We start from the raw sequence: 57,671 nt of genomic DNA, 5'->3' as shown, positions 1-57,671 counted from the left end.
CCACCAGGGCCGGGCTGCTGCCCGCGCCGCTGCGCGACCGCTTCGGCTTCACCGCCCACATGGACTTCTACGAGCGGGAGGAGCTGGAGCGGGTGCTGTGGCGCTCGGCCCGGCTGCTCTCGGTGGAGCTGCCCGGCGAGGCCGCCGAGGAGATCGCCGGCCGCTCCCGGGGCACCCCGCGCATCGCCAACCGGCTGCTCCGCCGGGTCCGCGACTTCTCCGACGTCCGCGCCGAGGGCCTGATCACCCGGGAGATCGCCTCCGCCGCGCTCAATCTTTACGAAGTCGACGCCGAAGGCCTGGACCGGCTCGACCGCGCCGTCCTCACCGCGCTGCTGCGCCGCTTCGGCGGCGGCCCGGTCGGCCTGTCCACCCTGGCGGTCGCGGTGGGGGAGGAGCCGGAGACCGTCGAGGTCGTGGCCGAACCCTTCCTGGTCCGGCAGGGTCTGCTGGCCCGCACGCCGCGGGGCCGGGTGGCGACCGCCGCCGCGTGGACGCATTTCGGCCTCGTGCCGCCGCCGGGCGCGTTCGGCGCCCTCGACGCGTTCGGGGCCGCCGATGAGGAGTAGTTACCGGGTTCGTGACCGGGCACGGGGGCTTGCTGTGGGCGAAAGGCGTACACGGATGCCATAGGGTGTGCTACGGATCACAGATCGGTTGCAAGGGCGTGAAACCCGGAACTTTCCCGCGCGCCTAAACGTGGGTTCGTTGCCGGGCTTCTCACCGCTCGCCTACACTGCGTGGCTTGGCTGGCTGTGTAGGCTGACGTGCTGAGCGGCACATTGGCGGCACTCAGCGGCCTGGCCCGGGCAGGCGTACACCTGTGTGACCTCCGGCGCGTTAGGCCGGTCATCTCGTACCGAAGGAGAGCCCCGTGGAAGGGCTTGCGCAGTTCCTCCCGATCATCCTGTTGATCGTGGTGTTCTACTTTCTGCTCATCCGTCCGCAGCGTAAGCGGCAGCAGGAGCAGGTCGCGATGCAGAACTCCCTCACGGTGGGCTCTCGCGTCATGACGACGACCGGTCTGTTCGCCACCGTGGTCGGTTTCCTGGACGACGACGTGCTGCTGGAGATCGCGCCCGGCGTGGAGACGCGCTGGATCAAGGCCGCCATCGGCCGCGTGATCACCTCGGGCGAGGAGCCGGAGGATCCCGATGAGGTGGACGCCGACTCTGACGCTGAGGACGCAGTGGATGAGGAAACGGTGGTAGACGCCCCTGAGAAGGGGGATCAGAGTACCAAGAAGTCCTGACTCACCTCATTGAAGACCCCTTGACCGAAAGACTGACCACCAGTGGCCCCACCGACAAGTAGCCAGATCAAGCCCGGACGTACGCTCCTGGTGCTGCTGGCGATCATCCTCGCCATGGGCGCGGCGACGATCCTGCAGAAGGCGTTCATTCCGAAGTTCGGCCTGGACCTGGCCGGCGGCACGACGGTGACCCTGTCACCGGAGACGCTGGACAAGAAGGCGCCGCCGGAGGAGAGCCTCAACCGGGCCGTCAACATCATCCGCGACCGCGTCAACGGCACCGGCATCTCCGACGCCCAGGTCGCCAAATCCGGCAGCAACATTCTGATCCAGATCCCTGGGGCCGGTCAGGAACAGGCGGAGAAGCTGGTGACCACCGCCGAACTCCGGTTCCGCCAGGTGCTGGCCATCGGTCCCGCCCAGGACACGCCGGCGCCGCTGCCCAGCGCCGCTCCCAGCGGATCCCCGGCGGCTTCTCCCGCCGGTTCGCCGCCCGCCGCTTCGTCCGAGCCGTCCGCGAGCGCCAGCCCCGCGGGCCGTGCCCTCTCCAAGGCGCTCACCGCGCCGTCGCCGAGTGGGACCGCTCAGCCGGAGCCCAGCGCGTCGGCCAGCCCCGGCGCGAGCACGGAGCCGTCGCCGCTGGCGACGAGCCGGGCCACCACCCCGCCCGCGGACGACCCGCTGGCCGGGCAGGACCTGAGCGGCATCGACCCGGCCGTGCTCCAGCAGTTCAGGGACCTGAAGTGCTCGGCCACCAACTTCGGCCAGGGCAACCAGGACGACCCGGACAAGCAGTACGCGGCGTGTGACACCAGCGGCCAGATCAAGTACATCCTGGACAAGGCCGCGGTCCGGGGCACCGAACTCGCGGACGCCTCCGCGGGCACCGACCCGACCACCGGCGAATGGATCGTCCAGGTCGACTTCAAGAGCGCGGGCGCCACCCAGTTCGCCGACATCACCCGCCGGATCACCACGCTGCCGCAGCCGCGCAACCAGCTGGCCACGGTGCTGGACGGCGCGGTCATCGTCGCGCCGACCATCAACGAGGCGATCCCCGGCGGCCGGGCCCGCATCTCCGGCGGCTTCACCCAGGTGACCGCCAGCGACCTGGCCGACCAGCTCAAGTACGGCGCGCTGCCGCTGAAGTTCAACACCAGCTCGGTCGTGTCGGTCTCCTCGACGCTCGGCGCCGACCAGCTGCGCGGCGGCCTGATCTCGGGCGCCATCGGCCTCGTGATCGTCATGCTGTACCTGCTGCTGTACTACCGGGGCCTCGGCCTCGTCGGCATCGCCAGCCTCGGCGTCGCCACGATCGTGACCTACCTGTCGGTCGCCGTGCTGAGCGAGAACGCGGGCTTCCGCCTGTCGCTCCCGCACATCATCGGCCTGGTGGTCTCGATCGGCATCACCGCCGACTCCTTCATCGTCTTCTTCGAACGGATGCGAGACGAGATGAAGGAGGGCCGCCGCTCGATGCGGGCCGCGGTCGAGGTGGCCTGGCGGCGGGCCCGCCGGACCATCCTGGTGGCCGACGCGGTCATGTTCATCGCCGCCGTGGTGCTCTACTTCCTGGCCGTCGGCGACGTGGCGGGCTTCGCGTTCGCGATGGGCCTCACCACGGTCATCGACGTCGTGGTGGTGTTCCTGTTCACCAAGCCGCTGATGTCCCTGGTGGCGCGCACCACGTTCTTCTCCAAGGGGCACAAGCTGTCCGGTCTCGACGCCGAACGCATGGCCCGCTCCGAATCTCAGACCATGCAGGAGGCATGATGCCGGGCGTCATCAGCCGCCTCTACCGCGGCGACATCAACATCGACTTCGTCGGCAAGCGCAAGATCTGGTACGGGCTTTCGGCCTTCCTGCTCGTCTTCTCGATCGTCGGGTTGATCGTCAACAACGGCCTCAACCTGGGCGTGGAGTTCCGGGGCGGCTCGGTCTTCGACTTCGCCAGGACGCCGACCTCGTCGGTGGAGTCGGTCCGCGCCACCATGAGCGACGCGGGCGTGCACCAGATCATCGTCCAGGAGGCGGGCACCGCCAACTGGCGGGTCACCACCGAGAGCCTGACCACGACCCAGGTGAGCGAGGTCCAGCAGGCCGTCGCCACCGAGTACGGGATCGCGAAGAACCAGGTCAGCTCGCAGGTGATCGGCGCGACCTGGGGCGGTGAGGTCTCCGAGAAGGCCGTCATCGGCCTGATCGTGTTCATGGTCGCGATCATGCTGTACCTGACCATCGCGTTCGAGTGGCAGATGGCCCTGGCGGCCATCGTGGCCCTCGTGCACGACCTGGTGATCACCGCGGGCGTGTACGCCTGGTCGGGCTTCGAGGTGACCCCGGCGACCATGCTGGGCTTCCTCACGATCCTCGGCTACTCGCTGTACGACGCGGTCGTGGTGTTCGACATGATCAAGGAGGTGACCGGGAAGCTGGGCACGTCGGCGAAGATGACTTACACGCAGGCGGCCAACAACGCCCTCAGTCACACCCTGATCCGGTCGCTGAACACCTCGCTGGTCGCGATCCTGCCGGTGGCGGCGATCCTGTTCATCGGCACCACGCTGCTCGGCGCGGGCACGCTGAAGGACCTGTCGCTGGCGCTGTTCGTGGGCATGCTGGTCGGCACCTACTCCTCGATCTGCGTGGCGACCCCGATCCTGGTGTCGCTCAAGGAGCGGGAGCCGCAGTGGCAGGCCCTGGCCCGCCGGGTCGCCCAGCGCGAGGCCTCGGAGGCCAAGCAGGCCACCTCCAAGACCACCACGAAGACCACCGCGAAGGCCAAGACGGAGCCGGTCGGCGCCGCCAAGGCCAAGCCCAAGAAGTAACGTTCCGCTCACTCGGACACCCCGCGATCCCGCAAAGGGAACGCGGGGTGTCGGGCGTTTAAAGCGTGCCTTAAGGTAGGCGCGTGACCGATTGGATCTCACTGATCAGGGACATTCCCGACTATCCCAAGCCGGGCATCCTGTTCAAGGACATCACCCCGCTGCTGGCTGACCCGGCCGCCTTCACCAAGGTCGTCGACGGCCTGGCCGCCGGATACGCGTTCGACAAGGTGGTCGGCATCGAGGCGCGCGGCTTCATCCTGGCCGCCCCGGTCGCGATCCGCTGTGCCGCGGGTTTCGTCCCGGTGCGCAAGAAGGGCAAATTGCCTGCCGAGACGCTGGCGGCGTCCTACGATCTGGAGTACGGCTCCGCCACCGTCGAGATCCACACCGACGCGCTCGTCCCCGGCGAGCGGGTGCTGATCGTGGACGACGTGCTCGCCACCGGCGGCACGGCGGCCGCCACCGTGGACCTGGTCCGGCGGACGGGAGCGCAGGTGGTCGCGGTCTCGTTCCTGATGGAGCTGTCCTTTCTCTCCGGCCGGGAGAGGCTGCCCGACCTGGACGTCCGGTCCCTGGTGACCGTCTGATCCCGAGCTCAGAGCCACCACCGATAGACTTGGGGCCTGGACTCGACGTGTAAGGAGTCTGAGTGCCCCGTGATGTGGTCGCCCCCGGCAGCGTGTCCTCCGCCGCGCCCGCGGAGCCCGCGCCGGTGGAGCCGCGCGCGGCCGTGCCGGACCGAGCGGCTGAACGTGCGCCGGAACGCGCGGCGGACCGAGTGCCGGAACGTGCGCAGGAACGTGCTCTTGGAAGTGAATCCCGCCCGCGTGACGTTGGAGTAGACGACGGGGAAAGGACCGGGGAGAAGACCGGCGACAAGCCCGCGCCGGCCGTGCGACGCAGGCTCGCGCGGTTCGGGGGGCAATGGGGGGCGATGAATCCGGTTCTAGAGCCTTTGTTCAAGACGGTGCGGGCCAGCCACCCCAAGGCCGACCTGCGCCTGATCGAGCGCGCCTACGACGTGGCCGCCTTCCACCACCGCGACCAGAAGCGCAAGAGCGGCGACCCGTACATCACCCATCCGCTGGCCGTGGCGACCATCCTGGCCGAGCTGGGCACCGACGACGAGACGCTGTGCGCCGCCCTGCTGCACGACACGGTGGAGGACACCGCCTACAGCCTGGACGAGCTGCGCGGCGACTTCGGCGAGAACATCGGGCTGCTGGTCGACGGCGTGACCAAGCTGGACAAGGTCAAGTTCGGCGACGCGGCGCAGGCCGAGACCGTGCGCAAGATGGTCGTGGCGATGTCCCGCGACATCCGGGTCCTGGTGATCAAGCTCGCCGACCGGCTGCACAACATGCGCACCATGCGGTACATGCCCGAGCACAAGCGGCAGCAGAAGTCCCGGGAGACCCTGGAGATCTTCGCGCCGCTGGCGCACCGGCTGGGCATGAACACCATCAAGTGGGAGCTGGAGGACCTCGCGTTCGCCATGCTCTACCCCAAGCGCTACGACGAGATCGCCAGGATGGTGTCCGAGCGGGCCCCGCGCCGCGACCTGTTCCTGCAGGAAGTGATCGAGAACGTCTCCGGCGACCTGCGCGAGTCCAAGATCAAGGCGGCCGTGAAGGGCCGCCCCAAGCACTACTACTCGATCTACCAGAAGATGATCGCCCGGGGCGTGGCCTTCGACGACATCTACGACCTGGTGGGCATCCGCGTCCTGGTGGACACGGTCCGCGACTGCTACGCCGCGCTCGGAACGATCCACGCGCGGTGGAACCCGGTGCCCGGCCGGTTCAAGGACTACATCGCGATGCCCAAGTTCAACATGTACCAGTCGCTGCACACCACGGTGATCGGCCCGGAGGGCAAGCCGGTCGAGCTCCAGATCCGCACCCGCGCCATGCACAACCGCGCGGAGTACGGCGTGGCGGCCCACTGGAAGTACAAGGAGGAGATGGTCACCTCAGGCCCGGCCAAGGTCAAGGAGGTCAACGACATGGCCTGGCTGCGGCAGCTGCTCGACTGGCAGAAGGAGACCTCCGACCCGGGCGAGTTCCTGGAGTCGCTCCGCTTCGACCTGTCGGTCTCGGAGGTGTTCGTCTTCACCCCGCGCGGCCAGGTGGTGGCCCTGCCTGACGGCGCCACCCCGGTCGACTTCGCCTACGCGGTGCACACCGAGGTCGGGCATCGATGCATCGGGGCCCGGGTGAACGGGCGGCTGGTGCCGCTGGAGTCTCGGCTCGGCAACGGCGACACCGTGGAGATCTTCACCTCCAAGTCTCCGGACGGTGGCGCGGGCCCGTCCCGGGACTGGCTGAAGTTCGTCAAGAGCGGCCGGGCCCGCAACAAGATCCGCCAGTGGTTCTCCAAGGAGCGCAGGGAGACCGCGATCGAGGCGGGCAAGGAGGCCATCGGCCGGGCCATGCGCAAGCAGGGCCTGCCGCTGCAGCGGCTGATGTCCGGGGAGGCGCTGCTGGCGCTGGCCCGCGAGCTGCGCTACCCGGACGTCTCCGCGCTGTACGCGGCCGTCGGCGAGGGCCACATCGCGGCCCAGAGCGTCGTCCAGAAGCTCGTACAGGCGCTAGGAGGCGTCGAGGGAGCGGAAGAGGACATCGCAGAGGCCTCGGTCGTCACGCGGCTCAAGGGGCGTCCCAGGGCCAATTCCAACGCGGGCGTCATCGTGGCCGGCGACCCGGACGTCTGGGTGCGGCTCTCGCGCTGCTGCACCCCCGTCCCCGGCGATGAGATCGTCGGCTTCGTGACCCGCGGTCACGGCGTCTCCGTGCACCGGGTGGACTGCGCCAACATCGGCCAGCTCCGCGAGCAGCCCGACCGCCTGGTCGAGGTCGCCTGGTCCCCGGGCGACGACTCGGTGTTCCTGGTGGCCATCCAGGTGGAGGCCCTCGACCGGCCCAGGCTGCTCTCCGACGTCACGCGGACGCTGTCGGACCAGCACGTGAACATCCTGTCCGCGTCGGTGACCACGTCCAGGGACCGCGTCGCGGTCAGCAAGTTCACCTTCGAGATGGGCGACCCCAAACACCTGGGCCACGTCCTGAAGGCCGTCAGGACCATCCAGGGCGTCTACGACGTCTACCGCGTCACCTCCTAACGTCACCTCATAGCGAAGCCCTCGCACGATATGCGAGGGCCGTGCTAATGGCTTGGCCGCCCTGTGGTCAATCGCCGCGCCGTAGGTCGTATGTCCCGGCTTGGCCGCGCCTGTGTCTGGACTGAGGAACGCAGGTCGCGGAGCGGCCGGAGAGACGAGGGAAGACACAGGCGCGGCCAAGCCCGCCGTGCCGGAGGCGCGGCCATAAGCACTGTCACGAGAATTCGGCCAGCGTGCGCTCGGCTTCCTGCAGCCAGGACCGGCGGGCCGCGATCGACTCCTCGGCCTCCTTGGCGGCCTTGCTGCCCGGCTGCGCCTTCGCCAGGCGGTTCTCCAGCTGCTCGATCGACTTCCTGAGCTGGTTCACCGTGTCCTGGGCGCGCGCCCTGGCCTCGGGGTTGGAGCGGCGCCACTGCTCCTCCTCGGCCTTGCGGACCGCGTCGTCCACCTTGCGCAGGCCGCCCTCAAGCCGGTCCCGCTGCTCGCGCGGCACCGGTCCGACGGCCTCCCAGCGCTCCACCAGGGCCCGCAGCGCGTTCCGCGCCGCCCGCACGTCGGTGATGGGGAGGATCCTCTCCGCGTCCACCAGCAGCGCCTCCTTGGCCTCGGCGTTGGCCGCGAACGAGGCGTCCCGCTCGGCGAACACCGCCGACCTGGCCTGGAAGAACAGATCCTGGGCGCCCTTGAACCTGTTCCACAGGTCGTCCTCGGCCTCCCGGGAGGCCCGCCCGGCCGACTTCCACTGCCGCATCAGCTCGCGGTAGGCGGCCGCGGTGGCGTTCCAGTCGGTCGAGGTGGCCAGCGCCTCGGCCTCGGCGACGATCCGCTCCTTCTGCCCGCGCACCTGATCGCGCTGCTCGTCCAGCGAGGAGAAGTATGCCTTGCGGCGCTTCGCGAACGCCGTCCTGGCCGCCGACAGCCGCTTCCACAGCCCGGCCTCGGTGGCGCGGTCGATCCGCTCGGCCGCCTTCCACTCCTCCACCAGCTGCCGCAGCCGCTCGCCGCCGGACTTCCAGTGGGTGGCGTCCTCGGCGATGCGTTCCGCTTCGGCGACGATCCGCTCTTTTATCTCCTTGGCCTGCGACCTGGCCTGGTCCCGGGCCGCCCGGACCTCCTCGCGGCGCTTGCCGACCAGTTCCGACAGCGCCCCGAGGCGATCGTTGAGCGAGCCGAGATCGCCGACCGCGTGCGCCTCCGCGACCGCCTCGCGCAGCTTGAGGATGCTCGCCTCGGCCTGTGCGGGCGGCAGATCGGTGCCCCTGACCCGCTGTTCCAGGAGCTGGACCTGCCCGGCCAGCTCCTCGAACTTGCGGTGGAAGTAGGCCAGGGCCTCTTCCGGTTCACCGGCCTGCCAGGACCCGACGGCCCGTTCTCCCTCAGCCGTACGCACGTAGACGGTGCCGTCGTCGTCTACCCGGCCCCACGGGTCGGTGGTCACCGTGTCCTCCCGCACTCGAATCAGCCTCCAGGGCGCAAACGGCCCTTGGTTGTATTACGTCAGCTCTTGCCGGTAATTGTCACGTCTTTGATTTCGACGGCCGTCTTCGGCGGGCCGTCGCCGCCGCCGCCCTCGACCCCGTCCTTGGCCACCTTGTCCACCAGGTCCAGGCCCTTGGTGATGGTGCCGAAGGGGGTGTAGGCGTCCTGCAGGGCGGTGTCGGTCTCGTCGCCGTACACGATGAAGAACTGGCTGCCGTTGGTGCCCGCGCCGCTGTTGGCCATGGCCAGCACGCCGCGCTTGTAGCTCGCGCCGTCCAGGTTCTCGTCGGTGAAGCGATAGCCGGGGCCGCCGCTGCCGGACGCCGTCGGGTCGCCGCACTGGAGCACCTTGATGCCCTCGGTGGTCAGGCGGTGACACTTGGTGTCGTTGAAATACTTCTTCTCCGCCAGGAACTGGAACGACCCGACCGTGCAGGGCGCCTTCGCCCCGTCCAGGGTGGCCTCGATGACGCCCAGGTTGGTCTTGATGGTCATCGTCGCGGGCTGCGCGGCCACCTTCGCGGGCGGCTGGCCGACGTCCTTGGCCGCCTGACCGTCCGCCAGGTACTCGCAGCTGCCGGTGGCCGGGTCGTACGCCTTCGGCCCGGCGGGCGCGCTCGCCGAGGGCACCGCCGTGTCCGTGGGGCTCGCCGTCGTCGCGTCGTCGTCCCCGCCGGTCAGCAAGGTCGCGGCGGCCACGATGCCGCCGATCACCACGAGCACGCCGACGGTGGTGCCGATGGCAGCGGTCCGCTTCGCGGCGCGCTCCCGCTGGGTGCGCGCGGCCTGCTGGCGCTCGTAATGCTCGCGCGCGAGTTGCTTCTGGCGGTCCTTACCGCTGACCACTTCGTCCTCCCGACTGTCCAAGAATGACTATTGAGGTGGGCGAATCGTATCGGCACACAGGTATTAGTTCGCAGCCCGCCGACCCGCACCGGTACCCTTCGGTTACATTCGCTCGCGCAATCCTTGAGACATCGAGGCCTTTCCGTTGTTGATCGCCGCGTTCCCCGCTGGGTCCTTTCAGGCAAATTGTTATGTGATCGCGCCCGAGGCCGGCGCCGAGTGCGTGGTCGTCGACCCAGGTCAGGACGCTGTCGGGGAGCTGGACGAGGTGCTGCGCGGGCACCGGCTCAAGCCCGTCGCGGTCGTGCTGACGCACGGTCACCTCGATCACGTCTGGTCGGTCGCGCCGGTCTGCGGAGCCCGGGACATTCCTGCATGGATTCATCCGGACGACCGTGAACTGCTCACGGATCCGGCCAAGGGGATCTCGGCGCAGGCGAGCCAGGTGTTCGGCGGGCTCCAGCTGAGCGAGCCGGACGACGTGCGCGAGCTGACCGACGGCGCGACCCTGAAACTCGCCGGCCTGGAGCTGACCGTCGATCACCGCCCGGGCCACACCCGGGGTTCGGTGACGTTCCGGCTGCCCCCGGCCGAGGAGATCCCCCCGGTCTTGTTCTCCGGCGACCTGCTGTTCGCCGGTTCCATCGGCCGCACCGATCTGCCGGGCGGCGACCACTCGGCCATGCTGCGCAGCCTCGCCGGCGCGTTGACGCTGCCGGACGAGACGGCCGTGCTGCCCGGCCATGGACCACAGACGACGATCGGCCGCGAGCGCGCCGTCAACCCCTATCTTCAGGAGTTGCCGCCCGCGCGTGGCCCGCACAGGGGACTCTAATGAGCTTTCAGGCGCCCAAGGGCACCTTCGACTGGATGCCGCCACGTTCCGAGCGCGTGCTCGCCGTCCGCGACGCGCTGGCCGCGCCCACCCGCCGGGCCGGGTACGGCTACATCGAGACGCCCGCGTTCGAGGACACCGGCCTGTTCTCCCGCGGCGTCGGCGAATCCACCGACATCGTGACGAAGGAGATGTACACCTTCGAGGACAAGGGCGGGCGTTCCATCACGCTCCGCCCGGAGGGCACCGCCTCGGTGATGCGGGCCGTGCTCGAGCACGGCCTGCCCGGCGGCCCGCTGCCGGTCAAGCTCTGGTATTCGGGCAGCTACTACCGCTACGAGCGGGCCCAGAAGGGCCGCTACCGGCACTTCTCCCAGGTGGGCGCGGAGGCCATCGGCATCGAGGACCCGGCCGTGGACGCCGAGCTGATCACGCTGGCGGTGGACGGTTACGCCGCCCTCGGGCTGAGCGGGGTGCGGCTGCTGCTCAACTCGCTGGGGTGCGCGGAGTGCCGTCCGGCCTACCGGGCCGCCCTGCAGGACTTCCTGCGCGGGCTCGACCTGGACGAGCAGACCCGGCAGCGGATCGAGATCAACCCGCTCCGGGTGCTGGACGACAAGCGCCCGCAGGTGCAGGCCCAGCTGACCGGCGCGCCGCTGGTCACCGACCACCTGTGCGGGGCCTGCAAGGCCTACCACGAAGAGGTGCGTACGCTGCTGACCGCCGCCGGGGTGAAGTACACCGACGATCCCCGGCTGGTGCGCGGTCTCGACTACTACACGCGTACCACCTTCGAGTTCCTGCACGACGGTCTGGGCGCCCAGTCGGCGGTCGGCGGCGGGGGCCGCTACGACGGGCTGAGCGAGATGATCGGCGGGCCGCCGCTGCCGAGCGTGGGATGGGCGCTCGGGGTGGACCGCACGGTGCTGGCGATGGAGGCCGAAGGGCTTTTCGACGCCGAGCCCGCCACCGTGGACGTGTTCGCGGTGCCGCTCGGCGAGGAGGCCAAGCGGGTGGCGTTCGGCCTGGTCGTGGAGTTGCGGCGGGCCGGGCTCTCGGTCGACATGGCCTTCGGGGGACGCGGGGTGAAGGGGGCCATGAAGGCCGCCGACCGCAGCGGTGCCCGGTTCGCCCTTATCCTCGGGGATCGGGATCTGGCGGCGGGAGCCGTACAAATGAAGGATCTCACCACTGCTGAGCAGACCGCGGTGCCGCTTGCCGAGGTCGCCGACACCCTGAAAGGGAAACTCTCGTGATCCGCACCCACGAAGCAGGAACGCTTCGTCGCGAGCATGCCGGCCGGCAGGTGACGCTGGCGGGCTGGGTAGCGCGCCGTCGTGACCACGGTGGCGTGGTGTTCATCGACCTGCGCGACGCCTCCGGTTCGGCCCAGGTCGTCTTCCGCGAGGAGGACGACGCGCACGGCCTGCGCTCCGAATACTGCGTGAAGGTCGTCGGCGAGGTGCGGGTCAGGCCGGAGGGCAACGAGAACCCCGACCTGCCGACCGGCGCGATCGAGGTCGTCGCCTCGCAGGTCGAGGTGCTGAGCGAGGCCGCGCCGCTGCCGTTCCCGATCGAGGGCAACTCCGGCGTCTCGGAGGAGGCCCGGCTGCGCTACCGCTACCTGGACATCCGCCGCCAGCAGGTCGGCGACGCGCTCCGCACCCGCTCCAAGGCCACCTACCTGGTGCACGAGGTCATGCGGGAGCGTGACTTCGTCTACGTGGAGACCCCCAACCTGACCCGCTCCACGCCGGAGGGCGCGCGCGACTTCCTGGTCCCGGTGCGGCTGCAGCCGGGCAGCTGGTATGCGCTGCCCCAGTCGCCGCAGCTGTTCAAGCAGCTGCTCATGGTGGGCGGCCTGGAACGCTACTACCAGCTCACCAGGTGTTTCCGCGACGAGGACCTGCGCGCCGACCGGCAGCCCGAGTTCACCCAGATCGACATCGAGATGTCCTTCGTCGACCAGGACGACGTGATGGAGCTCGGCGAGGCCATCATGGCCAGGGTCTGGCAGGACACCGTCGGCTACACCATGCCGCGCCCGCTGCCCCGCCTCACCTACGCCGAGGCCATGGCCAGGTACGGCTCCGACAAGCCCGACCTGCGCTTCGGCTGCGAGCTCACCGACCTCACCGAATACTTCGCCAAGACCACCTTCCGGGTCTTCCAGGCCGAGCACGTCGGCGCCGTCGTGATGCCCGGCGGCGCCGCGCAGACCCGCAAGGAGCTGGACGGCTGGCAGGACTGGGCCAAGTCGCGCGGCGCGCGCGGCCTGGCCTACGTGCTGGTCCAGCCGGACGGCTTCGGCGGCCCGGTCGCCAAGAACCTGTCGGAGGAGGAGATCTCCGGCCTGGCCGCCGCCACCGGCGCCCAGGTCGGCGACGCGATCTTCTTCGCGGCGGGCCCGGCGCGCGCGGCCCGCGACCTGCTGGGCGCGGCCCGCCTGGAGATCGGCCGCCGCTGCGGGCTGATCGACGAGTCCCAGTGGTCGTTCCTCTGGGTGGTGGACGCCCCCATGTTCGAGGAGGACGGCGAGGGCGGCTGGACCGCCGTGCACCACCCGTTCACCGGCCCCAAGCCGGAGTGGGCCGACGACTTCCAGGACCATCCGGGCGAGGCGCTGGCCTACGCGTACGACATGGTCTGCAACGGCATGGAGATCGGCGGCGGCTCGATCCGGATCCACCGCGCCGAGATGCAGGAGCGCGTGTTCGGCGTGCTCGGCATCTCCAAGGAGGAGGCCGAGAACAAGTTCGGCTTCCTGCTCGAAGCCTTCAAGTACGGCCCGCCCCCGCACGGCGGCATCGCCTACGGCTGGGACCGGATCTGCATGCTGCTCGCGGGCGGCGACTCGATCCGCGACGTCATCGCCTTCCCGAAGACGGCCTCCGGCTTCGACCCGCTGACCGGGGCGCCCACCCCGATCACGGGCGAGCAGCGCAAGGAGGCGGGCGTGGACGCCAAGCCACGCGCCCAGGAACTGGTCTGACCCGACCACTCAGCCCCGGCGACCGCGCGTCGCCGGGGCCTTGCTTTGTAAAGGAACCCGCGCGCGGCCGTCAGAAGCTCGCCCTGGGGCTCCAGGCGGCGTTAGGCAAGGAATTGCCCCGGAGAGGGCTCTTCAGGGCTTTAGAGGCGGTTCTGTGGCGTTCAGGGCAGGTAGCCGACGCCGCCGAGGAAGCCGGCCTTGCTCCAGTCGGGGGTGACGTCGTACTCCGGCCGCCACGCCTCCACCGGCACCAGGCCGGGCTCCAGCAGCTCCAGGCCGTCGAAGTAGGTGAGGATCTGGTCCGATGTCCTGGGCGTCAGATTGCCCGTCTTGGTGGCCTTGTAGGTGCTGGTCACCGAGATCTCGTCCTCCTTGCTGACCCGGCCCGCGTGCCCGTGCGAGATGACCAGGTAGCTGCCAGGTACCAGCCGCTCCCGAAGCCGGGCCACGATCGAGGCGGCCTCCTCATCGTCGGCCACGAAGTGCAGCACGGCCAGCAGGAGTAAGGCCACCGGCTGGCCGAAGTCGATCCTGGCGGCCACCTCCGGGTGGTCCAGGATGGCCTTGGGCTCGCGCAGGTCGGCCTGGACGACCGTGGTGAGCGGGTTCTCGGCCAGTAGGGCGCGGCCGTGGGCCAGCACGATCGGGTCGTTGTCCACGTAGACGACGCGGGAGTCCGGGGCGGTCTGCTGGGCGACCTGGTGCACGTTCTCCCGGGTGGGCAGGCCCGAGCCGATGTCCAGGAACTGCCGCACCCCGGCGTCCGCGATGAGCCGGACCGAGCGGGACAGGAAGGCACGGTTGTCACGGGTGAACTCCCGCACGTACGGCATGATCGAGAGCACGTGTTCCGCGGCCTCGCGGTCGGCGGCGAAGTTGTCCTTGCCCCCGAGGTAGTAGTCGTACATGCGCGCCACGCTGGGCACATGAGGATTGATCACCCATGACGGGGCCTGCTCGTGGTCGGTCACGTCCTCGCCTTCCGGCGTCGCTCCGCCCCCTGCCGGTGGGGAGTCTGAAGGGTCTCGTGACACGCGTGGGGCCCGCGTTTCACGACATTTCCGTGCATGGTACGGCTCGCGGCACTAGTGGTGCGAACCGTACCAGACACGAGATGTCAGAACCGGACCGGCAGCGCGGTCAGGCCGCGCACCACCGCGCCGGTGATCTTGTACTGGATCTCCTCGGGGCCGACCCCGAGCTCGATCCCGGGCAGCCGCTCCAGCAGCGTCCCGATGGCGATCTGGCCCTCCAGCCGGGCCAGCGGCGCGCCCAGGCAGAAGTGGATGCCGTGCCCGAAGGCCAGGTGCCGGTTCTCGGTCCTGGTGACGTCCAGCCGGGACGGGTCGGCGACCGCGGCGGGGTCGTGGCCGGCGGCACCCAGCGAGATGTGCACCATGCTGCCGCGCGGGATGGCCACCCCGCCGAGCTCCAGGTCCTCGGTGGAGAAGCGGGGGGTGGACCGCTCGACCGGGCCGTCGTAGCGCAGGAACTCCTCGATCGCCGACGGCAGCAGGGCGGGATCGTCGCGCAGCAGCTTGAGCTGGCCGGGGTTGCGCAGCAGGGCCAGCATGCCGTTGCCGATCAGGTTCACCGTGGTCTCGTGCCCGGCGATCAGCAGCAGCGTCAGGGTGGAGATCATCTCCTTGTCGGTCAGGCCGCCCTCGTCCTGGATCGCCAGCAGCGCGCTGATCAGGTCGTCGCGCGGATCCGCCCGTCTGGTCTCGATCATCTCGGTGAAGTAGGCCCGGGTGTTCCGCGCGGCCGCCGCGCGGGCCTGCTGCTGCTCCTCCTCGAACCGCGGGTTGATCAGCAGGCCCGACCATTCGCGGAACAGGTGGCGGTCCTCGGGGCGGACCCCCAGCAGCTCGCAGATGACGATGATCGGCAGCGGGAAGGCGAACTCGTCCAGCAGTTCGGCCCGGCCGTTCGGCTCCATGGCCGCGATCAGCTCGTCGGTGATCTCCTGGATCCTGGGCCGGAGCGCCTCCACCCGGCGGGGCGTGAAGGCCTTGGACACCAGCCGGCGCAGCCGGGTGTGGTCCGGCGGGTCGACCGACAACATGTTGGAGTCGAGCAGGATGTCGTCGTCGACGGCGACCTTCCGGAAGTACTCGCCGTAGACGGTGATGTCCTTGGACAGCCGCGGGTCGGCGAGGGCCGCCCGGCCGAGCTCCTGGTCGATGACCACGAACGCCTGGAAGCCCGGGGGGAAGTCGATCGGGTGGACCGGCCCGCGGGCCCTGATGGCGCCATAGGCGGCGTACGGGTCGGCGGCGAACTCGGGCGTCAGGATGAACTCAAACGGCAGTTTCTCCGGCACTTGCCGCTCCTATTGATTAGAAAGTCGTGATCTGGACAGCCGCAGCGGTGAATGGCCTGGTCGGCGGCTATGCGGCTGTCTATGGGACGGGTTTCTGGTCAATCGCTAGGGGTCAGATGGAAGCCATCATGATCCCCCAATTCGGGTGGCGTGTCCGGCGGACCCGCCACCCGAAAGGGAACTAGCGCACCACGACCGTCTTGATCTTGACGGGGATCTTCGGCGCGTTCGAGCCGCCCTCGTCGCTGGTGATGTCGATCCCGTCGGGCGCGGTGTTGACGCCACCCGCGACGATCTTGTCGACGATCTCCATGCCCTTCACCACCACGCCGAACGGCGTGTACGCGGCGGGCAGCTGGGCGTTCTCGTTGCTGAAGGAGATCGCGAACTGGCTGCCGTTGGAGTTGGCCGCGTCCCCGCCCTGCGCCATGAAGACCACGCCGCGCACGTACTGCGGGCCGAGGTTCTCGTCCGGGAACAGGTAGCCGGGCCCGCCGGTGCCGTCGGTCGCGTTCTCCCCGTCGCCCTTGGCCTGCGGGTCGCCGCACTGGAGCAGGTCGAGCCCGTTGGTCTCGGCGGTGACCAGCCGGTGGCAGACGGTGTTGTCGAAATACTTCTTGCTCGCCAGGAACGCGAACGAGTTCACCGTGCACGGCGTGTACGGCGTCAACTCGATCACGATGTCACCGTGGTTGGTGCGCATCGTCATGGTCTTGGCCTTCAACGCGGCCTTGGTCGGCTTCTTGGGCGGGAAGCCGACGAACTTGGCCGGGCTGCCGGAGTCGTCCTTGCGGTACTCGCAGGTCACCTTGGCCGGGTCGACCGTGGCAGCGGCGCTCGGCTCCGGGAGCTCCGACGGGACCGCGGAGGGAACCGCCGAGGGAGGCAGCGACGAGGGAGCGCCGGACTCGGCCGGAGCCGTCGTCTGGGCGGCCGTCCCCGCGTCGGAGCCGCTGCAGGCGGTGAGCGCCGCGAGCGCGATGACCAGCCCGACGCCGAGGATGGTGCCGCGCTTGGCCCCGCGGTTACGCAGGGCCAGCTGCTTCTGCCGAATGGTGTCGGACACCGCTATACCTTCCGTTTTTCGATATATGACCAGTTCGATGCGCAACTCTAGCCGCGATTTCGTTCGCTTCGCGTAAGCAGGAGTCTCAGCCGCACCAGGGGCCCCACGCGGCACGAGCTATGCCATTGCCGGGGGCGCGATTAGCATTGTGTGGGTGTCGAGTGGGTCATACCTCCGCTTTCCCCACATTCACCGCGACCTTCTGGCTTTTGTCGCCGAGGATGATGTCTGGATCGCTCCGCTGGGCGGTGGCAGGGCCTGGCGGCTGACCATCGACCGGGTCCGGGCGAGCCATCCGAGGATCTCGCCGGACGGCGCCCGGGTGGCCTGGACGAGCTGGCGCGATACCGATCCGGAGGTGCACGTCGCGCCGGTCGAGGGCGGGCCTGCGACGCGGGCGACCCACTGGGCCAACTACCGCACCCGGGTGCGCGGCTGGGCCGATCCGCAGACGGTGGTGGCCACGGCGGCGCATGACCAGCCGTTCCACTTCTGGACCATGGCGTACACGGTGCCGGTGGCGGGCGGGCCCGGCACGCGGCTGCCGTACGGGCCGGTCTCGGATCTGCAGCTGGCCGGGGGGCGGACGCTGCTGCTCACCGGCTCCGCCAGCCACGATCCGGCGCACTGGAAGCGGTATCGGGGCGGCGGGACCGGGCGGCTGTGGCTGGACGGAACCCGGGTGCCGCTCGCCGTGGAGGGGCAGCTGGCCGCGCCGATGCTGGTCGGGGAGCGGATCGTGTTCCTGTCCGACCACGAGGGGGTGGGGAACCTCTACTCGTGCGCGCTGGACGGCTCCGACCTGGTCAAGCACACCGACCACCACGATTTCTACGCCCGCCAGGCGGCCACCGACGGGGAGCGGATCGTGTACGCCAGGGCCGGCGAGCTGTGGCTGCTGCCCAGCCTGGACGCGGCGCCGGAGCGGCTGGAGGTGACGCTGGGGGGCGCGGGGCGGGGGCGGCAGGCGTACCCGGCGCATCCGCATGTCCGGAATCTGGCCTGTGACGCGACCGGGCGGGCGAGCGTGGTCGAAGTGGCCGGAACGGTGCACTGGCTGACCCACGAGGACGGGCCCGCCCGCGCGCTGTCGTCCCGGCCGGGCGTGCGCGCCCGCCTGCCGATCGTGCTCGGCGGCCACGAACCGCCCGAGTCCAAGGACGACGAGAAGAAGGACGAGGAGAAGGACGAGCCCAAGGAGAACGGGGAGGAGCCGGACGAGAAGAAGAAGCTCGGCAAGCGGATCAACGGCCCGGCCGCCTGGGTGACCGACGCGGCCGGGGAGGACGGCATCGAGCTGGCCGAACCCGGCGGCACGGTCCGGACCATCGCCGCCGGGGAGCTCGGCCGGGTGGTCGGCCTGGAAGCGTCCCCGGACGGCTCGATGATCGCCGTGTCCTGCCACGACGGCCGGCTCCTGCTGATCCGGGTGGAGACGGGCGCCATCACCGAGCTCACCCGCACCGCCAACGGCCGGATCACCGGCATGGGCTTCGACCCGCGCAGCGAGTGGCTGGTCTGGTGCCACCCGGTGAGCGGCTTCTCCAGCGCGATCAGGATGGCCCGCCTCCCGGAGGAGGGCACGGAGATCGGCACCGAGATCGCCGTCGTGGAGGTGACCGACGGCAGGTTCACCGACACCTGGCCCGCGTTCACCCTCGACGGCCGCCACCTCGCCTTCCTGTCCCGGCGCGGCTTCGACGCCATCTACGACGCGCACAGCTTCGACCTGGCGTTCCCGCTCGGCTCCCGCCCCTACCTGCTGCCCCTGCAGGCGGGCGCGCCGTCCCCGTTCGCGCCGTCGGTCCTCGGCCGCCCGGTGGAGAGCCCCAACGGCGACTCCCCGGTCGAGACGGACATCGAGGGCCTGGAGGGCCGGATCGTGGCGCTGCCGGTGCCGGAGGCCCGCTACTACGGCCTGCGCGCGGTCAAGGGCGGCCTGGCCTGGCTTCGCTGGCAGGCCGGGGAGAGCCCCACCCTGGAACGCTTCGACCTGGACAAGCGCAAGTGCGAGGAGCTGGCCGAGGGGATCGGCCGGTTCTCGGTCAGCGGCGACGGCGCCAAGGTCGTGGTGCTGGACGGCCACGAGGTGCGGGTGATCTCCGCCACCGGCAAGAACGGCGACGGCGTCACGGTGGACCTGTCCAGGATCCGGGTCGAGGTGGATCCGGTGCGGCGGTGGCGGCAGGCGTACGCGGAGGCCGGGCGGATCGTCCGCGACCACTTCTGGGTCGCCGACATGGCCGGCGTGGACTGGCCGGGCGTGCTGGCGCGGTACCGCCCGTGGCTGGACCGGATCGCGGGCGGCGACGACTTCGCCGACCTGCTGGCCGAGGCCGTCGGCGAGCTGGGCGCCTCACACGCCTACGTGTTCGGCCGGGCCTGGGGCTCCGGCCGGTATGTCGGCATGCTCGGCGCCGACCTCGCCCCCGACACCGACGGCCTGTGGCGGATCCGCCGCATCTACCCCGCCGAACTGTCCGACCCGCACGCCCGCTCCCCCCTGCAGGGCACCGGCGTACGGCCGGGCGACGCCCTGCTGGCCATCGACGGCCACCCGATCGACCCCCGCAAGGGCCCCGCCGAACTCCTGGTGGACACCGCGGGCCGCGCGATCGAGCTCACCGTCGAATCCGGCGACAAGATCAGCAGGATCGCGGTCGTCCCCGTCATCGACGACGTCTACCTGCGCTACCACGCCTGGGTGGGCGACCGCCGCGCCCGCGTCCGGGAACTCTCCGACGGCAAGCTGGGCTACCTGCACGTGCCCGACATGGGCCCGTCCGGCTGGGCCCAGCTGCATCGCGACCTGTCCCGCGAGCTCACCATGGCGGGCGTGATCGTGGACGTGCGCGGCAACCGCGGCGGCCACACCTCCGAGCTGGTCGTGGAGAAGCTGTCCCGGCGGATCGTCGGCTGGAACATCTCCCGCCGCTACGAGCCGGAGAGCTACCCCAGGGACGCGCCGCGCGGCCCCGTGGTCGTGCTGTGCGACGAGGAGACCTGCTCGGACGGCGACGTCATCACCGCCGCCGTGCAGTCGCTCGGCCTCGGCCCGGTGGTCGGCGCCCGCACCTGGGGCGGCGTGATCGGCATCGACGGCTGGCACCTGCTCGGCGACGGCTCGGCGATCACCGTCCCCGGCTACGGCTACTGGATCGAACGGTACGGCTGGGAGCTGGAGAACCGCGGCGCGACCCCCGACGTGGAGGTGCTCATCACCCCCGCCGACTGGGCCCGCGGCACCGACCCCCAGCTCGACACCGCGGTACGGCTCGCGCTGGAGGCCCTGGCGGAACGCCCGGCGGGCGGGCCGCCCGACCCGGCGACCCGCCCGTTCCGCGGCCGCTAACCGACCGGCACCGGATCCTTTTCGGACTTCCCCTCCCGGAGCCCGAACCGGTCGTGCAGGCGGCGCAGCGGCCCGGGCGCCCACCAGTTCCAGCGGCCCATCAGCGTCATCGTGGCGGGCACCAGCAGGCAGCGGACCAGCGTGGCGTCCACCGCGATGGCGATGGCCAGCGCCAGGCCCATCTCCTTGATGCCCAGCATCTGCCCGGCCGCGAAGCCGCCGAACACCACGACCATGACCAGCGCCGCCGAGGTGATGATCCTGCCGGAGCGCTGCAGCCCGACCGCGACGGCCCGGTCGTTGGGCAGCCCGGCGTCGTGGAACTCCTTGATCCGGGCCAGCAGGAACACCTCGTAGTCCATGGAGAGCCCGAAGGCGAACATGAACACCAGCACGGGGACCCAGGTCTCCAGCGTCCCCGTCGGGGTGAACCCCAGCACCTCCGCTAAGAACCCATCCTGAAATATCAGGACTATCGCCCCGAAGGCGGCGCCGAGCGACAGCGTGTTCATGAGGAGCGCCTTGACCGGCACCAGGACCGAGCCGGTGAGCAGGAACAACATCACGAACGAGCCGAGCGCCACCACGCCGATGGCCCACGGCAGGCGTCCGGCCATCTCCGCCCGGAAGTCCATCAGCCCGGCCGCGTTGCCGGTCACGTACAGCGGAAACGCGGGCCGGTGGTCCCGTAACCAGGTGACCGCGTCCTCGGCCCGGGCGTCCCGGCCGTCCCCGACCGGGAAGACCTCCGCCATCGCGACGTCAGGCGCCAGCTGCCGGGCCCGCCCCACCTGCGCGAACCCCCGCAGCGTGCCCAGATACCCCTGGAGCTCCGCCTGCGTCGAGCGCGCCACCAGCTGGATCGCCGGTGCGTCGCCGCCCGGGAACCGGTCCCGGGTGATGTTGGCCACCTGGCGGCTCTCGAAGCCGACCGGCAGCAGATCGGCGCCTCCGTTGCCGAACCGGACCCCCAGGAACGGCAGCCCCGAGACCACCAGCACCAGCCCGACCACCGCCACGGTGGTGACCGGCCGCCGCTGCACCGCCCGCGCCAGCCGCGCGAAGCGGCCCTCGTCCGAGCCGGCCCGCTGCGGTTTGATCCGGTTCCCGAGCGCCCCCAGCAGCGCCGGGGTCAGCGTCAGGGAGGCCAGCACGGCCACCGCGACCACGCTCACTCCGGCCGCGCCGATGGCGTGGTAGAAGGGCGACTGGAAGACGAACAGCCCGGCCAGCGACACGCCGACGATGACCGCCGAGTAGCCGATCGCCCGCCCGGCCGTGGCCGCCGCCCGCTCGATCGCGCCCGCCACCTCGTGGTCGCGGCGTTCCTCCTTGTAGCGGCTGACGTACAGCAGGGCGTAGTCCAGCGAGAGCCCCAGGCTGAGCACGGTGGTCACCGGGACGATGTTCGGGTCCAGGTCGCCCAGGGTGGAGAAGCCGTACAGGGTGAGCAGCGCGCCCGCGATCGAGCAGAGCGCGCCGAGCACCGGCACGCCCGCCGCCAGGAACCCGCCGAAGACCAGCACCATGACCACCAGCGCGGCCGGGATGGAGATCAGCTCGGCGCGCGTGGTGTCCTGGGCGACCTGCTGGTTCACCTCCCGGTTCACCAGCGCCCTGCCGCCCGCCAGCACCCGCAGGCCGGGCGCGGAGATGGCGTGCAGCCGCTCGGCGACGCGATCCACGGCCTCCGTGGTCTGCTCGGCGGACAGGTCGTTGACCAGGTCCACGACGATCAGTCCCGCCTTGCCGTCGGTCGAGGTCAGCCGCTCGCTGTCCCACGCGGACCGGACCTGGTGCACGCCCGGGATGAGCTTGAGGTCGGCCACGGCGGCGGTGGCCTGGCCGCGGACGGCCTCCACCGGCGGGCCGTCCAGGAGGCCGGTCACCCGGCCGCCGGTGGGGGAGTGCTCGTCGATCAGGTTCGCGCCCCGCACCGATTCGAAGACCGGGGAGGCGCGCTGGGGTTCGAGGCGGTCGAAGACCTGGCTGCCGAACCCGAAGCCCGCCAGGAGCAGGCCGGTCCAGAACAGCAGCACCAGGCGGCGACGGCGGAAGCAGAGGCGACCGAGGGCGGCGAACATGGTCACGATTCTGGCGTCACCGCGACGAACGCCACATCCGCCGAGAGGAGGAGCGCGCTCCTTCCCTTATCCGATCTTTCCGATCTTTCTGAGAACCTGTTCCGGATCACATCCGTATCAAGGGGAGACATTCCAAGGAGCGCCCCATGTTCGACGAAATCCTCGGTCTTCCGCTGCACCCGCTGGTCACCCACGCGGCGGTGGTCTTCTCCCCGCTGCTGGCGGTCCTGTCCGCCGCGTACGCCCTGATCCCGCGCTTCCGCCCCCGGCTGGACTGGGCGGTCGCCCTGCTCGCCGTGGCCGCCCCCATCACCGTCTTCGTGGCCAAGGAGAGCGGCGAGGCGTTCAAGACCCGGCTCTTCCAGGACCAGACCCCCGAGCCGGTGGCCACCCACGAGTCCTTCGCCAACCCGCTGCTGATCGCCTCCATCGCCCTGGGCGTGCTGGCGCTGGTGCTGGTCTACGCGGCCAACCGGTCCACCCGCCAGTCCGCGATGATCGTGGGCGCGCTGACCGTGGTCGCGGCGGCCGTGGTCGGCTACTACGTGTTCCGGGCCGGGCACTCCGGCGCGACCGCGGTGTGGGGAGGCTGAGCTAGGCTCCCCATGTGGAGAGCTTGTTCGATGCGGCGGCGAGGGACGCCACTCCCGAGCCGCTCGCCGTCCGGATGCGGCCGCGCACCCTGGACGAGGTGATCGGCCAGCGGCACCTGCTCGGCTCCGGCACGCCGCTGCGGCGCCTGGTCGAGAGCGAGGCGCCGATGTCGCTGTTCCTGTGGGGGCCGCCAGGCACCGGCAAGACCACCCTCGCCTACGTCGTCTCCAACGTGACCAAACGCCGGTTCGTGGAGGTCTCCGCCGTCTCCGCCGGGGTCAAGGACGTCCGGGCCGCCATCGACGCGGCCCGGACCGAGCTGGGCATGACCGGCCGCCAGACCGTGCTGTTCGTGGACGAGGTGCACCGCTTCAACAAGGCCCAGCAGGACGCGCTGCTCCCGGCCGTGGAGAACCGCTGGGTCACCTTCATCGGCGCCACCACCGAGAACCCGTTCTTCTCGGTGATCTCCCCGCTGCTGTCCCGCTCGCTGCTGCTCACCCTGGAGTCGCTCGGCGACGAGGACGTGGCCGAGGTCGTCGGCCGCGCCCTCACCGACCCGCGCGGCCTGGCCGGGCGCGCCACCCTCCACCCCGACGCCCTGGCCCAGCTGGTACGGCTGGCGGGCGGCGACGCCCGGCGTTCCCTGACCTACCTGGAGGCCGCCGCCCTGCTGGCCGACGACATCACCGTCGAGGTGGTCGAGAAGGCCGTCGACAAGGCCGCGGTCCGGTACGACCGGCAGGGCGACCAGCACTACGACGTGATCAGCGCGTTCATCAAGAGCATGCGCGGCTCCGACGCCGACGCCGCCGTGCACTACCTGGCCCGGATGGTCGAGGCAGGGGAGGACCCGCGCTTCATCGCCCGCCGCATCGTCATCTTCGCCTCCGAGGACGTCGGCCTGGCCGACCCCACCTGCCTGCAGGTCGCGGTCGCCGCCGCCCAGGCGGTCGAGTTCATCGGCCTGCCCGAAGGCAAGATCAACCTGGCCCACGCGGTCATCCACTGCGCCCTGGCCCCCAAGTCCAACGCGGTCGTCAAGGCCATCGGCGCGGCCTCCGACGACGTGCGGCGCGGCGCGATCGGGCACGTCCCCGGCCACCTGCGGGACGCCCACTACGGCGGGGCCAAGAAGCTGGGCCACGGCGACGGCTACAAGTACCCGCACGACTTCGACCACGGCCTGGTCAAGCAGGACTACGCGCCGGAGGAGCTCCGCGACCGGCGGTACTACGAACCCACCACCCATGGCGCGGAAGCCCCCGTGGCCGAACGCTGGGCCAAAATCCGCGCTTTCCTGCGCGGGGCGTGACCACCCGGCTCACGGGCAGAGCGCGATAGGGTCTTGCCATTCCAGCCAGGATCATCTAGGAGGCCGCATGCTCACCGCGGGAGAGGTCGCGGGCCTGATCGTCGCCCTGTTCTGGGCGATCCTCGTCTGCTTCCTGGCGTTCGTCCTGGTCAAGCTGGCCCGCCTGCTCGTCGAGACCACCAAGATGGTCTCCGAGCTGGGGGAGCGGGTCGGGCCGCTGCTGGAAGACGTCAGCTTCACGATCAACGAGACCAACCGGCAGCTGGTGGCCGTCGAGGCGATCGCCGAGAACATGAAGCACGCCAGCGGCGACATGGCCAAGCTCACCGGCGTCGCCTCCTCGATCGTGGCCGGGCCGATCGTCAAGATCTCCTCGATCGCGCACGGCGTCAAGGCCGCGCTGACCCGCCGCCGCCCGCGCATGATCGGCGGGAGGAAATCGTGATCCGCCGGTTGTTCTACATGGCGCTGGGCGCGTATCTGGCCGTCTGGGTGCAGCGCAGGCTGCGCGCGCTCAAGCCCGACCACGTCGCCCGGCGGGCCGCCGACCAGCTCAGGGGCTTCGCGGCCGACGTCCGCGACCAGGCGTGGAGCCGGGAAACCGAGTTGCGCGCCCGCTATGGACTGGACAGTGTAAGTACGACACAACAACTACCACCGAACGTAAGGGATGGCCGCTGATATGGAGTCGGCAGAGATCGCCCGCCGCTTCCTGCGCTTCTTCGAAGAGCGCGGGCACACCGTCGTGCCCTCGGCCAGCCTGATAGCCGAGGATCCGACCCTGCTGCTGGTCCCCGCGGGCATGGTGCCGTTCAAGCCCTACTTCCTGGGGCAGCGCACCCCGCCGGCCAAGCGCCTGGCCAGCGCCCAGAAGTGCGTCCGCACCCCGGACATCGACGAGGTCGGCAAGACCACCCGGCACGCCACCTTCTTCCAGATGCTCGGCAACTTCTCCTTCGGCGACTACTTCAAGGACGACGCGATCCCGTTCGCCTGGGAGCTGCTCACCAAGCCGCAGTCCGAGGGCGGCTTCGGCTTCGCCGAGGACAAGCTCTGGGTGACCGTCTACCTGGACGACGACGAGGCCGCCGACATCTGGCACAAGAAGGTCGGCGTGCCGAAGGAGCGCATCCAGCGCCGCGGCATCATCGACAACTTCTGGTCCATGGGCGTGCCGGGCCCGTGCGGCCCCTGCTCGGAGATCTACTTCGACCGCGGCCCCGACTACGGCGTGGACGGCGGCCCGATCGCCGACGAGAACCGCTACCTCGAGGTGTGGAACAACGTCTTCATGCAGTTCGAGCGCGGCGCGGGCGGCGCCAAGGAGGACTTCCCGATCCTCGGCGAGCTGCCCAGCAAGAACATCGACACCGGCATGGGCCTGGAGCGCATGGCGGCGATCCTGCAGGGCGTCGACAACATCTACGAGATCGACACCACCTACAAGATCCTGGACCGGGCCGCCCAGCTCACCAAGGCCAACTACGGCCGCGACCCGCGCGCCGACATCAGCCTGCGGGTCGTCGCCGACCACGTGCGCACCGGCACCATGCTGGTGGCCGACGGCGTGCTGCCCAGCAACGAGGGCCGCGGCTACGTGCTGCGCCGCATCCTGCGCCGCTCGATCCGCAACCTGCGTTTGCTCGGCTCCGGCGAGGACCGCTACATGCACGAGCTCACCGGCGTCGCCATCGACGTCATGGGCGAGCAGTATCCCGAGCTCAAGGCCGACGCGCCGCAGATCCACGGCGTCATCGACGCCGAGGAGGCCTCTTTCCTCGGCACCCTGCGCACCGGTACCGCGATCTTCGACGTGGCGGTGGAGGAGACCAAGCGCAAGGGCGCGGCCACCCTGGGCGGCGAGAAAGCCTTCCAGCTGCACGACACCTACGGCTTCCCCATCGACCTCACCCTGGAGATGGCCTCCGAGCAGGGCCTGAAGGTCGACGAGGAGGGTTTCCGGCGGCTCATGAAGGAGCAGCGCGACCGCGCCAAGGCCGACGCGAAGGCCAAGAAGACCGGCAACGCCGACATCTCCGTCTTCGGGCAGCTGCTGGAGAGGACCGGCAAGGTCGACTTCCTCGGCTACGACCACGTCAGCGCCGAATCCGAGATCGCCGGCATCCTGCTGGACGGCGTCTCCGTCCCCGCCGCCGGGGCGGGCAGCACGGTCGAGATCGTGCTCACCCGCACCCCGTTCTACGCCGAGGGCGGCGGCCAGCTCGCCGACCAGGGCGTGATCAGGACCGACGGCGCCCAGGTCGACGTGGTGGACACCCAGACCCCGCTGGCGGGCGTGATCGTGCACCGCGGCAAGGTCAGGACCGGCGAGATCCGGGTCGGCGACCAGGCCATGGCCGAGATCGACGTCGACCGCCGCCGGGCCATCTCGCGCAGCCACACCGCCACCCACCTGGTGCACCGCGGCTTCCGCAACGCGCTCGGCGAGACCGCCGCGCAGGCCGGTTCGGAGAACTCGCCCGGCCGCTTCCGCTTCGACTTCACCGCGGCCGGGGCGGTTCCCCCCAGCGTGCTCCGCGACGTGGAGGACGAGGTCAACGCGATCCTGATCAACGACCTCAAGGTCAACGCCTTCCACACCACCCAGGCCGAGGCCCGCGCCATGGGCGCGCTCGCCCTGTTCGGCGAGAAGTACGGCGACACCGTCCGCATCGTCGAGGTCGGCGACTACTCCCGCGAGCTCTGCGGCGGCACCCACGTGGCCAGCTCGGGCCAGCTCGGCCTGGTCAAGGTGCTCGGCGAGGCGTCCATCGGCGCGGGCGTGCGCCGGGTGGAGGCCCTGGTCGGCCTGGACGCGTTCCGCTTCCTGGCCCGGGAGAGCGTGCTGGTCGCCCAGCTCAGCGAGCAGCTCAAGGCGCGCCGCGAGGAGCTGCCCGAGCGCATCGACGGCATCCTCACCCGGCTGCGCGCGGCGGAGAAGGAGCTGGAGCGGCTGCGCTCCGCCCAGGTCCTCGCGGTCGCGGGCGAGCTGGCCGCCGGCGCCGCCGACCTGAACGGCGTGGCTGTCGTGGCGCACCGCGCGCCTGCTGGAACTACCCCTGATGACCTGCGTAAACTCGCCCTGGACGTGCGCGGCCGGTTCCCGGCTGAACGCGCCGCGGTGGTTGTCGTGGCCGGAGTTCCCTCCGATCGGCCGGTCGTCGTCGCCGCTGTCAACGAGGCGGGGCGCGGACGAGGGCTCAAGGCGGGCCAGTTGGTCGGCGTCGCCGCCAAGGCGCTTGGGGGTGGCGGTGGCGGCAAGGACGATGTCGCGCAGGGTGGCGGAGCCCGGCCGGAGGCGATCGGCGACGCGCTGCGCGCCGTCGAGTCGGCGATCTCCGCGGCGATCGCGTGAGCGTGCCGTGAGACGGGGCGTCCGGCTCGGGGTGGACGTCGGCTCGGTCCGGATCGGGGTCGCCCGCAGCGACCCCTCCGGCCTGCTGGCCACCCCGGTCGAGACGGTCCGGCGCGGCAAGGGCGATCTGGACCGGCTCGCGGCGCTCGCGGCCGAACACGAGGCGATCGAGGTCGTGGTGGGCCTGCCCACCACGCTGTCGGGCCGGGAGTCGCACGCCGCGTCGGCCGCGCGGGACTTCGCCGCCCGCCTGTCCGTACGGCTGGCGCCGGTCGAGGTCCGGCTGTACGACGAGCGCCTGACCACGGTCACCGCGACCCAGGGCCTGCGCTCCAGCGGCGTCAAGGCCAGGAACCAGCGCGACATCATCGACCAGGCCGCGGCGGTAGTACTGCTCCAGGCCGCCCTGGACACCGAACGCAGCACAGGAAGACCACCCGGCCACCCTCTCGACCCGCCCCCCGGTGGAGAAACGCGCGGCGGGACCGCCCGGTGACCCCGGTGGACGGGGACGACAGCCCGTTCCTGCTCTCCCGCGACGACGGCAAGCCACCGAAACAGCGCGGCAACCGGACCAAGGTGATCGTGGTCACCGGCACGGCGGCGGTCGCCGTCGCCGGGATCGTCGGGGCGCGCCTGGTGCTCGGCCCGCTGCTGGCGCCCGACGACTTCGAGGGCACCGGCACCGGCGCGGTGACCGTGGAGATCAAACCGGGCCAGACCGCCGGGCAGATCGCCGAGACCCTCTCGGAGGCCGGCGTCGTCGCGACCGCACGGTCCTTCGTCCGGGTGGTCCGGCAGCGCGACAAGGAGAACAGCCTGCGGCCGGGACGCTACCGGCTCAACCGGGGCATGGCCGCCGGCGCCGCCCTGGACCAGCTGGTCAGCGGCAAGGCCCGGCTGATCAAGAAGGTCGCCGTGCCGGAGGGCATGCGCGTCAACGAGGCTTTGGCCAGGCTCGCCACCGGCTCCGGCATCCCGCTGGCGCATTTCCAGCAGGCCGTCGCCCAGCCGCTGGGCCTCGGCCTCCCGCAGTACGCCAAGGGGCAGGTCGAGGGCTTCCTGTTCCCCGCCACGTACGAGATCGAGACCGACACCACCGCGCAGAGCCTGCTCACCGCCATGGTCGCCAAGTACCGGCACATGGCCGAGCAGATCAGGCTGGAGGAGAACGCCGCCAAGCGGAAGCTCACCCCGCTGCAGGCGCTCACCGTGGCCAGCATCATCCAGGCCGAGGGAGGCCGGGACGAGGACTATCCGAAGATCGCTAGAGTGATCTACAACCGGTTGGCCAAGGGCGCCAAACTGGAGATGGACTCGACCGTCCTCTACGCCCAGGGCCGGCATTCCCTCCGAGTCTCCGCGAAGGACATCAAGGTGAGCTCGCCGTACAACACCTACCGGCACACGGGTCTGCCGCCGGGGCCGATCGGAAGCTCGGGGGAGAAGGCGTTGCACGCCGCCCTGCATCCGGCCAAGGGTGATTGGTACTGGTTTGTCACCACCGATCCAGGACGTAGAATCACGAAATTCACTGACAAGGAAGCTGAGTTCGTGAAATATCGGGAAGAGCTGAACAGATACCTCGGGGCCGACTAGGCCACCGGTTCACCGCCCATGACCTCCCCCGATGTCGCGGGCGGCCGAGCCGAGCGACCAATCCGACCCGCCTCCCCCCTCGGTTCTGCTCTCTCGCTTGACGCGGAGCGGGTCGGACCGGGAGATTGGCCTGCGCACTATGAACGATCTCGACATGGACTCGCTGCTGGGCGACGCCGAGGACGAGGGGCCGTCCCGGCGGCGGTCCCGCGCTCCCTCCCGCCGCCAGCAGGCGCGCGGCCGCAAGCGCCGCCGCCGCACCCGCCGCAAGGGCGCGGCCGCCTCGATCATCGCGGTCGTGGTGATCGTCGCCATCCTGGGCGGCGGCGGATACCTGGCCTACAACTGGGTCCGCGGGGTCATGATCCCCAAGGATTACACCGGCCAGGGCAGTGGTGAGGTGACCATCGAGATCGCCGAGGGCGCGTCGGCGGGTGAGGTCGCGCAGACGCTGGAGGAGCAGGGCGTGGTCGCCAGCGCGCGGGCCTTCGTCAACGCCGTCGACGCGGCGGGCAAGGGCGCCTCGCTCCAGCCGGGCTCCTACGTCATGCGCAAGCAGATGTCCGCCGCCGCGGCGGTCATCCTGCTGGATCCCGAGCACCAGGTGCTCAGGAAGGTCACCATCCCCGAGGGCAACCGGCTCAGCAAGATCTTCACCACCCTGGCCACCGCCACCGGCAAGTCCGTGGACGAGTTCAAGGAGGCGGCCCGCGGCGACCTCGGCCTGCCCGAGTACGCCAAGGGCAAGCTGGAGGGCTACGCCTTCCCGGCCACCTACCAGTTCCCCCCGAACATCTCGGCGAGCCAGATCCTCACCCGGATGGTCGACCGCTTCAACGAGACCGCCGCCAAGGACGACCTGGAGGCGGAGGCCGGCAAGCGCGGCTTCAGCCCGCACGACATCATGACGATCGCCAGCATCGTCCAGGCCGAGTCCGGCAGCCAGGACGACATGCCCAAGGTCGCCCGCGTCATCTACAACCGCCTGGCGCTCAAGCCGCCGATGCTGCTCCAGATGGACAGCACCCTGATGTACGGCCTCAACAAGTACGGCATCGCCGCCACCAACGCCGAGACCCAGAGTAACTCCAAGTACAACACCTACAAGTTCCACGGCCTCCCGCCCGGCCCGATCTCCAACCCGGGCGACCACGCCATCCAGGCCGCGCTGCACCCGGCCAAGGGCGACTGGATCTACTTCGTGACCACCGACCCGGCCAAGGGCATCACCAAGTTCACCGCCAGCGAGGATGAGTTCTGGAAGCTCCGCGACGAGTTCAACCGCAACAACCAATGATGAGGCGCGCCGCCGTTCTCGGCTTCCCGGTCACGCACTCGCTCTCGCCCGTGCTGCATCGCACGGCGTACGAGGCGCTGGGCCTGACCGGGTGGCGCTACGACGCGATCGAGTGCGCCGAGGACGGCCTGGCCCCCTTCGTCGCCGGGCTCGGCCCGGAATGGGCGGGCCTGTCGCTGACCATGCCGCTCAAGCGGGTGGTGTTCCCGCTCCTGGACACCGTCTCCGGCCTGGCCGTCCAGGTCGGCGCGGCGAACACGGTGATCTTCAGGGACGGCGCGCGGCACGGCGAGAACACCGACGTGCACGGCATCGTGCGGGCTCTGGCCGAGGCCGGGGTGTCCCGCCCCCGCTCCGCCACCATCCTGGGCGGCGGCGCGACGGCCGCCTCCGCCCTGGGCGCGCTGCGCGAGCTCGGCCTGGACGAGGCCGCGCTGGTGGTCCGCGACCCGGCCAGGGCCGGGGAGACCCTGGCGGTGGCCGACCGGCTCGGCCTGAGCGTGCGCACCCAGACCTTCGACAAGTTCGACGCCGAGGTGGACCTGCTGATCTCCACCCTGCCCTCGGGCGCGGCCGACGCCTTCGCGGGCGTGGCCACCCGGGCCGGCGCGGTGTTCGACGTGGTCTACTCGCCGTGGCCGACGATGCTGGTCTCGGGAGCGCGTAAGGTCATAGGCGGGTTCTCGATGCTGCTGCACCAGGCCGCGCGCCAGGTGGAGCTCATGACGGGCAGCACGATCGCCCCGGTGGAGGAGATGCGGCGCGCCGGGGAGGCCGAGCTGATCAGGCGCGGGGAATGAACCGGAGCAGTTCTCGGTTCATGATAGTGTTGTAAATCGATCGGTCTGGCATACCAGCTGGACGCGCAAGCGGAGGTCCTCCTCCCACCTGATCGGCCGAGAGGCCGACGGGTCAAGGATCACATTGAGAGTTTTCGGACTCAGTGGCCCCGCATGCGTGACGTGTGGGGTCTTTTGTCGTTTCTTCCACACGGTCGAGCACTCAAGCGGAAGTCCCTTGGAGGTCCCATCAGCACCGAGCCCCGCATCAATGATCGTATTCGTGTGCCCGAGGTTCGCCTCGTCGGCCCGAACGGCGAGCAGGTCGGCATCGTGTCCATTCATGACGCGCTGAAGCTGGCCCAGGAGGCCGATCTCGACCTGGTCGAGGTGGCCGCCACCGCTCGTCCGCCCGTGTGCAAGCTCATGGACTACGGCAAGTTCAAGTACGAGTCGGCCATGAAGGCGCGCGAGGCGCGCCGCAACCAGGCACACACGATCATCAAGGAGATCAAGCTCCGGCCGAAGATCGACCCGCACGACTACGAGACCAAGAAGGGTCACGTCGTGCGCTTCCTCAAGGCGGGGGACAAGGTCAAGGTCACGATCATGTTCCGCGGGCGCGAGCAGTCCCGGCCGGAACTGGGCTTCAGACTCCTGCAGCGGCTCGCCGAGGACGTCACGGAGCTGGGCTTCGTGGAGTCGCAGGCCAAGCAGGACGGCCGGAACATGATCATGGTGATCGGGCCGCATAAGAAGAAGGCTGAGGCCAAGGCCGAGAAGGCGGCGGCCAGGGCACAGCGCGGCGATGAGTCAGCGGGTGATCCCCCCGTGGAGGCCGCCGCGAGCGAGTCGCAACCACAGCAGTAACACGCTGTGAAGTCGGGGCCGAGGCTGGTCTCGAACGAGTCAGGCATGCCGGTGACTCGGGCCCCGACAAGGCCCGGGGAACCGGCACGGGAACAAACGAGGGAGAGACGGCTCCATGCCGAAGATGAAGACGCACAGTGGTGCGAAAAAGCGGTTCCGGATCACCGGTTCCGGCAAGATCATTCGCCGGCGTGCCAACCGGAAGCACCTTTTCGAGCACAAGCCGTCCACTCGTACGCGCCGGCTGGAGAATGACATCGTCATCTCCGAAGCCGACCGCAAGAAGATCAAGAAGCTGCTCGCTAAGTAACCCCCGGGGAGATAGATACACATGGCACGCGTGAAGCGGGCGCTCAACGCCAAGAAGAAGCGCCGCGTCGTCCTCGAGCGGGCGAGCGGCTACCGGGGTCAGCGGTCCAGGCTGTACCGCAAGGCCAAGGAGCAGATGCTCCACTCGATGACCTACGCCTACCGGGACCGCAAGGACAAGAAGGGCACCTTCCGGCGCCTCTGGATCCAGCGGGTCAACGCGGCGGCCCGGGCCAACGGCATGACCTACAACCGGTTCATCCAGGGCCTGCGACTGGCCGGCATCGAGGTGGACCGCAAGATCCTGGCCGACCTCGCGGTCAATGACAGCCAGACCTTCGCCACGCTGGTCGAGGCCGCCAAGAAGGCGCTCCCGGCCGACGTGAACGCACCGGTCGCCTGAACCGTCGTACGCGCGGAGGGGCTCACCGACGAGGTGGGCCCCTCTTCATGTTGCGGCTAAAGTCGTCCCCGAACCAAGGGGGATCATGTCCGAGCTGACCAACATCAAGTCGCCCCGGGTGAAGGCCGCCCGGCGGCTGACCAAGCGCGCCTTCCGGGACCGGGACCGCGCCTTCCTGGCCGAGGGGCCGCAGGCCGTCCGGGAGGCCCTGGCTCTGGACGGGGTCACGGTCGAGCTGTTCGCCACCGCCGAGGCCGAGCTGCGGCACCCCGAGCTCGTCACCACCGCCAAGCTGGCCGGGGTGCCGGTCTTCCGGGCCAGCGGCGAGGTGATGGCCGAACTGGCCCAGACGGTCACCCCGCAAGGGCTGCTGGCGGTGTGCCGGTTCGTGCACGTGCCGCTGGAGCAGGCGGTCGCCGCCGACGCGCGGCTGGTCGCGATCCTCGCGCACGTCCGCGACCCGGGGAACGCCGGGACCGTGCTGCGCACCGCGGACGCGGCGGGGGCCGACGCCGTGGTGTTCACCGACGCGTCGGTCGATCCGTACAACGGGAAGTGCGTGCGGGCCAGCGCGGGGAGCATCTTCCACCTGCCCCTGGTGACCGGGGTGCCGGTGGGCAAGGCCGTGCAGGACCTGAAGGGCCGCGGGTTCCGGGTGCTGGCGGCCGACGGGACCGGGCGGCGCACCCTCGACGAGGTGGCGCTGGAGGCGCCGGTGGCGTGGCTGTTCGGCAATGAGGCCTGGGGGCTGCCCGCCGAGTTGCTGGCGCTCGCCGACGAGGTGGTCCGGGTGCCGATCTACGGTCGCGCCGAGAGCCTCAACCTAGCCACGGCGGCCGCCGTCTGCCTGTACGCCTCCGCGCGTGTTCACCGGCAGAAGTGAACACTGGCTTGGACGCGCCTGTGTCTGGACTGAGGAACGCAGGTCGCGGAGCGGCCGGAGTGACGAGGGAAGACACAGGCTCCCGGGGCGGCCAAGCCCGCCGATCCGGAGGATCGGCCATGAACACGTAGAAGAGCCGCGTACCGAGCCTGACAGAGTGCTCGGGAAAACCGCTATTGTCGGGCCTGACGGCTCATAGAGCAGGTGTGACGGGTACTCGATCAGTGACCCCCGGCTGGAGGCGGTCCCCTTTGCGTGGCGAAAACACCCATGACCGGGTGCCAGACCCGGCGAGTGTGATCGCTGTAGATGATCTCCCGGACGGCCTGGTGGCCGTGGACGGAGCCGGCACGGTGCTGGCCGTCAACCGGGCCGCCGAGCGGCTCACCGGGGTGCGCAGGGGCGACGCGGTCGGCGCCCATCTCACCGACGTGCTGCCGTTCCGCGATTCCGACGGCCACGACTGGTGGAAGTGGCTGGACCCGCACGGCGGCCTGTCCACCCGGACCCGCCAGGTGGAGCGCCCCGTCGTGCTGGACCGCCGCGAGCTGCTGGTCGCCGCCCGGTTCGTCCGCAGCCCCGAGCGCGGCGGCCGGGTGATCCGGGTGGTGATCACCCTGAGGGACACCGCCGCCCGCAGCCGCCTGGAGCGCAGCCGCGCCGACCTGGTCTCCACCGTGGCGCACGAGCTGCGCTCCCCGCTGACCAGCGTGAAAGGCTTCACCGCGACCCTGCTGGCCAAGTGGGAGCGGTTCACCGACGCGCAGAAGCTGGTCATGCTGCAGACCGTCAACGCCGACGCGGACCGGGTCACCCGCCTCATCACCGAACTGCTGGACGTGTCCAGGATCGAGTCGGGGCGGCTGGAGATCCGCCGCCAGGTGGTGGACATCCCGGCCAGGACGCGCCGGCTCATCGCGGGCCGGGTGGCGGCGGGGGAGCCGGAGGACCGGTTCGTGCTCACCGTGGCCGGGGAACTCCCAGAGACCTGGCTTGATCAGGACAAGATTGACCAGATCCTTGGCAATCTGCTCGAAAACGCGGTGCGGCATGGGCGGGGTAAAGTCACTATTGTCGTAGAACCCGTGGAGTGGGGAGTGGCCGTGTCCGTGCGCGACGAGGGCGAGGGTGTCGCACCCGAGCAGGTCTCGCGCGTCTTCCGCCAGTTCTGGCGCGGCAACGGCCGCCGCCGCGGCGGCACCGGCCTGGGCCTGTTCATCGTGAAGGGCCTGGTGGAGGCGCACGGCGGCGCGATCAGCGTGCAGCGCGCCCCCGGCGGCGGCGCGGAGTTCCGATTTACCGTGCCCACCGGGGCCCCAGACTTCGCCTAGGGCTTCTCCGGTGGGCTCTCCGGCGCGCGCCGCGCACTAGACGCGGCGGGAATAGACTTTGCTCGCTCAAGCCCTGGATACGGAGCTCTCTCTTGTCTGATTACGACCCGGTCGAGGTGACGCCGCTGCATGCCGACGAGCTGGCGCGCGCGGAGGCCGACGCCCTCGCCGCCATCAAGTCGGCCGCGGATCTCGACGCTTTGAAGCAGGTGCGGCTCGCCCACGCCGGCGACCGTTCCCCCATCGCGCTGGCCAACCGGGAGATCGGCGCGCTGCCGCCGGCCGCCCGCGCCGAGGCCGGAAAGCGCATCGGCGGCGCCAGGAAGGCGATCGCCGACGCGCTCGCCGCCCGGCAGGCCGAGCTGGAGGCGGAACGGGACGCCAAGGTCCTCATCGAGGAGACCGTGGACGTCACGCTGCCCTGGGACCGCGCGCCGCGCGGCGCCCGCCATCCGCTGACCACGCTCCAGGAGCGCGTCGCCGACTGCTTCGTCGCGATGGGCTACGAGGTCGCGGAGGGCCCCGAGCTGGAAGCCGAGTGGTACAACTTCGACGCGCTCAACATCGCGCCCGACCATCCGGCCCGCTCCGACCACGACACTTTCTTCGTCGAATCGGTCGAATCCGGAAAAGTCCTGAGAACGCAGACGTCCCCGGTGCAGATCCGGGCGCTGCTCGCCCGCGACCTCCCGGTGTACGTGATCTCGCCCGGCAAGGTGTTCCGCACCGACGAGCTGGACGCCACCCACACGCCGGTCTTCCACCAGGTGGAGGGCCTCGCCGTGGACAAGGGCCTGACGATGGCGCACCTGAAGGGCACGCTGGACCGGTTCGCCGAGGTCATGTTCGGCGAGGGCATCACCACCCGGTTCCGGCCGAACTACTTCCCGTTCACCGAGCCGTCCGCCGAGATGGACCTGCGCTGTTTCGTCTGCCGGGGTTCCTCGGCCACGCCGGGCAGCCCGCCGTGCCGTACCTGCAAGTCCGAGGGCTGGATCGAGTGGGGCGGCTGCGGCATGGTCAACCCGCGGGTGCTGGTGGCCTGCGGCGTCGACCCGTCGGTCTACTCCGGCTTCGCCTTCGGCATGGGCATCGAGCGCACGCTGATGTTCCGCCACAACGCCGAGGACATGCGCGACATGATCGAGGGCGACATCCGGTTCACCCTGCCGTTCGGACTGGAGGTCTGATGAAGGTCCCGCTTTCCTGGCTGCGGGAGTATGTCGATCTCCCCGCCGTCACCGCGCACGAGGTCGCCGACAAGCTCACCGCGGCCGGGCTCAAACTGGAGAACATCGCCTCGCACGGCCACGAGATCAAGAACGTGGTGGTCGGCCGGGTGCTGGAGATCGAGGAGCTCGCCGAGTTCAAGAAGCCGATCCGGCACTGCAAGGTCGACGTCGGCGAGGCCGTGCCCCGCGAGATCGTCTGCGGCGCCGTCAACTTCGTGGTCGGCGACGTGGTGCCGGTGGCGCTGCCCGGCGCGGTGCTGCCGGGCGGGTTCGAGATCGGCTCCCGCAAGACCTACGGCCGCCTGTCCGACGGGATGATCTGCTCCGAGGCCGAGCTCGGCATCGCCGAGTCCTCGCCGGGCATCCTGGTGCTGCCCGCCGACACGGTGCTCGGCGCGGACGTGGTCGAGCTGCTCGGGCTGCGCGACGACGTGCTGGAGCTGGAGATCACGCCGGACTGCGGCTACGCGCTGTCCATCCGCGGCGTGGCCCGCGAGGCCGCCACCGCGTTCGGGGCGGCCTTCCGCGACCCGGCCGCGATCGACTACCCGGTCGCGGGCGGCGCCGCGCACCCGGCCTCGATCGCCGACCCCACCGCCTGCGACCGTTTCGTGCTGCGCGCCGTCTCCGGCTTCGACCCGGCCGCGCCGTCCCCGCTCTGGATGCGGGTACGGCTGGCGCGTTCCGGCATGCGCCCGGTCTCGCTGGCGGTGGACGTCACCAACTACGTGATGCTGGAGCTCGGCCAGCCCCTGCACGCCTTCGACCGGGCCACCGTCCAGGGCGAGATCGTGGTCCGGCGGGCCGAGCCGGGGGAGACCCTGGAGACCCTCGACCACGTCGTGCGCAAGCTGCACGTAGAGGACATCCTCATCACCGACGACTCGGGCCCGATCTCGATGGCGGGCACCATGGGCGGCCTGGCCACCGAGATCTCCGCGGGTTCCACCGACATCCTGATCGAGGCGGCGCACTTCTCCGCCACCGGCATCGCCCGCGAGTCCCGCCGCCACAACCTGGTCAGCGAGGCCTCCAAGCGGTTCGAGCGCGGCGTCGACCGCGAGCTGCCGCTGGCGGCGTCCTGGCGCGCGGTGGATCTGCTCTGCACCCTTGGCGGCGGTACGGCCGAGCCGGGCGTCACGCACGCCTCCGTCGAGGTCGCGCCGGTCGCCATCACCATCCCGGCGGGACATCCCGGGCGGGTGGCGGGCGTGCCGTACTCGAAGGAGACCGTGGTCTGGCGGCTGGAGCAGGTCGGCTGCGAGGTCGTGGACGGCGCGGTGGCGCGGGGCGGCGGGCACGGGGTGGCCGCGTCCGGCGTGGTGTCCGGCGGTGACCTGGCCGGGAAGCTGGCCGTCACCGGGGAGAACCCGATCACGGTCTACCCGCCGTCCTGGCGGACCGATCTGACCGACCCGAACGACCTCGCCGAGGAGGTCATCCGGCTGGAGGGCTACGACCAGCTGCCCTCGGTGCTGCCCGCCGCCCCCGCCGGGGCCGGGCTCACCGAGACCCAGCGGCTCCGCCGCCGGGTCGGCCGCGCCCTGGCGCTATCCGGATATGTCGAGGTTCTGTCGTATCCGTTCATCGGGGTGCGGGATCTGGACGGCCTGCAGCTGCCCGAGGGCGACGCGCGCCGCCGCGCCACCCGGCTGGTCAACCCGCTCAGCGAGGACGAGCCGCTGATGCGGACCACGCTGCTGCCCGGCCTGCTCAAGACGCTGGTCCGCAACGTGGGCCGCGGCTTCGCCGACGTGGCGCTGTTCGAGACCGGCCTGGTCTACCGGCCCAAGCCCGACGCCCCGGCCACCGCGCCCATCCTCAAGGTGGACCGCAGGCCGGCCGACGACGAGCGGGACTGGATCGAGGCCGCGCTGCCGGACCAGCCGGTCCGGGTGGCGGTCGTGCTGGCCGGGGAGTTCGACCGGTCCGGCTGGTGGGGCCCGGGCCGCGCCGCCTCCTGGGCGGACGCGATCGAGGCCGCCCGTTCGGTGGCCCGCGAGGCGGGGGTCGCCTTGGATGTGCGGGCCGACCGGCATGAACCCTGGCATCCTGGCCGCTGCGCCGCCCTCTACGTGGACGACACGCTGGTCGGTCACGCGGGCGAGTTGCATCCGCGCGTCGTGGAGGCCTACGGGCTGCCGCCGCGCACGGCCGCGATGGAGCTGGAACTGTCCCGCCTCACCCCGGCCGGGCCCGCGCAGACGCCGCCGGTGTCCACCTACCCGGTGGCCACCCAGGACGTGGCGCTGATAGTCCCGGCCGACACCCCGGTGACGGCGGTCGAGGCGGCGCTGCGGGCCGGCGCGGGCGAGCTGCTGGAGTCGATCCGGCTGTTCGACGTGTACGCGGGCGCGCAGGTGGGCGCGGGCAACAAGTCGCTCGCCTACACGCTGCGCTTCCGCGCGCCGGACCGCACGCTGACCGCCGAGGAGACCACCGCCGCCCGGGAGGCCGCCGTCGCGGTCGCCGCCGAGCGCACGGGAGCTCAGCTGCGCGGAGCGTGACCAGGGCCGCCTGATCCCATCCGGGAGGAGAATCCCGGATGGGATCAGGCGGCGGCGGACTGCTCCCCCCGGCGAGCACGCTGCTCAAGCGCGTGCTCGTCGGTGCGGGAGTCGTACGCCCGGAACCTGGGCAGCAGCGCGCCCAGCGCGAGCACCCCGCCGACGCACAGCAGCCCGCCCGCCCCCAGCGAGAAACGTTCCCCGCCCAGGTGGGACATGAGCCCGGCCCTGCCGTTGCCCAGCATCGGCCCCGCCGAGTACGACAGCAGCTCGATCCCCGCCAGCCGCCCCCGGTACTCATCCGGGATGGTCTGATTCCAGATCATGCCCCGGAAGATGCCGCTGATCATGTCCGCGCCCCCGGCGAACACCAGGCAGGCCACGATCAGCCAGATGTTCGGCATGATCGCCGCGACGGCCACGCCCACGCCCCACAGGGCCGCCGAGACGATCACCCCGAGGCCGTGCCGGTGCACGTGCGCGGTCCATCCCGACGTGAGCGAGGCGAGCACCGACCCGATGCCGCCCGCCGCCGCCAGCAGGCCGAGCGCGAACCGCTCGTTCTCGCCGCCGTAGTGCTCGGCCAGGAACGGGAAGAGCGCGTTGGACATGGCGAAGAACATCGCCGCCATGTCCACCAGGTAGGTGCCCATCAGGTCGGGTCTGCGCACCGCGTACCTGACCCCGTCGAGCAGGGACTCCAGCGAGGGCGGCGCCGCGTCCTCGGCCGGGGCGGCCGTCGCCACCCGCACCAGCAGCAGCAGCGACAGCAGGAACGACACCACGTCGATGCCGTAGGAGGTCGCCGGCCCGAAGCTCACCACGATCACCCCGCCGAGCGCGGGCCCCGCGATGCCCCCGATATTGCGGGTCATGCCCTGGATCGCGAAGGCCGCCCCCATCTGGTCGAGCTTGAGCACCCGGTTGATGACCGCCTGCTCGCTCGGCCCGCGCACGCTGTACAGCCCCGCGCTCAGCGCCCCCACCACGAACAGCACCCACACCTGCGGCTCCGGCATCAGGGCGTTCACCATGAGCAGCAGCGAGGCGCCACAGAGCCCCACCTCGGAATAGATCATGATCTTGCGCCGATCCAGCGCGTCCGCGATCGCGCCGCCCCACAGCCCGCCGACCACCATCGGCGCGAACTCCACCACACTGACCAGGCCCACCATCAACGGCGAATCGGTCAGCTCCTTCATCTGGTACGGCACCGCGACCAGCGTGATGAAACTCCCGAACATGGTCACCAGCGAGGATCCCAGCAGCAGCCGGAAGTCACGCGATTCGCGGATGGGGCTCACGTCCATGCGCATACGCCGCAGGAAGCCCGGGGAAGTTCGTGACACGAACGGCCATAATCGCCGGATCGGCGGCACGACCGCAACGCATTTTCGCGCTAGCGCGAGCGGTAGCAACAGTGGTCAGATGTCACACATCCACTCACACGCGGCCAAGGCAGAGTCCAAACTGTCAAACACCATGGGGCGGTGAAAACGTGTGCTGAGGACTTACCAGGAGATCCGTGACAAAGTTAACGAGCTCGCCCGTGAGTCTCTCCTGAATCAGTTGCCGGAGAGGGCGCGGCCGCAGTTTCTGGCCGAGTACGAGGCGGTCGCCGAGGCGGCGCCGGAGCGGCTTCAGGAATTCCTGCACCAGTGGTGGATGAAGGCGTTCGAATCCTGAGGGAGTCAGGTGCCCAGCACCTGCTGGCGGAGGCGGGTTTTGAGGATCTTGCCGCCGGGGTTCCTGGGCAGGTCGGTTTCGTGGAACCAGATTCTGACCGGGATTTTGAAGGGCGCCAGGGACTCCTTCAGGAATGCCTGGAGTTCTTCCTGGGTGGCGGGGGAGCGGAGTTTCACGATCGCGCCGACCTGTTCGCCGAGCTCGTCGTCGGGGATGCCGATGACGGCGGCGTCGTCGATGGCGGGGTGTTCGAAGAGGGCGGCCTCCACCTCGGCGCAGTAGACGTTCTCGCCGCCCCTGATGACCATGTCCTTGGCGCGGTCGACGATGTAGACGAAGCCCTCGTCGTCGACGCGGGCCAGGTCGCCGGTGTGCAGCCAGCCGCCGACGATGGTCTCCGCCGTGGCGTCGGGGCGGTTCCAGTAGCCCATGATGACGATCGGGCCGCGCAGGCAGAGCTCGCCGACCTGGCCGCGCGGGAGCTCCGCGCCGGTGGGCTCGCAGATCCTGACGTCGACGACGGGCAGGGGGAGGCCGACGCTGCCGGGTCTGGCGAGGTAGCTCCTGCCGCTGTTGTAGATGGCGAGGGCGGTCGTCTCGGTCATGCCGTACCCGTTGGAGGGCGTGCGGCCGGGGAGGAGTTCGGTGAGGCGTTCGAGGAGTTTGGGCGGGGCGGGAGCACCACCGTACGAGACTCCGGACAGGGTGGAAATGTCGTAGGAGCCGAGCGAGGGGTGGGAGAGGAGCTGCCAGGCGTTGGTGGGCACGCCGCTCAGCACGGTGATCTTCTCGCGTTCGATGAGCCGCAGGGCGGCCTCGGGGTGCCACTTGTACATGAGGATCAGGCCGTTGCCGCTGAACATGGTGGTGAGCAGGACGGCGAAGCAGCCGGTCGCGTGGAACAACGGCACGGTGAGCAGGGTGATCCGGCGCTGCTTGAGCGATTCGCCCGGATCCCTGCCGGCCAGGGCGACGCCGCGCGTCATCGCGTACGCGACGGTCATCGGCGCCTGGGCGAGGTTTCGGTGGCTGCCGAGGGCGCCTTTGGGGTGGCCGGTCGTGCCGGAGGTGTAGAAGATCGTGGCGGGGTCTTCGGGGTGGATGTCAGCGGGCGGAAGCACGACATCAGGTGAAATTTCGCCCAGGACCTCGTCCCAATCGGCCCCCAGTGAACCGAAGGAGCGGGTGACGATCATCGGGATGTCGATTCCGGCCAGTTTGGCCGCGCGTTCCCCGTCGGCGATCAATAGCGTCGCTCCCGAGTCGGACAGGCCGTATTCCAGCTCCCGGCGGGTCCACCACGCGTTCAGCGGGACCGCGACGGCGCCGATGGCGAGCGTCGCCGAGAACGCGACGATCCACTCCGGGTAGTTCCGCATCGCGATCGCGACCCGGTCGCCCTTGCGCACCCCGAAGGAGTCCGCGAGCCGGTGCGCGAGGGTGGCGGCGAGCCGGAAATGCTCGGTGTAGGTGAGCCGCTCGTCCTCGTACACGACGAACTCCTTGCCGCAGTGGAAGGCGCTGTTCTCCAGCAGCGCCCGGAATGTCGCGGGCGCGTGCCTCCAGGCCCGTACGCCCCCGCCCACGTCCTCCATCTCGAACAGCTGCCCCGGCGCCGTCAACCGGGCCTGGACCTGGTCGTTCGTGATGCTCATCCCACGGCTCCCTCACCAAAGGCGGATATTTCACGATACCGACCAGTAGGTATGCGGGCCAAGATCCCGCCACAAGTCCACTCCGTGGACGCTGGCTTGCATGCTCATGCTTCCCGGTGCATACTCTCGTTGAGAGGCAAGAAGATAAGTCCCAGTGCATAAACATACAATCCGGGGGGATCAGGGTGAAAGCGGCCATCGCCGGAGCGAGCGGATACGCCGGAGGCGAGCTGCTCCGGCTCCTGCTCGCCCACCCCGGCATCCAGATCGGCACGCTCACCGCGGGATCGAGCGCGGGCACCACGCTCGGCGAGCACCAGCCCCACCTGCCCGCCCTCGCCGACCGGATCATCGAGCCCACCGGCCTGGAAACCCTCAGCGGCCACGACGTCGTCTTCCTCGCCCTCCCGCACGGCGCGTCCGCCGCCATCGCCGCCCAGCTCGGCCAGGACACCCTGATCGTGGACTGCGGCGCCGACTTCCGCCTCAGCAGCGCGGCCGACTGGACCGAGTTCTACGGCGGCCCGCACGCGGGCACCTGGCCTTACGGCCTGCCGGAACTCCCCGGCCAGCGCGAGATCCTGGCGAACACCAAGCGGATCGCGGTCCCCGGCTGCTATCCCACCTCGGTCACCCTCGGCCTGTTCCCCGCGTTCGCCGTGGGCCTGGTCGAACCCGACGTGGTGGTGGTCGCCGCCAGCGGCACCAGCGGCGCGGGCCGCTCGCTCAAGACGTCCCTGCTCGGCAGCGAGGTGATGGGCTCGGTCAGCGCGTACCTCGTGGGCGGCACGCACCGGCACACCCCCGAGATGACCCAGAACCTCTCCGCCGTCGCCGGTCAGCCGGTCCGGGTATCCTTCACCCCGACGCTCGCCCCGATGGCGCGAGGCATCCTCGCCACCTGCTCCGCCCCCGCCACCCCCGGCCTCACGAAGGCGCGGCTGCGGGAGGCGTACCAGGAGACGCTCAAGGACGAGCCGTTCGCGCACCTGCTCCCGGAGGGCAGGTGGCCCGCGACCGCGATGACCCTCGGCGCCAACACGGCCATGCTGCAGGTGGCGCTCGACGAGCGGGCCGGGCGCGTGATCGCCGTGGTGGCCATCGACAACCTGACCAAGGGCACCGCCGGGGGCGCGATCCAGAGCGCCAACCTCGCGCTCGGCCTGCCCGAGGAGCTCGGCCTGCCCACCACCGGCGTAAGCCCCTAAAAGGTGTCAGCCCGTAAAGGAGAGCACCAGATGAGCGTGACCGCCCCCCTCGGCTTCCGGGCCGCGGGCATCGCCGCCGGCATCAAGAAGCGGCAGGGCCCGCCCGACCCGGCCAACGACAGCCGCGACCTGGCCCTGGTCGTCAACGACGGCCCGTCCAGGGCGGCCGCCGGAGTCTTCACCAGGAACCGGGTCAAGGCCGCCCCCGTGCTGTGGTCGGCGCAGGTCGTCGAGGGCGGCCTGGTCCGCGCCGTGGTGCTCAACTCGGGCGGCGCCAACGCCTGCACCGGGCCCGCCGGCTTCCAGGACACGCACGCCACCGCCGAGAAGGTCGCCGAGGTGCTCCAGGACTCGGCGGGGGAGATCGTGGTCTGCTCGACCGGCCTGATCGGCGAGCGGCTGCCGATGGACCCGCTGCTGGCCGGGATCGACACGGCCGCCGCCCAGCTGTCCCGGGACGGCGGCGTGGCCGCCGCGGACGCGATCAGGACCACCGACACGGTCAGCAAGATCGCCTTCCGCCGGGGCGAGGGCGGTTACATGGTCGGCGGCATGGCCAAGGGCGCGGGCATGCTGGCTCCGGCGCTGGCGACCATGCTGAGCGTGCTCACCACCGACGCCGACCTGACCTCACGGGAACTCGACGAGGTGCTGCGCCGGGCCGTCTCGGTCACCTTCGACCGGCTCGACGCCGACGGCTGCATGTCCACCAACGACACCGTGCTGCTGCTGGCCAGCGCCGCCTCCGGCGTCCGGCCCGACCTGGCCGAGTTCGAGCGCAAGGTCACCGAGGTCTGCGCCGACCTGTGCCGCCAGCTGCTGGTGGACGCCGAGGGCGCGAGCAAGGCGATCGCGATCGAGGTGGTCGGGGCCGCGTCGGTCGAGGACGCGGTGGACGTCGGGCGTACCGTGTCGCGGAGCAACCTGCTCAAGTGCGCCCTGCACGGCGAGGACCCCAACTGGGGGCGGGTGCTGAGCGCGGTCGGCACGACCGACGCGGAGTTCGAGCCGGACCGGCTGAACGTGGCGATCAACGGCATCTGGATCTGCCGGGGCGGCGCGGCCGGGGACGACCGGTCCAAGGTGGACCTGCGCCCCCGGGACGTGACGATCACCATCGACCTGTCCGCGGGCCCGCACTCGGCCACCATCCACACCACCGACCTGACCGCGGCCTACGTGCACGAGAACTCGGCCTACTCCTCATGACGCTGGAGAAGGCCCAGACCCTGATCGAGGCGCTGCCGTGGCTGGCGCGCTTCCACGGCGCCACCATCGTGATCAAATACGGTGGTCATGCCATGACCGAGGACCATCTGCGCGCGCATTTCGCCGACGACGTGGTCTTCCTGCGGTACGCGGGGCTGCGCCCCGTGATCGTGCACGGCGGCGGCCCGCAGATCAACGCCCACCTGGACCGGCTCGGCATCGAGTCGAGCTTCACCGCCGGGCTGCGGGTGACCACGCCGGAGGCCATGCAGGTGGTCAGGATGGTGCTGGTCGGCCAGGTCAACCGGGACGTCGTCGCCGCGATCAACCGGCACGGCCCGTTCGCGGTCGGCCTGTCCGGCGAGGACGCGCACCTGCTCACCGCCGAGCGCAAGCACGCCATGGTAGACGGTGCCAAGGTTGACATCGGCCAGGTCGGCGAGATCGTCCGGGTGGACGCGGACACCGTCGTGGCGCTGCTCGACAACGGCCGCATCCCGGTCGTCTCCTCGATCGCGCGCGGCGAGGACGGCACCGTCTACAACGTCAACGCCGACACCGCCGCCGCCGCGCTCGCGGTGGCGCTGAAGGCGTCCAAACTGATCGTGCTGACCGATGTCGAAGGCCTGTACGCGGACTGGCCGCACAGCACCGACGTGATCTCCACCATCGAGAGCTCCGACCTGGCCGAACTGCTGCCGGGCCTGTCCGCCGGCATGGTCCCCAAGATGGAGGCCTGCCTGACGGCCGTGCGCGGCGGCGTGCCGCAGGCGCACGTGCTGGACGGCCGCAAGCCGCACGCGGTCCTGCTGGAGATCTTCACCGACGAGGGCATCGGCACCATGGTCCGGCCCGACACCCCGAAGGAGGGGGCATGACCCTCTTTGACCGGTTCGAGCGAGCGTTCATGCCCAACTACGGCGTGCCGCCGGTCGCGCTCGCCCGCGGCGAGGGCACCCGGGTGTGGGACGTGGACGGCAAGGAATACCTCGACTTCATCGGGGGGATCGCGGTCACCTCGCTCGGCCACGCCCATCCGGCGCTCGTCGAAGCCGTGTCCACCCAGGTCGCGACGCTCGCGCACACCTCCAACCTGTTCCTGCACGAGCCGGAGGTGAAGCTGGCCGAGCGCCTGCTCGACCTGCTGGCGCACCCCGGCCGGGTCTTCCTGGCCAACTCCGGCACCGAAGCCAACGAAGCCGCCCTGAAACTCGCCATCAAATACGGCAAGACCACCGGCCGCACCTACGTCGTGTCGGCCGAGATGAGCTTCCACGGGCGCACCCTCGGCTCGCTGTCGCTGACCGGCAAACCCTCCATCCGCGACCAGTTCGGGCCGTTCCCGGCTGATGTGCGCTTCGTCCCGTACGGCGACGCCGACGCGCTGGCCAAAGCCGTCGACGAGAACTGCGCGGCCATCTTCCTGGAACCCACCCAGGGCGAGGCCGGGGTCGTGCCGCCGCCGGACGGGTATTTCGCCGCCGCGCGGGAGATCGCCACCCGGACCGGCGCGCTGCTGGTCGCGGATGAGATCCAGTCGGCCATCGGCCGTACCGGGCACTGGTTCGCGCACCAGGCGGACGGGGTCCTCCCCGACATCCTCACCCTGGCCAAGGGGCTCGGCGGCGGTCTGCCGATCGGTGCGGTGGTCGGCTTCGGCGACGCTGGGACGATCTTCGCCGCGGGCGAGCACGGCTCCACGTTCGGCGGCAATCCGGTCTCCTGCGCGGCGGCGCTGGCCGTGCTGGACAACGTCGACCTCGCCCATGTCCGCGTGGTGGCCCAGCGGCTGCGGGACGGGCTGGAGTCGATCGCGCATCCGCTGCTCAAGGGCGTACGCGGGCGTGGGCTCTGGCTGGCCACCGTGCTCACCGCGGACCGCGCCGCCCAGGTGCAGGCCGCCGCGCAGCGGGCGGGCTTCCTGGTCAACGCCGTCCAGCCCGACGCGATCCGGCTGGCCCCGCCGCTGATCATCACCCCGGCCGAGATCGACGCGTTCCTCGCGGCCTACCCCGCGATCCTTACAGAGGCCCAAAATGGTTAGACATTTCCTGCGAGACGATGATTTGTCGCCCGCCGAGCAGGCCGAGATCCTCGACCTCGCCGAAGCGATGAAGAAGGACAGGTACGGCTATCGCCCCTACGAGGGCCCCAAAACCGTCGCCATCCTGTTCGACAAGCAGTCCACCCGCACCCGCGTCTCCTTCGCCGTCGGCATCGGCGACCTGGGCGGCCTGCCGCTGATCATCGACGGCGGCACCTCCCAGCTGGGCCGGGGCGAGCCCATCGAGGACACCGCCAGGGTCCTGACCCGGCAGGTCGCCGCCATCGTCTGGCGCACCTCCGGCCAGGACAGGATCGAGGCCATGGCCTCGGCCAGCGAGATCCCCGTCGTGAACGCGCTCACCGACCAGTTCCACCCCTGCCAGGTCCTCGCCGACCTGCAGACCATCCGCGAGCACAAGGGCGCCCTGACCGGCCTCACCCTCGCCTACTTCGGGGACGGCGCCAACAACATGGCGCACTCCTACCTGCTCGGCGGCGCCACGGCCGGGATGCACATCCGGATCTGCGCGCCCGGCGGCTACCACCCCGATCCCGCGATCGTGGCCGACGCCGCCGCCATCGCCGCGGGCACCGGCGGATCCGTCGCCGTGCTCGACGACCCCGCCGCGGCCGCCCGGGACGCCGACGTGCTCGCCACCGACACCTGGGTGTCCATGGGGCAGGAAGGCAAGGACGAGCGGATCGCGGCGTTCACGCCGTACCAGGTGAACGCCGACCGGCTCGCCGACGCGGCGCCCGGCGCGATCGTGCTGCACTGCCTGCCCGCCTACCGCGGCCTGGAGATCTCCGCCGACGTGCTGGACGGCGCGCACAGCGTCGTCTGGGACGAGGCCGAGAACCGGCTGCACGCCCAGAAGGCCCTGCTGCACTGGCTGGACGCGCGATGAGCATCCCGCTGACCAAGACCGCCCGGCACGCCAGGATCGTCGAGCTGCTCACCCGCAACAAGGTCAGATCCCAGCCCGAACTGGCCAAACTGCTCGCCGAGAGCGGGGTCGAGGTCACCCAGGCCACCCTCTCCCGCGACCTGGACGAGCTCGGCGCGATGAAGCTGCGGGCCGACGACGGCACCCTCGTCTACGCCGTGCCCGGCGAAGGCGGCGAGCGCATCCCGCTCTACCGCACCGGGAACACCGGCGAGAACCCGGACGCCCGGCTGCGCCGGCTGGCCGAGGAGCTCCTGGTGTCGGCGGAGGCGTCGGCCAACCTGGTGATCCTGCGCACCCCGCCGGGCGCCGCCCAGTTCCTCGCCTCCGCGATCGACCACGCCGACTGGGAGTCCATCCTCGGCACGGTCGCCGGGGACGACACGATTCTCGTCATCAGCCGCGACCCCCACGGAGGTGACGTTCTGGCCGAATCCATGCTTCGGCTGACCAACCGTTCGCGTACCAACTCACTGGAGAAGCAATCATGAGCGACCGCGTCGTACTCGCCTTCTCAGGCGGCCTCGACACCTCTGTGGCCATTCCGTTCCTGGCGGAGAAGATCAACGCCGAGGTCATCGCGGTGGCCGTCGACGTCGGCCAGGGCGGCGAGGACATGGAAGTGATCCGCAAGCGTGCCCTCGACTGCGGCGCGGTGGAGTCGGTCGTGGTGGACGCCAGGGAGGAGTTCGCCGCCGACTTCTGCGTGCCCGCGCTGCAGGCCAACGCGCTCTACATGGACCGTTACCCGCTGGTGTCCGCGCTGTCCCGGCCCTTGATCGTCAAGCACCTGGCCGCCGCCGCGCAGCGCCACGGCGGGACGATCGTCTCGCACGGCTGCACCGGCAAGGGCAACGACCAGGTCCGCTTTGAGGCCGGCCTGGCCGCCCTGCACCCCGAGCTGAAGGTCATCGCGCCGGCGCGCGACTACGCGTGGACCCGGGACAAGGCCATCGCGTACGCGGAGGAGAAGAACCTCCCCATCGAGACCACCAAGAAGAACCCGTACTCCATCGACCAGAACATCTGGGGCCGCGCGGTCGAGACCGGCTTCCTGGAGGACATCTGGAACGGCCCGATCGAGGACGTGTACGCCTACACCGCCGACCCGGCCGAGCCCCGCGACGCCGACGAGGTCATCATCACCTTCCAGTCCGGCGTGCCCGTCGCCCTGGACGGCCGCCCCCTGAGCCCGTTCCAGATCATCGCCGAGCTCAACGCCCGGGCCGGCGCCCAGGGCGTCGGCCGCCTGGACATGGTCGAGGACCGCCTGGTCGGCATCAAGTCCCGCGAGGTGTACGAGGCCCCCGGCGCGATCACCCTGATCACCGCCCACATGGAGCTGGAGAACGTCACCGTCGAGCGCGACCTGGCCCGCTTCAAGCGGAGCGTGGACCAGCGCTGGGGCGAGCTGGTCTACGACGGCCTGTGGTTCTCGCCGCTGAAGAAGTCCCTGGACGCCTTCATCGCCGACGCCCAGCGCCACGTCACCGGCGAGATCCGGATGACCCTGCACGGCGGCCGCGCCGTCGTCACCGGCCGCCGCTCCGAGACCTCCCTGTACGACTTCTCCCTGGCCACCTACGACACGGGCGACACCTTCGACCAGTCCCTGGCCAAGGGCTTCGTCGAACTCTGGTCGCTGCCCAGTAAGATCGCCGCGGCCCGCGACGCGCGGGCCTGATCGTTTGTAGGGACGCGCCCCGGGTCCGGGATGGACTCGGGGCGCGTCTCGGTTAAGGTCACGGATGTACCGGGAGGGAGAAGAACGGTGGCGGACAACAAGCCGATGCGGCTCTGGGGTGGCAGGTTCGAGGGGGGGCCAGCGGACGCGCTCACCAGGCTTTCGGTGAGCGTGCACTTCGACTGGCGGCTCGTCCCCTATGACCTGCTCGCCTCGCGGGCACACGCCCGCGTGCTGCACCGGGCGGGGCTGTTGACGGAGGACGAGCTGGCCCGCATGCTCGCCGCACTCGACGACCTGGAGGAGGCCTGCAAGTCTGGCGCCTTCCGGCCGACGGTGGCCGACGAGGACGTGCACACCGCGCTGGAGCGCGGCCTGCTCGAACGGCTCGGCTCGCTCGGCGGCAAGCTGCGCGCCGGGCGCTCCCGCAACGACCAGGTCGCCACCGACCTGCGGCTCTACCTGCGCGACCACGTCCGCACGATCGTGTCCCGGCTGGTGGAGCTGGAGACGGCGCTGATGAGCCAGGCCGAGCAGCACGCGGAGACGGCCGCCCCCGGCATGACGCACCTGCAGCACGCGCAGCCGGTCTCGTTCGGCCACCAGCTGCTGGCGCACGTGCATCCGCTCACCCGCGACATCGAGCGGCTGCGCGACTGGGACAAGCGGGCCGCCATCTCGCCGCTTGGCTCCGGCGCGCTGGCCGGGTCCTCGCTGCCGCTCGACCCGCAGGCGGTCGCCGCCGAGCTCGGCTTCGACGCGGCGGCGGCGAACTCGATGGACGCGGTCGCCGACCGGGACTTCGCCGCCGAGTTCCTGTTCTGCGCGGCCATGATCGGGATCCACCTGTCCCGGCTGGGCGAGGAGATCGTCCTGTGGGCCTCGCAGGAGTTCCGCTGGATCGAGATGGACGACGCCTACTCGACCGGCTCCTCGATCATGCCGCAGAAGAAGAACCCGGACGTGGCCGAGCTCGCCCGGGGCAAGTCGGGCCGCCTGATCGGGTCGCTGATGACGCTGCTGATCACGCTGAAGGGCCTGCCGCTGACCTACAACCGGGACCTGCAGGAGGACAAGGAGCCGGTCTTCGACGCCGTCGACACCCTGCTGCTGGTCCTTCCCGCGGTCTCCGGCCTGGTCTCCACGATGCGGGTGAACACGGCCAAGCTGGAGACCTCCGCGTCGGACGGGTTCGCGCTGGCCACCGACCTGGCCGAGCTGCTGGTCCGCAAGGGCGTCGCGTTCCGGGACGCGCACGAGGCGGTCGGGCACCTGGTGGTGTGGTGCCAGGTCAACGACAAGGAGTTCGGCGAGCTGACCGACGAGGAGCTGGCCAAGGTCTCGCCGCACTTCGGCGGGGACGTCCGGGACGTGCTGAGCGTGCCCGGCGCGCTGGCCGCCCGGAAGGCGTACGGCGGGACCGCCCCCGACCGGGTCCGCGACCAGCTGGACACGCTCCGTGAGACCGTGGACGCGCAGGCGGCATGGGCCACCGGAGCTTGAAGCCGCTGCCGCGCGACTTCTTCGACCGGCCCGCGCACGAGGTCGCCCCCGACCTGCTCGGGCGGGTCGTCGCGCATGGGCCGGTCGCCGTCCGCCTCACCGAGACCGAGGCGTACGGCCTGCCGGGCGAGGACCCGGCTTCGCATTCGTTCCGCGGCCTGACTCCCCGCAACTCGGTGATGTTCGGGCCGCCGGGGCATCTGTACGTGTATTTCACCTATGGCATGCACTTCTGCGCGAACCTGGTCTGCCTGCGGGACGGGCTCGCGTCCGGGGTCCTGCTGCGGGCCGGTGAGGTGATCGTCGGGGAGGAGATGGTCAGATCCCGCCGCGAGAACGGGCGTCCGGTGATATTTCGTGATTTGGCGCGAGGCCCGGCGCGGCTGGCGGTCGCGCTCGGCCTGGCCCGCGAGCACAACGGCCTCGACTGCTGCTCGGACGACGCGATCGTCCAGGTCCTCGAAGGCGAACCCGCCACGGAGATCAAGTCAGGCCCCCGCACCGGGGTCTCGACCGGAGCCGAGACCCCGTGGCGGTTCTGGATCGATGGGGACAGAACGGTCTCGCCGTACAAGCCGCATGTCAGGCGGATCCTGGCGTAGGTCCAGGGAGCAGTGCAGCTGCACAAAGGGATAGTCAACTACGTTCTGTAACGAAGATCTCACGAAAAGACGTAAACTCCTGCGAGATGCACCGTCGTACAGTGAGGATATGACGGTGCTGACTATCGAGCTCGACCCGCAGATGGAAGCCGCTCTGGCCGACCTCATGGTCGACGGCGACAGCCCGGAGACCGCGATCCGCCACGCTGTGCTCGCCGCGTGGCGTCTACGCCGCGACGAACGCATTCGCGCCCAAGCCGAGGCCATTGCGGCAGACCCCGACGACCGCGCCGAGATCCGAGCGATCCAGCGTGAGTTGGACGAGCTGCGTGCGTGGTGACCTTTACCGGTTGCGTGCACCCCGTGACGCGGTAGGCCATGAGCAACGTGGCGAGCGCTTCGCCGTGGTGGTGCAGTCCGACCTTCTCAAGATCTTCTCCACCGTGTTGATCGCACCCACCTCAACGAGCGCGAGGGAAGCCGACTTCCGGCCCACTGTGGATCTCAACGGCAAAGCCACCAGAGTTCTCCTCGACCAGACAACCGCAGTCGACCCGCAACGACTCGGAGATTTCGCCGGACGCCTCTCCCCACAGGAGATCGATGAGGTGGACACCGCTCTGCGAATCGTCTTCGGCCTTTTCTGGTGATTCGCCGCTGGGAGCTCGCCTCGGCCGTCAGGCGGGCCCCAGACCGGGGTCTCGGTGGAGAGCCGAGACCCTGGGGCGGTTCTGGATCTATGGGGACAGGACGGTCTCGCCGTTCGAGCCGCATGTGCGGCGGATCCGGACCTAGGTCCGGGGAGCGTGCGGACCTAGGTTCGGGGTCAGCGGACGTACACGTTGGGCTTGGCGGGGGTGGCCATGCCGTCGCCGATGAAGAAGCTCGGGTGTGGTGGCTGGTTGTAGGCGGTGTTCTGCCAGGCGATGGCGACGCGGTACATCGGGTCGTGTGCCAGGGTGTGGATCTTGCGGTCGGTGACTGAGGTGGTCGCGTAGATCCGTAGCGCCGTGTTGGCCGTGGTCGGCCAGATCACTTCCTCGCGCCAGTCGCCGAGGATGTCGCCGGACAGGGACGGGGTGGACTTCGTGCCGTTGTTGGAGTGCACGCCGGAGGCGGTCAGCAGGCGGGTGTCGCCGCTGGTGCCGTACTTGTCGACGCGGGTGGCGTCCACGAGTTCGCGTACCGGGTCGCCGTCCCACCAGGCCAGGAAGTTGATTGAGGAAGGCTCCCGGCCCAGCGAGCCGCCGGTCGAACTGCGCAGCACGGTGTCGGCGGCCGACCACGCCTCCGCGCCCGCGCTGCCGGCGTAGACGTCGGCCGCCACGCCGCGGCCGTTGTCGCAGGAACAGCCGGACTGCGACCACAGGATCTGGCCGGTCTGCCCGGCCGCCATCCAGGAGTCCGGCCCGCCGGTGTTCTCCGAGGGCATGAAGACTTCCAGCCCGGCTCGGCCGGTGTTGAAGTCGCCGACGTGCAGGGCGTCGCCGTGGCCGAGGCCGGTGGTCCACAGCGGGGCGCCGTTGTCGTTGACCGCCATCGCGCCGTAGGCGACCTCGTCGCGGCCGTCGTTGTCCAGATCCGCGATCGACAGGCTGTGCGCGCCCTGCCCGGTGTACTGGCTGCCGGAGACGTTGGAGTCGAAGACCCAGCGCTGGGTCAGGGCGCCGTTCCGGAAGTCCCAGGCGGCGATCACACTACGGGTGTAGTAGCCGCGCGCCATGATCAGCGACGGCCGCTGCCCGTCCAGATACGCGGTCCCGGCCAGGAACCGGTCCACCCGGTTGCCGTAGGAGTCACCCCAGGACGAGACCGTGCCCCGGACGGGGACATAGTTCACCGTGGACAACACCGCGCCGGTCCTGCCGTCGAACATGGTCAGGAACTCCGGACCGGCCAGGACATAGCCGGAGGAGTTGCGATGGTCGGCAGTGGAGCTGCCTATCACCTGGCCGGTGCCGGATGTGGTGCCGTCCGCCGTCTTCATGGCGACTTCGGCGTCGCCGTCGCCGTCGTAGTCGTACACCTGGAACTGGGTGTAGTGCGCGCCCGCGCGGATGTTGCGGCCTAGGTTGATACGCCAGAGACGGGTGCCGGTCAGCGTGTACGCGTCCATGTAGACGTTGCCGGTGTAGCCGGACTGGGAGTTGTCCTTGGCGTTCGAGGGGTCCCATTTCAGGACGAACTCATAGTCCCCATCGCCGTCCAGGTCACCGACGCTCGCGTCGTTCGCGGCATATGTGTACGCCTCGCCGGATGGCGTGGTTCCTCCGCCCGGGGGCTGGATGGGCACGTCGAGATAGTTGCCGCCGGTAAACCGCAGCGAGGCTGGGGAGGCGGCCTGCTCTGCGCCGTTGACGACCGCCCTCACCGTGTACGACGCGTCCGCGGCGGCCGTGTCCAGATAGTTCGTGGAATTGCTCACCGTGGCCACCCGGGTGCCCCCGCGGTAGACGTTGAACGTGGTCGCGGACGTCTCGGTGCCGAGCAGCCGCCAGGAGACCAGGTTGGCGCTGCCGGACCTGACGCTGATCAGGCCCCGGTCGAGGTCCTCGACCTGCTTCGCCCCGGCGGGAATGGACGTCGGACTGGGGCTCGGGCTCGGGCTGGGGCTTTGGCTCGGGCTTGGGCTGGGGGATGGGCTTTGGGTGGGTGTGGGGCTGGGGACCGTACCCGTACAGACCGTGCCGTTCAGGGCGAACGACGCCGGAGCCGGGTTGCTGGAGTTGTTCCAGGACGCGTTGAAGCCGAACGAGGCCGTCGCGCCCGTGGCCAGCACGGCGTTGTGCCCGGCGTCGACCGCGGTGACCTGCCCGCCGCTCTGAGTGATCGTGGCGTTCCAGGCGCTGGTGACCGCCTGCCCAGCAGTGTAGGACCACACCAGCTGCCAGCCGTTGATCGGATCGCCGAGGTTGGTCACGGTCACGTTGGCGGTGAAGCCGCCCGGCCACTGGGACGGGACGCCGTAGTCGACCCGGCAGCCGGGGGCGGCGGCCTGTGCGGTGACTCCCGTCGAGACGGCCGCGAGCGCGATCAATCCGATGATCGCGAAGCGTTTCGATAGCGTGCGCATGTGCCCTCCACGTGGGGGACTGGGGTTACCACCTTGTACCGAAAGGTTTCGGAAAGCGCTATCCAGGAGGGTCGCTGATTTGGCGGCATCCGCCGGACGGTCCTCTAACCAGCAGACATCCGATGTCCGCGCCCGGCCGGGAGGTGAACGTTTCAGCTCCACTATCCAGTGGCGATAGGGTTTCGTGATCAGGCAGGCTGGAAACGGCCGCCTCCCGACGAGCAATGGGAAACTGGAACCGTGACCGACATCCTCGATGAGCTCGACTGGCGCGACGTCACCGCGCAGACCACCGATGCCGACGCGCTCCGCGCGGCACTGGCCGAGGGTCCGATCACGGTCTATGCGGGTTTCGACCCCACCGCGCCCTCGCTGCACGTCGGCAACCTCGCCACCCTGCTCATCCTGACCCGCTTCCAGCGCGCCGGGCACCGCCCGATCGGCCTGGTCGGCGGCGCCACCGGCCTGATCGGCGACCCCAGCGGCCGCAGCACCGAGCGGGCCCTCAACTCCGAGGAGATCGTCGAGGAGTGGGTGGCCAGGATCCGCGTCCAGGTGGAGAAGTTCCTCTCCTTCACCGGCGACAACGCCGCCACCCTGGTCAGCAACCTCGACTGGACCGCCGGGATGTCCGCCATCGACTTCCTGCGCGACATCGGCAAACACTTCCCGGTCAACCGCATGCTGGCCCGCGAGTCGGTCTCGGCCCGGCTGGCCGGCGAGGGCCTCAGCTACACCGAGTTCAGCTACCAGATCCTGCAGGCCAACGACTACCTGGAACTCTTCCGGCGGTACGGCTGCACGCTGCAGCTCGGCGGCAGCGACCAGTGGGGCAACATCATCGCCGGGGTGGACCTGATCCGGCGGGTCGAGGGCGCGCACGCGCACGTCTTCACCGGCAAGCTGATCACCAAGGCCGACGGCACCAAGTTCGGCAAGACCGCCGGTGGGGCGGTGTGGCTGGATCCGGCGCTGACCTCGCCGTACGCGTTCTACCAGTACTGGCTGAACGCCGACGACCGGGATGTGATCCGCTTCCTCAAGGTGTTCACCTTCCGCACCAGGGAGGAGATCGAGGAGCTGGAGAAGGCGGTCGCCGACCGGCCGTTCGCGCGTGAGGCGCAGCGTACGCTGGCCGAGGACCTGACCACGATGGTGCACGGCGCCGACGAGCTGGCCCGGGTGGTGGCGGCCTCGCGCGCGCTGTTCGGCCAGGGGTCCATCGCCGACTTGGACGAGGGCACGCTGGCTGCCGCCCTGTCCGAGGTGCCCCGGGCGGAGGTGGCGGGGCTCGGCCTGCCGTACGTCGATCTGATGGCGGAGAGCGGCCTGGCCAAGTCGAAGTCCGAGGCACGCCGCGCGGTCAAGGAGGGCGGGGCGTACCTCAACAACACCAAGATCACCGACGAGGAGTATGTGCCGACCGCCGAGGACCTGCTGCACGGCCGGTTCCTCGTGCTGCGCCGGGGCAAGCGCACGATCGGCGGCGTCGAGGTCTCCGGCTAGATCTCCCGAGCGTTCTGCGTATTCGTTCACAGAAACCCGCGCGCCGCGCACCTACCGTTGGGCGACCCCCTCCCAGACGGTGAACAAGGTGGAACGATGTGCGTGGAACAGGACGTGGCCCGGCTGGGCACGGTGACGGCCGACCTCCTCGAGTGCAACCGGCTGCTCGCCGCAGGCGACGCCACGCCCGAGGTACGGCTGCGGCGGGGGATCGCGCTCGACGCGATGCGTGACTATTCGGGCGCCCTGGCAGAGCTGACCGCCGCGCTCGACGGTCCGCTCGGCCCCGACGACCTGGCCGACGCCCACCACCGCCGGTCCCTGCTGCTGCGGCGCTCCGGCCGTTACGCGGAGGCCGAACTGGACGCGACCGCGTCCCTGGTCGCCAAGCTGACCTCGCGCGGGTACATCGCGCGGGCCATCGCCAGAAGCCTGCGCGGCGACCAGCAGGGCGCCTGGACCGACACCGAGCGGGCGCTCCTGCTCAATCCCGGCGAATGGGAGGCCCGCGCGGTGCGCGGCCGCGCGTTCCTGGCCATGGACCGCTGGCGGGACGCGATCGACGATTTCGACTGGGTCATCGAGCTGGGGGAGTGCCCGGTCTACTCGGAGGAGCTCCGGGTGGACCGCGCCGAGGCCCTGCTGGCCATCGGCGAAGCCGCCCGCGCGGTGATCGACTGCAGCCTGGCCCTCGCGGCTCGCGTCCCGTGCCACCCCGTTTCCGGGGCACATCGGGTTCATCTGGTACGGGCCCGCGCGCAGCTCGCGCTGGGGGACGCCGGGGCGGCGCTGGGGGACTGTTTCCTGGCGGCGGCCATCGAGCCGGGTGAGGCGGAGGTGTTCGAGGTGCGGGCTGCGGCATATGAGGCGGCCGGGTGCCCGGAGGACGCCAGGAGTGATCTGATGCGCGCCAACGACCTGCGGGAACCAAGAATTGTTGTGACGCCGTTGACATCCTCCCTGGCGTGAACGCCGGGATTCCCCCACGTCGCCGTGGGGTTCTTACTGCTTCTGCTACGCCGCGCGGGCGCCGTAGGTTGCGGGCGGTGCCAGGGTCGGAATTGCCTCGCCTGGTCTTACCCGCCCTCCACAGTCGTTTCGAGTGTCCGCCAGCCCGGCGGCCACCATGTCCTTGTCCTGCCCTTCGCCGGCGAGGGCCGCCTGCGCGCGCAGGCGCAGACCCTCGGCCAGGATGTTCAACGCGGCCGCCAGATCGCGGTCGTGGTGCTCCCCACAAGACGGGCAATCCCACGAGCGGACCCCCAGCGGTGCTTTCCCGTTGCGCCAGCCGCAGCATGGGCACAACTGGGAGGAGGGAAACCAGCGGCCGACCGTGATGACCGTCCGCCCATAGCGGGCCGCTTTCCCGGCCAGCAGTGTGCGGAACGTGCCCCAGGAGGCATCGCTGACCGATTTCGCCAGCCGGCTGCGGGCCAGTCCTCGCACCGCCAGATCCTCGATCACGACCGTTTGGTTCTCACGGATGATCGATGTGCTGGTCTGGTGCAGGAAATCCCGGCGTGCGTCGGCCACCTTAGCGTGCTGGCGGGCCACCGCGATCCGCGCTTTCTCCCGGTTCTTGCTCCCCTTCTCCTTCCGGGACAGCGCCCGCTGCAGCCGGGCCAGCCGCTTGGCCCGGCGGCGCAGCCACCGCGGATTGGCGATCTTCGTTCCGCCCGACAAGACCGCATAATGGGTCAACCCTAGATCGATTCCGATCTCGGCGTCCGCCTCGGATAGCACCTGCCCGGCCTCCTCGACCTCTATCACGAATGAGTCCTTCGTGCCCCGGGGTGACGCCGCTGCGGCGTGAAAAGGGGAGGCTGTCCCGCCGTACTCCGGATCGTGATGCGCGGGCGGTGGCCTGATCGGCAAGGCTGTGGGCGGCGAGGTCGTT

The 57,671-nt window shown here is 70.3% G+C and carries 49 protein-coding genes (1 of these 49 running past the window's edge); 39 read left to right on the top strand and 10 right to left on the bottom strand.

Features of this window, described 5'->3' with window-relative positions:
• From ruvB to ABGB08_RS38615, 6 genes are all read left to right on the top strand, one after another.
• On the top strand, nt 1-569 hold the 3' portion of the coding sequence (gene ruvB, locus ABGB08_RS38640) for a Holliday junction branch migration DNA helicase RuvB (protein ID WP_347601116.1). Its footprint begins 496 nt before the window's first position; the window shows 569 of its 1,065 coding nt (coding positions 497-1,065); the start codon falls outside the window, past its left edge; the stop codon is at nt 567-569.
• 305 nt (nt 570-874) lie between these two features.
• Nucleotides 875-1,252, top strand: coding sequence for a preprotein translocase subunit YajC (gene yajC / locus ABGB08_RS38635; RefSeq protein ID WP_155359774.1), 378 nt, complete (start codon nt 875-877; stop codon nt 1,250-1,252).
• Nucleotides 1,253-1,342: 90 nt separating this feature from the next.
• Complete coding sequence (secD, locus tag ABGB08_RS38630; protein WP_347601113.1) at nt 1,343-3,025, top strand: protein translocase subunit SecD; 1,683 nt, start codon at nt 1,343-1,345, stop codon at nt 3,023-3,025.
• Nucleotides 3,022-4,080, top strand: coding sequence for a protein translocase subunit SecF (secF, locus tag ABGB08_RS38625; RefSeq protein ID WP_347601111.1), 1,059 nt, complete (start codon nt 3,022-3,024; stop codon nt 4,078-4,080). The genes secD and secF overlap by 4 nt, the downstream gene beginning before the upstream one ends.
• Nucleotides 4,081-4,163: 83 nt before the next feature.
• Nucleotides 4,164-4,670 (top strand): adenine phosphoribosyltransferase, encoded by a 507-nt coding sequence (locus tag ABGB08_RS38620; protein ID WP_347601110.1) that lies wholly within the window; start codon nt 4,164-4,166, stop codon nt 4,668-4,670.
• Nucleotides 4,671-5,017: 347 nt separating this feature from the next.
• Nucleotides 5,018-7,204: a bifunctional (p)ppGpp synthetase/guanosine-3',5'-bis(diphosphate) 3'-pyrophosphohydrolase gene (locus ABGB08_RS38615; protein WP_347601162.1), complete on the top strand. Its 2,187-nt coding sequence runs from the start codon at nt 5,018-5,020 to the stop codon at nt 7,202-7,204.
• 214 nt (nt 7,205-7,418) lie between these two features.
• Here the strand turns inward: ABGB08_RS38615 and ABGB08_RS38610 are convergent, their stop codons facing one another.
• Together ABGB08_RS38610 and ABGB08_RS38605 are read right to left on the bottom strand one after the other, a co-directional pair.
• A complete protein-coding gene (locus tag ABGB08_RS38610) occupies nt 7,419-8,642 on the bottom strand; it encodes a DUF349 domain-containing protein (RefSeq protein ID WP_347601108.1) in 1,224 nt (407 codons plus the stop codon).
• Nucleotides 8,643-8,701: 59 nt separating this feature from the next.
• Nucleotides 8,702-9,529 (bottom strand): peptidylprolyl isomerase, encoded by an 828-nt coding sequence (locus tag ABGB08_RS38605; protein ID WP_347601106.1) that lies wholly within the window; start codon nt 9,527-9,529, stop codon nt 8,702-8,704.
• Between the two features lie 145 nt (nt 9,530-9,674).
• Between ABGB08_RS38605 and ABGB08_RS38600 the strand changes: the two genes are divergently transcribed.
• From ABGB08_RS38600 to aspS, 3 genes are read left to right on the top strand one after another with little or no spacing between them, the layout of a single operon-like run.
• The gene (locus ABGB08_RS38600) at nt 9,675-10,364 is read left to right on the top strand and encodes an MBL fold metallo-hydrolase (protein WP_347601104.1); all 690 of its coding nucleotides are present in this window, start codon (nt 9,675-9,677) and stop codon (nt 10,362-10,364) included.
• On the top strand, nt 10,364-11,620 hold the full coding sequence (gene hisS / locus ABGB08_RS38595) for a histidine--tRNA ligase (RefSeq protein ID WP_347601102.1): 1,257 nt from the start codon (nt 10,364-10,366) through the stop codon (nt 11,618-11,620). Before ABGB08_RS38600 ends, hisS begins: the two co-directional genes overlap by 1 nt.
• Nucleotides 11,617-13,356: an aspartate--tRNA ligase gene (gene aspS / locus ABGB08_RS38590; protein WP_347601100.1), complete on the top strand. Its 1,740-nt coding sequence runs from the start codon at nt 11,617-11,619 to the stop codon at nt 13,354-13,356. Before hisS ends, aspS begins: the two co-directional genes overlap by 4 nt.
• Before the next feature lie 161 nt (nt 13,357-13,517).
• On the opposite strand, the gene ABGB08_RS38585 is transcribed toward aspS, so the two are convergent.
• From ABGB08_RS38585 to ABGB08_RS38575, 3 genes are all read right to left on the bottom strand, one after another.
• Complete coding sequence (locus ABGB08_RS38585) at nt 13,518-14,327, bottom strand: SAM-dependent methyltransferase (RefSeq protein ID WP_347601098.1); 810 nt, start codon at nt 14,325-14,327, stop codon at nt 13,518-13,520.
• Nucleotides 14,328-14,473: 146 nt separating this feature from the next.
• The gene (locus ABGB08_RS38580) at nt 14,474-15,679 is read right to left on the bottom strand and encodes a cytochrome P450 (RefSeq protein ID WP_347601096.1); all 1,206 of its coding nucleotides are present in this window, start codon (nt 15,677-15,679) and stop codon (nt 14,474-14,476) included.
• Nucleotides 15,680-15,860: 181 nt separating this feature from the next.
• Nucleotides 15,861-16,745, bottom strand: coding sequence for a peptidylprolyl isomerase (locus ABGB08_RS38575; RefSeq protein ID WP_347601094.1), 885 nt, complete (start codon nt 16,743-16,745; stop codon nt 15,861-15,863).
• Nucleotides 16,746-16,899: 154 nt separating this feature from the next.
• Here ABGB08_RS38575 and ABGB08_RS38570 point away from each other — a divergent pair, with 154 nt between their 5' ends.
• The gene (locus ABGB08_RS38570; protein ID WP_347601092.1) at nt 16,900-20,097 is read left to right on the top strand and encodes a S41 family peptidase; all 3,198 of its coding nucleotides are present in this window, start codon (nt 16,900-16,902) and stop codon (nt 20,095-20,097) included.
• Here the strand turns inward: ABGB08_RS38570 and ABGB08_RS38565 are convergent.
• Nucleotides 20,094-22,181, bottom strand: coding sequence for an MMPL family transporter (locus ABGB08_RS38565; RefSeq protein WP_347601090.1), 2,088 nt, complete (start codon nt 22,179-22,181; stop codon nt 20,094-20,096). The two genes, ABGB08_RS38570 and ABGB08_RS38565, sit on opposite strands and share 4 nt — an antisense overlap.
• A gap of 146 nt (nt 22,182-22,327) precedes the next feature.
• Here ABGB08_RS38565 and ABGB08_RS38560 point away from each other — a divergent pair, with 146 nt between their 5' ends.
• From ABGB08_RS38560 to ABGB08_RS38485, 16 genes are all read left to right on the top strand, one after another.
• Nucleotides 22,328-22,774, top strand: coding sequence for a DUF2231 domain-containing protein (locus ABGB08_RS38560; RefSeq protein WP_347601088.1), 447 nt, complete (start codon nt 22,328-22,330; stop codon nt 22,772-22,774).
• A gap of 74 nt (nt 22,775-22,848) precedes the next feature.
• Nucleotides 22,849-24,090, top strand: a complete 1,242-nt coding sequence (locus tag ABGB08_RS38555; RefSeq protein ID WP_347601160.1) for a replication-associated recombination protein A — start codon at nt 22,849-22,851, stop codon at nt 24,088-24,090.
• Nucleotides 24,091-24,157: 67 nt separating this feature from the next.
• Nucleotides 24,158-24,535: a DUF948 domain-containing protein gene (locus ABGB08_RS38550; RefSeq protein ID WP_155359785.1), complete on the top strand. Its 378-nt coding sequence runs from the start codon at nt 24,158-24,160 to the stop codon at nt 24,533-24,535.
• Entirely contained in the window at nt 24,532-24,771 is a 240-nt protein-coding gene (locus ABGB08_RS38545; protein WP_347601085.1) for a hypothetical protein, read from the top strand. The genes ABGB08_RS38550 and ABGB08_RS38545 overlap by 4 nt, the downstream gene beginning before the upstream one ends.
• A 1-nt stretch (nt 24,772) precedes the next feature.
• A complete protein-coding gene (gene alaS, locus ABGB08_RS38540) occupies nt 24,773-27,445 on the top strand; it encodes an alanine--tRNA ligase (protein WP_347601083.1) in 2,673 nt (890 codons plus the stop codon).
• Between the two features lie 7 nt (nt 27,446-27,452).
• Entirely contained in the window at nt 27,453-27,941 is a 489-nt protein-coding gene (gene ruvX, locus ABGB08_RS38535) for a Holliday junction resolvase RuvX (protein ID WP_347601081.1), read from the top strand.
• On the top strand, nt 27,938-29,044 hold the full coding sequence (gene mltG / locus ABGB08_RS38530; RefSeq protein ID WP_347601079.1) for an endolytic transglycosylase MltG: 1,107 nt from the start codon (nt 27,938-27,940) through the stop codon (nt 29,042-29,044). Before ruvX ends, mltG (ABGB08_RS38530) begins: the two co-directional genes overlap by 4 nt.
• 139 nt (nt 29,045-29,183) lie before the next feature.
• Nucleotides 29,184-30,341: an endolytic transglycosylase MltG gene (gene mltG, locus ABGB08_RS38525; protein WP_347601077.1), complete on the top strand. Its 1,158-nt coding sequence runs from the start codon at nt 29,184-29,186 to the stop codon at nt 30,339-30,341.
• A complete protein-coding gene (locus ABGB08_RS38520) occupies nt 30,341-31,141 on the top strand; it encodes a shikimate dehydrogenase (protein WP_347601158.1) in 801 nt (266 codons plus the stop codon). The genes mltG (ABGB08_RS38525) and ABGB08_RS38520 overlap by 1 nt, the downstream gene beginning before the upstream one ends.
• A gap of 228 nt (nt 31,142-31,369) precedes the next feature.
• Nucleotides 31,370-31,990 (top strand): translation initiation factor IF-3, encoded by a 621-nt coding sequence (infC, locus tag ABGB08_RS38515; RefSeq protein ID WP_344447903.1) that lies wholly within the window; start codon nt 31,370-31,372, stop codon nt 31,988-31,990.
• Nucleotides 31,991-32,105: 115 nt separating this feature from the next.
• Nucleotides 32,106-32,300 (top strand): 50S ribosomal protein L35, encoded by a 195-nt coding sequence (gene rpmI / locus ABGB08_RS38510; RefSeq protein ID WP_155359791.1) that lies wholly within the window; start codon nt 32,106-32,108, stop codon nt 32,298-32,300.
• 21 nt (nt 32,301-32,321) lie between these two features.
• The gene (gene rplT / locus ABGB08_RS38505; protein WP_155346686.1) at nt 32,322-32,702 is read left to right on the top strand and encodes a 50S ribosomal protein L20; all 381 of its coding nucleotides are present in this window, start codon (nt 32,322-32,324) and stop codon (nt 32,700-32,702) included.
• A gap of 85 nt (nt 32,703-32,787) precedes the next feature.
• The gene (locus tag ABGB08_RS38500; RefSeq protein ID WP_347601075.1) at nt 32,788-33,585 is read left to right on the top strand and encodes an RNA methyltransferase; all 798 of its coding nucleotides are present in this window, start codon (nt 32,788-32,790) and stop codon (nt 33,583-33,585) included.
• A 251-nt stretch (nt 33,586-33,836) separates the two neighbouring features.
• Complete coding sequence (locus ABGB08_RS38495) at nt 33,837-34,916, top strand: ATP-binding protein (protein WP_347601074.1); 1,080 nt, start codon at nt 33,837-33,839, stop codon at nt 34,914-34,916.
• Nucleotides 34,917-35,008: 92 nt separating this feature from the next.
• The gene (gene pheS, locus ABGB08_RS38490; protein ID WP_347601072.1) at nt 35,009-36,106 is read left to right on the top strand and encodes a phenylalanine--tRNA ligase subunit alpha; all 1,098 of its coding nucleotides are present in this window, start codon (nt 35,009-35,011) and stop codon (nt 36,104-36,106) included.
• The gene (locus ABGB08_RS38485) at nt 36,106-38,655 is read left to right on the top strand and encodes a phenylalanine--tRNA ligase subunit beta (RefSeq protein WP_347601070.1); all 2,550 of its coding nucleotides are present in this window, start codon (nt 36,106-36,108) and stop codon (nt 38,653-38,655) included. The genes pheS and ABGB08_RS38485 overlap by 1 nt, the downstream gene beginning before the upstream one ends.
• Nucleotides 38,656-38,699: 44 nt before the next feature.
• On the opposite strand, the gene ABGB08_RS38480 is transcribed toward ABGB08_RS38485, so the two are convergent.
• Both ABGB08_RS38480 and ABGB08_RS38475 read right to left on the bottom strand, forming a co-directional pair.
• On the bottom strand, nt 38,700-40,004 hold the full coding sequence (locus tag ABGB08_RS38480; RefSeq protein WP_347601068.1) for an MFS transporter: 1,305 nt from the start codon (nt 40,002-40,004) through the stop codon (nt 38,700-38,702).
• A gap of 342 nt (nt 40,005-40,346) precedes the next feature.
• Nucleotides 40,347-41,996, bottom strand: coding sequence for a class I adenylate-forming enzyme family protein (locus ABGB08_RS38475; protein WP_347601066.1), 1,650 nt, complete (start codon nt 41,994-41,996; stop codon nt 40,347-40,349).
• A 179-nt stretch (nt 41,997-42,175) separates the two neighbouring features.
• Between ABGB08_RS38475 and argC the strand changes: the two genes are divergently transcribed.
• The 11 genes from argC to ABGB08_RS38420 all read left to right on the top strand — a co-directional run bounded on the left by argC (nt 42,176) and on the right by ABGB08_RS38420 (nt 51,845).
• On the top strand, nt 42,176-43,204 hold the full coding sequence (gene argC, locus ABGB08_RS38470) for an N-acetyl-gamma-glutamyl-phosphate reductase (protein ID WP_347601156.1): 1,029 nt from the start codon (nt 42,176-42,178) through the stop codon (nt 43,202-43,204).
• Between the two features lie 30 nt (nt 43,205-43,234).
• Nucleotides 43,235-44,413 (top strand): bifunctional glutamate N-acetyltransferase/amino-acid acetyltransferase ArgJ, encoded by a 1,179-nt coding sequence (gene argJ / locus ABGB08_RS38465; RefSeq protein WP_155359798.1) that lies wholly within the window; start codon nt 43,235-43,237, stop codon nt 44,411-44,413.
• Complete coding sequence (gene argB, locus ABGB08_RS38460; protein ID WP_347601063.1) at nt 44,410-45,291, top strand: acetylglutamate kinase; 882 nt, start codon at nt 44,410-44,412, stop codon at nt 45,289-45,291. The genes argJ and argB overlap by 4 nt, the downstream gene beginning before the upstream one ends.
• Nucleotides 45,288-46,457, top strand: coding sequence for an acetylornithine transaminase (locus ABGB08_RS38455; protein WP_347601062.1), 1,170 nt, complete (start codon nt 45,288-45,290; stop codon nt 46,455-46,457). Before argB ends, ABGB08_RS38455 begins: the two co-directional genes overlap by 4 nt.
• A complete protein-coding gene (gene argF / locus ABGB08_RS38450; RefSeq protein ID WP_347601060.1) occupies nt 46,450-47,367 on the top strand; it encodes an ornithine carbamoyltransferase in 918 nt (305 codons plus the stop codon). Before ABGB08_RS38455 ends, argF begins: the two co-directional genes overlap by 8 nt.
• Nucleotides 47,364-47,897, top strand: a complete 534-nt coding sequence (locus tag ABGB08_RS38445) for an arginine repressor (RefSeq protein WP_155346697.1) — start codon at nt 47,364-47,366, stop codon at nt 47,895-47,897. The genes argF and ABGB08_RS38445 overlap by 4 nt, the downstream gene beginning before the upstream one ends.
• Nucleotides 47,894-49,090 carry an argininosuccinate synthase gene (locus ABGB08_RS38440; protein WP_347601058.1) on the top strand — a complete coding sequence of 399 codons (1,197 nt, stop codon included), beginning with the start codon at nt 47,894-47,896 and terminating at the stop codon, nt 49,088-49,090. The genes ABGB08_RS38445 and ABGB08_RS38440 overlap by 4 nt, the downstream gene beginning before the upstream one ends.
• Before the next feature lie 105 nt (nt 49,091-49,195).
• On the top strand, nt 49,196-50,593 hold the full coding sequence (gene argH, locus ABGB08_RS38435) for an argininosuccinate lyase (RefSeq protein ID WP_347601154.1): 1,398 nt from the start codon (nt 49,196-49,198) through the stop codon (nt 50,591-50,593).
• Entirely contained in the window at nt 50,575-51,195 is a 621-nt protein-coding gene (locus ABGB08_RS38430; protein WP_347601056.1) for a DNA-3-methyladenine glycosylase, read from the top strand. The genes argH and ABGB08_RS38430 overlap by 19 nt, the downstream gene beginning before the upstream one ends.
• Nucleotides 51,196-51,304: 109 nt before the next feature.
• Nucleotides 51,305-51,535 (top strand): hypothetical protein, encoded by a 231-nt coding sequence (locus ABGB08_RS38425; RefSeq protein ID WP_347601054.1) that lies wholly within the window; start codon nt 51,305-51,307, stop codon nt 51,533-51,535.
• 10 nt (nt 51,536-51,545) lie between these two features.
• Nucleotides 51,546-51,845, top strand: a complete 300-nt coding sequence (locus tag ABGB08_RS38420) for a type II toxin-antitoxin system PemK/MazF family toxin (protein WP_347601052.1) — start codon at nt 51,546-51,548, stop codon at nt 51,843-51,845.
• Nucleotides 51,846-52,021: 176 nt separating this feature from the next.
• On the opposite strand, the gene ABGB08_RS38415 is transcribed toward ABGB08_RS38420, so the two are convergent.
• Nucleotides 52,022-54,268, bottom strand: coding sequence for a cellulose binding domain-containing protein (locus ABGB08_RS38415; protein ID WP_347601050.1), 2,247 nt, complete (start codon nt 54,266-54,268; stop codon nt 52,022-52,024).
• A 240-nt stretch (nt 54,269-54,508) separates the two neighbouring features.
• On the opposite strand from ABGB08_RS38415, the gene tyrS reads away from it, so the two are divergent.
• Nucleotides 54,509-55,774 carry a tyrosine--tRNA ligase gene (gene tyrS / locus ABGB08_RS38410; protein WP_155346714.1) on the top strand — a complete coding sequence of 422 codons (1,266 nt, stop codon included), beginning with the start codon at nt 54,509-54,511 and terminating at the stop codon, nt 55,772-55,774.
• A 96-nt stretch (nt 55,775-55,870) separates the two neighbouring features.
• A complete protein-coding gene (locus ABGB08_RS38405) occupies nt 55,871-56,743 on the top strand; it encodes a tetratricopeptide repeat protein (protein ID WP_347601048.1) in 873 nt (290 codons plus the stop codon).
• Between the two features lie 45 nt (nt 56,744-56,788).
• Here the strand turns inward: ABGB08_RS38405 and ABGB08_RS38400 are convergent, their stop codons facing one another.
• Complete coding sequence (locus tag ABGB08_RS38400; RefSeq protein ID WP_347601046.1) at nt 56,789-57,544, bottom strand: RNA-guided endonuclease TnpB family protein; 756 nt, start codon at nt 57,542-57,544, stop codon at nt 56,789-56,791.
• Nucleotides 57,545-57,671 lie beyond the last annotated feature (127 nt).

Origin of the sequence: Acrocarpospora sp. B8E8, assembly GCF_039871605.1 — a bacterium.
Lineage (GTDB): Bacteria > Actinomycetota > Actinomycetes > Streptosporangiales > Streptosporangiaceae > Acrocarpospora > Acrocarpospora macrocephala.
Note: the sequence above shows the minus strand (reverse complement) of the source record. Positions and strands in the feature narration are given on the sequence as shown.

What these genes read in the sequence shown, in the direction of transcription:
- secF (WP_347601111.1), top strand. Translation starts at nt 3,022, where the DNA reads ATGATGCCGGGCGTCATCAGCCGCCTCTACCGCGGCGACATCAACATC.
- ABGB08_RS38615 (WP_347601162.1), top strand. Translation starts at nt 5,018, where the DNA reads ATGAATCCGGTTCTAGAGCCTTTGTTCAAGACGGTGCGGGCCAGCCAC.
- hisS (WP_347601102.1), top strand. Translation starts at nt 10,364, where the DNA reads ATGAGCTTTCAGGCGCCCAAGGGCACCTTCGACTGGATGCCGCCACGT.
- ABGB08_RS38565 (WP_347601090.1), bottom strand. Translation starts at nt 22,181, where the DNA reads ATGTTCGCCGCCCTCGGTCGCCTCTGCTTCCGCCGTCGCCGCCTGGTG.
- ABGB08_RS38560 (WP_347601088.1), top strand. Translation starts at nt 22,328, where the DNA reads ATGTTCGACGAAATCCTCGGTCTTCCGCTGCACCCGCTGGTCACCCAC.
- ABGB08_RS38555 (WP_347601160.1), top strand. Translation starts at nt 22,849, where the DNA reads ATGCGGCCGCGCACCCTGGACGAGGTGATCGGCCAGCGGCACCTGCTC.
- ABGB08_RS38550 (WP_155359785.1), top strand. Translation starts at nt 24,158, where the DNA reads ATGCTCACCGCGGGAGAGGTCGCGGGCCTGATCGTCGCCCTGTTCTGG.
- alaS (WP_347601083.1), top strand. Translation starts at nt 24,773, where the DNA reads ATGGAGTCGGCAGAGATCGCCCGCCGCTTCCTGCGCTTCTTCGAAGAG.
- mltG (WP_347601077.1), top strand. Translation starts at nt 29,184, where the DNA reads ATGAACGATCTCGACATGGACTCGCTGCTGGGCGACGCCGAGGACGAG.
- ABGB08_RS38520 (WP_347601158.1), top strand. Translation starts at nt 30,341, where the DNA reads ATGAGGCGCGCCGCCGTTCTCGGCTTCCCGGTCACGCACTCGCTCTCG.
- rpmI (WP_155359791.1), top strand. Translation starts at nt 32,106, where the DNA reads ATGCCGAAGATGAAGACGCACAGTGGTGCGAAAAAGCGGTTCCGGATC.
- rplT (WP_155346686.1), top strand. Translation starts at nt 32,322, where the DNA reads ATGGCACGCGTGAAGCGGGCGCTCAACGCCAAGAAGAAGCGCCGCGTC.
- ABGB08_RS38500 (WP_347601075.1), top strand. Translation starts at nt 32,788, where the DNA reads ATGTCCGAGCTGACCAACATCAAGTCGCCCCGGGTGAAGGCCGCCCGG.
- ABGB08_RS38485 (WP_347601070.1), top strand. Translation starts at nt 36,106, where the DNA reads ATGAAGGTCCCGCTTTCCTGGCTGCGGGAGTATGTCGATCTCCCCGCC.
- ABGB08_RS38475 (WP_347601066.1), bottom strand. Translation starts at nt 41,996, where the DNA reads ATGAGCATCACGAACGACCAGGTCCAGGCCCGGTTGACGGCGCCGGGG.
- argJ (WP_155359798.1), top strand. Translation starts at nt 43,235, where the DNA reads ATGAGCGTGACCGCCCCCCTCGGCTTCCGGGCCGCGGGCATCGCCGCC.
- argB (WP_347601063.1), top strand. Translation starts at nt 44,410, where the DNA reads ATGACGCTGGAGAAGGCCCAGACCCTGATCGAGGCGCTGCCGTGGCTG.
- ABGB08_RS38455 (WP_347601062.1), top strand. Translation starts at nt 45,288, where the DNA reads ATGACCCTCTTTGACCGGTTCGAGCGAGCGTTCATGCCCAACTACGGC.
- argF (WP_347601060.1), top strand. Translation starts at nt 46,450, where the DNA reads ATGGTTAGACATTTCCTGCGAGACGATGATTTGTCGCCCGCCGAGCAG.
- ABGB08_RS38445 (WP_155346697.1), top strand. Translation starts at nt 47,364, where the DNA reads ATGAGCATCCCGCTGACCAAGACCGCCCGGCACGCCAGGATCGTCGAG.
- ABGB08_RS38440 (WP_347601058.1), top strand. Translation starts at nt 47,894, where the DNA reads ATGAGCGACCGCGTCGTACTCGCCTTCTCAGGCGGCCTCGACACCTCT.
- argH (WP_347601154.1), top strand. Translation starts at nt 49,196, where the DNA reads ATGCGGCTCTGGGGTGGCAGGTTCGAGGGGGGGCCAGCGGACGCGCTC.
- ABGB08_RS38430 (WP_347601056.1), top strand. Translation starts at nt 50,575, where the DNA reads ATGGGCCACCGGAGCTTGAAGCCGCTGCCGCGCGACTTCTTCGACCGG.
- ABGB08_RS38425 (WP_347601054.1), top strand. Translation starts at nt 51,305, where the DNA reads ATGACGGTGCTGACTATCGAGCTCGACCCGCAGATGGAAGCCGCTCTG.
- ABGB08_RS38415 (WP_347601050.1), bottom strand. Translation starts at nt 54,268, where the DNA reads ATGCGCACGCTATCGAAACGCTTCGCGATCATCGGATTGATCGCGCTC.
- ABGB08_RS38405 (WP_347601048.1), top strand. Translation starts at nt 55,871, where the DNA reads ATGTGCGTGGAACAGGACGTGGCCCGGCTGGGCACGGTGACGGCCGAC.